This is a genomic window from Halopseudomonas xiamenensis (assembly GCF_014219065.1).
Taxonomy (GTDB): Bacteria; Pseudomonadota; Gammaproteobacteria; order Pseudomonadales; family Pseudomonadaceae; genus Halopseudomonas; species Halopseudomonas xiamenensis.
Map to the genome: position 1 here is coordinate 1 of NZ_JACLGO010000023.1, position 56581 is coordinate 56581.

Annotated in this window: 57 protein-coding genes, 1 tRNA gene and 2 pseudogenes (1 of these 60 cut by a window edge); 30 read left to right on the forward strand and 30 right to left on the reverse strand. The window is 57.0% G+C overall.

Going from position 1 to position 56581, the window contains the following annotated elements:
• Positions 1–147: 147 nt before the first annotated feature.
• The gene (locus H6X51_RS14505; RefSeq protein WP_185268226.1) at positions 148–810 is read right to left on the reverse strand and encodes a glutathione S-transferase family protein; all 663 of its coding nucleotides are present in this window, start codon (positions 808–810) and stop codon (positions 148–150) included.
• Positions 811–982: 172 nt separating this feature from the next.
• Between H6X51_RS14505 and H6X51_RS14510 the strand changes: the two genes are divergently transcribed.
• Positions 983–1219: a TIGR02647 family protein gene (locus H6X51_RS14510; RefSeq protein ID WP_185268227.1), complete on the forward strand. Its 237-nt coding sequence runs from the start codon at positions 983–985 to the stop codon at positions 1217–1219.
• A gap of 53 nt (positions 1220–1272) precedes the next feature.
• On the opposite strand, the gene cyaY is transcribed toward H6X51_RS14510, so the two are convergent.
• Positions 1273–1608, reverse strand: coding sequence for an iron donor protein CyaY (gene cyaY / locus H6X51_RS14515; protein ID WP_185268228.1), 336 nt, complete (start codon positions 1606–1608; stop codon positions 1273–1275).
• Positions 1609–1703: 95 nt separating this feature from the next.
• Here cyaY and lptM point away from each other — a divergent pair, with 95 nt between their 5' ends.
• The 6 genes from lptM to H6X51_RS14545 are packed head-to-tail and all read left to right on the forward strand — an operon-like array spanning position 1704 to position 6260.
• A complete protein-coding gene (lptM, locus tag H6X51_RS14520) occupies positions 1704–1850 on the forward strand; it encodes an LPS translocon maturation chaperone LptM (RefSeq protein ID WP_185268229.1) in 147 nt (48 codons plus the stop codon).
• Between the two features lie 8 nt (positions 1851–1858).
• Positions 1859–3112: a diaminopimelate decarboxylase gene (lysA, locus tag H6X51_RS14525; protein WP_185268230.1), complete on the forward strand. Its 1254-nt coding sequence runs from the start codon at positions 1859–1861 to the stop codon at positions 3110–3112.
• 1 nt (position 3113) lies between these two features.
• The gene (gene dapF, locus H6X51_RS14530; RefSeq protein WP_185268231.1) at positions 3114–3944 is read left to right on the forward strand and encodes a diaminopimelate epimerase; all 831 of its coding nucleotides are present in this window, start codon (positions 3114–3116) and stop codon (positions 3942–3944) included.
• Positions 3941–4639, forward strand: a complete 699-nt coding sequence (locus H6X51_RS14535) for a DUF484 family protein (protein ID WP_185268232.1) — start codon at positions 3941–3943, stop codon at positions 4637–4639. Before dapF ends, H6X51_RS14535 begins: the two co-directional genes overlap by 4 nt.
• Before the next feature lie 14 nt (positions 4640–4653).
• Positions 4654–5547: a tyrosine recombinase XerC gene (gene xerC, locus H6X51_RS14540; RefSeq protein WP_185268254.1), complete on the forward strand. Its 894-nt coding sequence runs from the start codon at positions 4654–4656 to the stop codon at positions 5545–5547.
• A 14-nt stretch (positions 5548–5561) separates the two neighbouring features.
• Positions 5562–6260 carry an HAD family hydrolase gene (locus tag H6X51_RS14545; protein ID WP_185268233.1) on the forward strand — a complete coding sequence of 233 codons (699 nt, stop codon included), beginning with the start codon at positions 5562–5564 and terminating at the stop codon, positions 6258–6260.
• A gap of 46 nt (positions 6261–6306) precedes the next feature.
• Here H6X51_RS14545 and H6X51_RS14550 read toward each other — a convergent pair whose 3' ends face one another.
• The 4 genes from H6X51_RS14550 to glnK form a co-directional block, all read right to left on the reverse strand.
• A complete protein-coding gene (locus H6X51_RS14550; protein ID WP_185268234.1) occupies positions 6307–6612 on the reverse strand; it encodes a hypothetical protein in 306 nt (101 codons plus the stop codon).
• Positions 6613–6734: 122 nt separating this feature from the next.
• Positions 6735–7190: a hypothetical protein gene (locus H6X51_RS14555; RefSeq protein ID WP_185268235.1), complete on the reverse strand. Its 456-nt coding sequence runs from the start codon at positions 7188–7190 to the stop codon at positions 6735–6737.
• Between the two features lie 144 nt (positions 7191–7334).
• Positions 7335–8582, reverse strand: coding sequence for an ammonium transporter (locus tag H6X51_RS14560; protein ID WP_185268236.1), 1248 nt, complete (start codon positions 8580–8582; stop codon positions 7335–7337).
• A gap of 54 nt (positions 8583–8636) precedes the next feature.
• Entirely contained in the window at positions 8637–8975 is a 339-nt protein-coding gene (gene glnK / locus H6X51_RS14565; protein WP_036988956.1) for a P-II family nitrogen regulator, read from the reverse strand.
• Positions 8976–9460: 485 nt separating this feature from the next.
• Between glnK and H6X51_RS14570 the strand changes: the two genes are divergently transcribed.
• Entirely contained in the window at positions 9461–9703 is a 243-nt protein-coding gene (locus H6X51_RS14570) for an accessory factor UbiK family protein (RefSeq protein ID WP_185268237.1), read from the forward strand.
• 38 nt (positions 9704–9741) lie between these two features.
• Entirely contained in the window at positions 9742–11250 is a 1509-nt protein-coding gene (locus tag H6X51_RS14575; protein WP_185268238.1) for a YifB family Mg chelatase-like AAA ATPase, read from the forward strand.
• Here H6X51_RS14575 and H6X51_RS14580 read toward each other — a convergent pair.
• Positions 11243–12919: a putative bifunctional diguanylate cyclase/phosphodiesterase gene (locus H6X51_RS14580; protein ID WP_235991358.1), complete on the reverse strand. Its 1677-nt coding sequence runs from the start codon at positions 12917–12919 to the stop codon at positions 11243–11245. The two genes, H6X51_RS14575 and H6X51_RS14580, sit on opposite strands and share 8 nt — an antisense overlap.
• A gap of 156 nt (positions 12920–13075) precedes the next feature.
• Between H6X51_RS14580 and rep the strand changes: the two genes are divergently transcribed.
• The gene (gene rep / locus H6X51_RS14585; protein ID WP_185268239.1) at positions 13076–15082 is read left to right on the forward strand and encodes a DNA helicase Rep; all 2007 of its coding nucleotides are present in this window, start codon (positions 13076–13078) and stop codon (positions 15080–15082) included.
• Between the two features lie 118 nt (positions 15083–15200).
• Here rep and H6X51_RS19955 read toward each other — a convergent pair whose 3' ends face one another.
• Positions 15201–15518 (reverse strand): c-type cytochrome, encoded by a 318-nt coding sequence (locus tag H6X51_RS19955; RefSeq protein ID WP_407925974.1) that lies wholly within the window; start codon positions 15516–15518, stop codon positions 15201–15203.
• Positions 15519–15952: 434 nt separating this feature from the next.
• On the opposite strand from H6X51_RS19955, the gene H6X51_RS14595 reads away from it, so the two are divergent.
• Positions 15953–16029 (forward strand) — tRNA-Arg (locus tag H6X51_RS14595).
• Positions 16030–16828: 799 nt separating this feature from the next.
• Here the strand turns inward: H6X51_RS14595 and H6X51_RS14605 are convergent.
• The gene (locus tag H6X51_RS14605) at positions 16829–17044 is read right to left on the reverse strand and encodes a helix-turn-helix domain-containing protein (RefSeq protein WP_036988953.1); all 216 of its coding nucleotides are present in this window, start codon (positions 17042–17044) and stop codon (positions 16829–16831) included.
• A gap of 148 nt (positions 17045–17192) precedes the next feature.
• Here H6X51_RS14605 and H6X51_RS14610 point away from each other — a divergent pair, with 148 nt between their 5' ends.
• The 3 genes from H6X51_RS14610 to H6X51_RS14620 are packed head-to-tail and all read left to right on the forward strand — an operon-like array spanning position 17193 to position 18895.
• Complete coding sequence (locus H6X51_RS14610; RefSeq protein ID WP_036988952.1) at positions 17193–17429, forward strand: hypothetical protein; 237 nt, start codon at positions 17193–17195, stop codon at positions 17427–17429.
• Positions 17422–18606: an Arm DNA-binding domain-containing protein gene (locus H6X51_RS14615; RefSeq protein ID WP_036988950.1), complete on the forward strand. Its 1185-nt coding sequence runs from the start codon at positions 17422–17424 to the stop codon at positions 18604–18606. The genes H6X51_RS14610 and H6X51_RS14615 overlap by 8 nt, the downstream gene beginning before the upstream one ends.
• A complete protein-coding gene (locus tag H6X51_RS14620; protein ID WP_090541297.1) occupies positions 18593–18895 on the forward strand; it encodes a hypothetical protein in 303 nt (100 codons plus the stop codon). Before H6X51_RS14615 ends, H6X51_RS14620 begins: the two co-directional genes overlap by 14 nt.
• A 67-nt stretch (positions 18896–18962) precedes the next feature.
• Here the strand turns inward: H6X51_RS14620 and H6X51_RS14625 are convergent, their stop codons facing one another.
• From H6X51_RS14625 to merT, 12 genes and pseudogenes are all read right to left on the reverse strand, one after another.
• Positions 18963–19514 (reverse strand): hypothetical protein, encoded by a 552-nt coding sequence (locus H6X51_RS14625; protein WP_185268240.1) that lies wholly within the window; start codon positions 19512–19514, stop codon positions 18963–18965.
• Positions 19515–19639: 125 nt separating this feature from the next.
• A complete protein-coding gene (locus tag H6X51_RS14630; protein WP_235991360.1) occupies positions 19640–22762 on the reverse strand; it encodes a site-specific integrase in 3123 nt (1040 codons plus the stop codon).
• Positions 22759–25233, reverse strand: coding sequence for a hypothetical protein (locus tag H6X51_RS20120; protein ID WP_235991361.1), 2475 nt, complete (start codon positions 25231–25233; stop codon positions 22759–22761). The genes H6X51_RS14630 and H6X51_RS20120 overlap by 4 nt, the downstream gene beginning before the upstream one ends.
• A 4-nt stretch (positions 25234–25237) precedes the next feature.
• Positions 25238–25714, reverse strand: coding sequence for a hypothetical protein (locus H6X51_RS14640; protein ID WP_185268241.1), 477 nt, complete (start codon positions 25712–25714; stop codon positions 25238–25240).
• 470 nt (positions 25715–26184) lie between these two features.
• Positions 26185–26448, reverse strand: coding sequence for a BPSL0761 family protein (locus tag H6X51_RS20360; RefSeq protein ID WP_328795681.1), 264 nt, complete (start codon positions 26446–26448; stop codon positions 26185–26187).
• Between the two features lie 68 nt (positions 26449–26516).
• On the reverse strand, positions 26517–26684 hold the full coding sequence (locus H6X51_RS14645) for a hypothetical protein (protein WP_185268242.1): 168 nt from the start codon (positions 26682–26684) through the stop codon (positions 26517–26519).
• 156 nt (positions 26685–26840) lie between these two features.
• Positions 26841–28004, reverse strand: a pseudogene (gene umuC, locus H6X51_RS14650) (translesion error-prone DNA polymerase V subunit UmuC); the annotation flags it as partial.
• Between the two features lie 359 nt (positions 28005–28363).
• Positions 28364–28780: a hypothetical protein gene (locus H6X51_RS14655; RefSeq protein WP_008567175.1), complete on the reverse strand. Its 417-nt coding sequence runs from the start codon at positions 28778–28780 to the stop codon at positions 28364–28366.
• Positions 28781–28798: 18 nt separating this feature from the next.
• Positions 28799–30481 carry a mercury(II) reductase gene (gene merA / locus H6X51_RS14660; protein ID WP_008567178.1) on the reverse strand — a complete coding sequence of 561 codons (1683 nt, stop codon included), beginning with the start codon at positions 30479–30481 and terminating at the stop codon, positions 28799–28801.
• A gap of 32 nt (positions 30482–30513) precedes the next feature.
• On the reverse strand, positions 30514–30948 hold the full coding sequence (gene merC / locus H6X51_RS14665; protein WP_008567179.1) for an organomercurial transporter MerC: 435 nt from the start codon (positions 30946–30948) through the stop codon (positions 30514–30516).
• Positions 30949–30960: 12 nt separating this feature from the next.
• Positions 30961–31236, reverse strand: a complete 276-nt coding sequence (merP, locus tag H6X51_RS14670) for a mercury resistance system periplasmic binding protein MerP (RefSeq protein WP_008567180.1) — start codon at positions 31234–31236, stop codon at positions 30961–30963.
• A gap of 13 nt (positions 31237–31249) precedes the next feature.
• Positions 31250–31600: a mercuric ion transporter MerT gene (gene merT, locus H6X51_RS14675; protein ID WP_008567181.1), complete on the reverse strand. Its 351-nt coding sequence runs from the start codon at positions 31598–31600 to the stop codon at positions 31250–31252.
• Between the two features lie 71 nt (positions 31601–31671).
• Here merT and merR point away from each other — a divergent pair, with 71 nt between their 5' ends.
• A complete protein-coding gene (gene merR, locus H6X51_RS14680; protein WP_008567182.1) occupies positions 31672–32082 on the forward strand; it encodes an Hg(II)-responsive transcriptional regulator in 411 nt (136 codons plus the stop codon).
• 142 nt (positions 32083–32224) lie between these two features.
• Here the strand turns inward: merR and H6X51_RS14685 are convergent, their stop codons facing one another.
• Complete coding sequence (locus tag H6X51_RS14685) at positions 32225–32407, reverse strand: hypothetical protein (protein ID WP_008567184.1); 183 nt, start codon at positions 32405–32407, stop codon at positions 32225–32227.
• A gap of 33 nt (positions 32408–32440) precedes the next feature.
• On the opposite strand from H6X51_RS14685, the pseudogene H6X51_RS14690 reads away from it, so the two are divergent.
• Positions 32441–32628: pseudogene (locus tag H6X51_RS14690) on the forward strand (DUF4113 domain-containing protein); the annotation flags it as partial.
• Positions 32629–32645: 17 nt separating this feature from the next.
• On the opposite strand, the gene H6X51_RS14695 reads toward H6X51_RS14690, so the two are convergent.
• The 4 genes from H6X51_RS14695 to H6X51_RS14710 all read right to left on the reverse strand — a co-directional run bounded on the left by H6X51_RS14695 (position 32646) and on the right by H6X51_RS14710 (position 35525).
• The gene (locus H6X51_RS14695; protein WP_008567186.1) at positions 32646–32999 is read right to left on the reverse strand and encodes a hypothetical protein; all 354 of its coding nucleotides are present in this window, start codon (positions 32997–32999) and stop codon (positions 32646–32648) included.
• A 71-nt stretch (positions 33000–33070) separates the two neighbouring features.
• Positions 33071–33508, reverse strand: coding sequence for an integrase (locus H6X51_RS14700; protein ID WP_235991362.1), 438 nt, complete (start codon positions 33506–33508; stop codon positions 33071–33073).
• Between the two features lie 75 nt (positions 33509–33583).
• Positions 33584–34399 (reverse strand): class I SAM-dependent methyltransferase, encoded by an 816-nt coding sequence (locus tag H6X51_RS14705; protein WP_185268243.1) that lies wholly within the window; start codon positions 34397–34399, stop codon positions 33584–33586.
• A 91-nt stretch (positions 34400–34490) separates the two neighbouring features.
• Complete coding sequence (locus H6X51_RS14710; protein ID WP_185268244.1) at positions 34491–35525, reverse strand: cytochrome D1 domain-containing protein; 1035 nt, start codon at positions 35523–35525, stop codon at positions 34491–34493.
• Positions 35526–35762: 237 nt separating this feature from the next.
• Between H6X51_RS14710 and H6X51_RS14715 the strand changes: the two genes are divergently transcribed.
• The 6 genes from H6X51_RS14715 to H6X51_RS14740 all read left to right on the forward strand — a co-directional run bounded on the left by H6X51_RS14715 (position 35763) and on the right by H6X51_RS14740 (position 42067).
• Positions 35763–35999 carry a DUF2933 domain-containing protein gene (locus H6X51_RS14715; RefSeq protein WP_074777421.1) on the forward strand — a complete coding sequence of 79 codons (237 nt, stop codon included), beginning with the start codon at positions 35763–35765 and terminating at the stop codon, positions 35997–35999.
• Between the two features lie 81 nt (positions 36000–36080).
• Positions 36081–38003, forward strand: a complete 1923-nt coding sequence (gene dsbD / locus H6X51_RS14720) for a protein-disulfide reductase DsbD (RefSeq protein WP_221627364.1) — start codon at positions 36081–36083, stop codon at positions 38001–38003.
• Between the two features lie 159 nt (positions 38004–38162).
• A complete protein-coding gene (locus tag H6X51_RS14725) occupies positions 38163–39959 on the forward strand; it encodes a copper resistance system multicopper oxidase (protein ID WP_328795692.1) in 1797 nt (598 codons plus the stop codon).
• Positions 39956–41020, forward strand: a complete 1065-nt coding sequence (locus H6X51_RS14730; protein WP_185268245.1) for a copper resistance protein B — start codon at positions 39956–39958, stop codon at positions 41018–41020. Before H6X51_RS14725 ends, H6X51_RS14730 begins: the two co-directional genes overlap by 4 nt.
• Positions 41021–41086: 66 nt before the next feature.
• Complete coding sequence (locus tag H6X51_RS14735) at positions 41087–41587, forward strand: cupredoxin domain-containing protein (protein ID WP_185268246.1); 501 nt, start codon at positions 41087–41089, stop codon at positions 41585–41587.
• A 9-nt stretch (positions 41588–41596) separates the two neighbouring features.
• The gene (locus tag H6X51_RS14740) at positions 41597–42067 is read left to right on the forward strand and encodes a c-type cytochrome (RefSeq protein ID WP_185268247.1); all 471 of its coding nucleotides are present in this window, start codon (positions 41597–41599) and stop codon (positions 42065–42067) included.
• A gap of 102 nt (positions 42068–42169) precedes the next feature.
• On the opposite strand, the gene H6X51_RS14745 is transcribed toward H6X51_RS14740, so the two are convergent.
• Positions 42170–44494: a heavy metal translocating P-type ATPase gene (locus H6X51_RS14745; protein WP_185268248.1), complete on the reverse strand. Its 2325-nt coding sequence runs from the start codon at positions 44492–44494 to the stop codon at positions 42170–42172.
• Between the two features lie 306 nt (positions 44495–44800).
• Between H6X51_RS14745 and H6X51_RS14750 the strand changes: the two genes are divergently transcribed.
• Positions 44801–45484 carry a heavy metal response regulator transcription factor gene (locus tag H6X51_RS14750; RefSeq protein WP_185268249.1) on the forward strand — a complete coding sequence of 228 codons (684 nt, stop codon included), beginning with the start codon at positions 44801–44803 and terminating at the stop codon, positions 45482–45484.
• Between the two features lie 3 nt (positions 45485–45487).
• A complete protein-coding gene (locus tag H6X51_RS14755) occupies positions 45488–46894 on the forward strand; it encodes an Imm58 family immunity protein (RefSeq protein ID WP_185268250.1) in 1407 nt (468 codons plus the stop codon).
• A gap of 52 nt (positions 46895–46946) precedes the next feature.
• Here the strand turns inward: H6X51_RS14755 and H6X51_RS14760 are convergent, their stop codons facing one another.
• Positions 46947–47276 (reverse strand): four-helix bundle copper-binding protein, encoded by a 330-nt coding sequence (locus tag H6X51_RS14760; RefSeq protein ID WP_185268264.1) that lies wholly within the window; start codon positions 47274–47276, stop codon positions 46947–46949.
• Between the two features lie 731 nt (positions 47277–48007).
• Here H6X51_RS14760 and H6X51_RS14765 point away from each other — a divergent pair.
• Genes H6X51_RS14765 through H6X51_RS14780 form a run of 4 tightly spaced genes read left to right on the forward strand, consistent with a single transcriptional unit; the run spans position 48008 to position 54202 of the window.
• Positions 48008–49261 (forward strand): TolC family protein, encoded by a 1254-nt coding sequence (locus H6X51_RS14765; RefSeq protein WP_185268251.1) that lies wholly within the window; start codon positions 48008–48010, stop codon positions 49259–49261.
• Positions 49258–50703 (forward strand): efflux RND transporter periplasmic adaptor subunit, encoded by a 1446-nt coding sequence (locus H6X51_RS14770; RefSeq protein ID WP_036988922.1) that lies wholly within the window; start codon positions 49258–49260, stop codon positions 50701–50703. The genes H6X51_RS14765 and H6X51_RS14770 overlap by 4 nt, the downstream gene beginning before the upstream one ends.
• Positions 50700–53858, forward strand: a complete 3159-nt coding sequence (locus H6X51_RS14775) for an efflux RND transporter permease subunit (RefSeq protein ID WP_185268252.1) — start codon at positions 50700–50702, stop codon at positions 53856–53858. Before H6X51_RS14770 ends, H6X51_RS14775 begins: the two co-directional genes overlap by 4 nt.
• A complete protein-coding gene (locus tag H6X51_RS14780) occupies positions 53858–54202 on the forward strand; it encodes a copper-binding protein (RefSeq protein ID WP_036988919.1) in 345 nt (114 codons plus the stop codon). Before H6X51_RS14775 ends, H6X51_RS14780 begins: the two co-directional genes overlap by 1 nt.
• A 64-nt stretch (positions 54203–54266) precedes the next feature.
• Here the strand turns inward: H6X51_RS14780 and H6X51_RS14785 are convergent, their stop codons facing one another.
• Together H6X51_RS14785 and H6X51_RS14790 are read right to left on the reverse strand one after the other, a co-directional pair.
• Complete coding sequence (locus tag H6X51_RS14785) at positions 54267–54710, reverse strand: cytochrome c (protein ID WP_036988916.1); 444 nt, start codon at positions 54708–54710, stop codon at positions 54267–54269.
• Between the two features lie 179 nt (positions 54711–54889).
• A complete protein-coding gene (locus tag H6X51_RS14790; protein WP_036990110.1) occupies positions 54890–55216 on the reverse strand; it encodes a DUF2790 domain-containing protein in 327 nt (108 codons plus the stop codon).
• A gap of 226 nt (positions 55217–55442) precedes the next feature.
• Between H6X51_RS14790 and H6X51_RS14795 the strand changes: the two genes are divergently transcribed.
• Complete coding sequence (locus H6X51_RS14795; protein WP_185268253.1) at positions 55443–55676, forward strand: hypothetical protein; 234 nt, start codon at positions 55443–55445, stop codon at positions 55674–55676.
• A gap of 458 nt (positions 55677–56134) precedes the next feature.
• Positions 56135–56581, forward strand: the 5' portion of a protein-coding gene (locus H6X51_RS14800; protein ID WP_036988912.1) for a heavy metal response regulator transcription factor. Its footprint extends 228 nt past the window's final position; 447 of the gene's 675 nt are visible here — the first part of the coding sequence; it begins with the start codon at positions 56135–56137; its stop codon lies off the right edge, out of view.

Below are 56581 nucleotides of genomic sequence, written 5' to 3' on the forward strand. Positions count from 1 at the left end.
GGGCAATAGTAGATAACAGCCTCCTATCCCGCCTTTTGGGTTCGCGAGCGAAGGCGAGGAAATACTTTCACGGTCTCAGGCGCGCTACACCCCAGCACCGCTACAGGAGGAGGAATCCTCCTCCCCCATTTGCATTGCCCGTAGCGGTTACTTGCGCTGCCCGGCCATGGCGGCGATGAACGCAGCCATCTCGGCATTCTTGTCCGCCTCGATACGCTGCACATTGGGGTTCTGGCTGAGCAGTTCCAGCAGCGCCGCGGCCTCGGGCCAGTCTTCCAGCAGGTCGATGCCGAACAGTTTGCGGCCAACGGCACGGGCCAGGTCGATACTGAACAGGAACATGATATCGGCGATGGTCATCTCGCTACCGGCCACATAGGGCGCGAAGCTGGCATGCCGGCGCAGTGCGGCGACGCCGGCCAGCAGCTCGGCCTGGGCCTTGTCCTTGGTGGCCTGGTCCACCTTGCCGCCGAAGAACACCTCCGGATAGCAGCTGCGCGCCGGCAGCTCGATATACAGTTCGATCTCCTTGGTCAGCGCGCGGACCCGGGCCCGGGCAAAGGGATCGCTGGGCAGCAGCGCCTTGCCACCCTGGGTCTCTTCGATATATTCCAGGATCACGTTGGTCTCGTTGATGAAGCCCTGCTCGGTTTCCAGGCACGGCACCTTGCCGCGCGGGCTCATCGCCAGGAATTCGGGGGTCTGGCTGGCGTGAATGGTGTTGATCTCGAAATCCACACCTTTTTCCAGCAGGGCCAGCTTGGCCATGTTGAAATAGTTGCTGACGGCAAAGCCATGAAGTCGCAGCATGGGGTCCTTCCTGTATCTTGTTGTAAGTGGGGATCAGTTGTACTCGCGCCGGCGACGAATTTCCAGCCCATCAAGACGATGAATACGACGCCAGTATGCAGTTCACCACCGGCCTGCGTTTTGCGGCTAGACTGCGGGAGTAGATTACCGACCATTGGAAAAGGTACTGCCCATGTCTCTGACAACCGACGAAGTTGACGACATCAACCTGCTGGCCCAATTCAATCTGGACAATACCCTGGAGGGATTGAAGGTTCATCAGCACGAGGCCTCACCCAACACCATCGCCGCCGCTGCACGCCTGTATCAGCGCGGCCTGATCACCATGGATGACGGCGGCTACCTGACCAGCCTGGGGCTGAAGGCCGCGGAGCAGGCGCAGCGTCTGCTGACCATCCTGCGGGCCTGAACGGCCGGCTGCTCCGGGCATGGGGACATCTGCCTCATGCCCCTTGTTCATCATTACTCATCCAGCTCCAGTTCCAGGTCATCCCCAGTCAGTTCGGCGATGACCTGGGCCAGCACACTGGCCAGCGCTTCATCATCGCTGTCATGCACCCAGCCCTGCCCCTGCTGGTAGCCGAAATGCAGGGTCGCGTCAGGTGTGGCCAGCCACAGCTCGCGCGAGGCCGGCTGCCGGCCGATGACCAGCCGTGGGCCGCTGGCCAGCATCAGCACCAGTGAGCCCTCGGTCTGCTCCATGTCCAGGTCCAGCTCGGCGGCGTCCAGCGCCTGCTCGATGCGATCCTGAATCAGGTCAACCTGACGGTGGAACTCGCTTTCAGTCAAATCACTCATTTACCTTCCTTAATCCGGTTTTCGCGGCGGGTGCGCCAGGCTCCCAGGCTCGGTATACTGCCGCATATTGTCCGTTTATCAACCAGGGTTCCATCATGAAACGATCCATCGCGGCGTTCGTTGTACTCCTGTCACTCGCGGGCTGTGGCCAGAAAGGCCCTCTGTACATGCCCGAAGAGACAGCCGGCCAGCCGGTTGATCCGGCCCGGGAAGCACTGATCCAGCAACCTACGGAAAACTGAAACATTTCATGAGTGAATTTCAATACCACAACGGCGAGCTGCATGCCGAAAGTGTCGCCCTGTCCGCCATCGCCGCGCAGTATGGTACACCCTGCTACGTCTATTCGCGCCGTGCTATCGAGCAGGCATTCGTCGCCTGGGACAGCGCGCTGAGTGGCGTGTCCCATCTGGTCTGCTTTGCCGTCAAGGCCAACTCCAACCTGGCGGTGCTGGGCGTGCTGGCACGCCTGGGCGCCGGCTTCGATATCGTTTCCGGTGGCGAGCTGGAGCGCGTACTGGCCGCCGGCGGCGACCCGGCACGGGTGGTATTCTCCGGCCTGGGCAAGACCGAAGAGGAAATGCGCCGCGCGCTCGAGGTCGGCATCAAGTGCTTCAACATCGAGTCGGCCGCCGAACTGGAGCGTCTGCAGCGGGTCGCTGCCGAGCTGGGCGTCAAGGCCCCGGTATCGCTGCGGGTCAATCCCGATGTGGACGCCATGACCCACCCGTACATCTCCACCGGGCTCAAGGAAAACAAGTTTGGCATCGATATCGCCCAGGCGCTGGCAATCTATCGCCGTGCGGCCGAGCTGCCGAACCTGGAGGTGCAGGGTGCGGATTGCCATATCGGCTCGCAGCTGACCGACGATACGCCGCTGCTCGATGCGCTGGATCGCATGCTGGTGCTGGTCGATCAACTGGCTGCCGAAGGCATCCACATCCGTCACCTGGACCTGGGTGGCGGCCTGGGCGTGACCTACCGCGACGAAACTCCACCGACACCGGGCCAGTACCTGGCCAAGGTCAAGGACAAGGTCGCCGGGCGTGACCTGACCCTGCTGTTCGAGCCGGGCCGCTCGATCGCTGCCAATGCCGGCGTGCTGCTGACCCAGGTCAACCTGCTCAAGCCCACCGAGCACAAGAACTTCGCGATCATCGATGCAGCAATGAACGACCTGATCCGTCCGGCACTGTACAGCGCCTGGATGGGCATCGATGCGGTACGCCCGCGCAGCGACATCGAAGCCAAGGCCTGGGACATGGTCGGCCCGGTCTGCGAGACCGGCGACTTCCTCGGCAAGGACCGCGAGCTGGCACTGGCCGAGGGTGACCTGCTGGCGGTGCGCTCGGCGGGTGCCTATGGCTTCGTCATGAGCTCGAACTACAACACTCGCCCCCGTGCAGCCGAGGTGATGGTGGATGGCGCAGCCAGCCACCTGGTACGCCGCCGCGAAACCGTCAGCGAGCTGTTCGCCGGCGAGTCGCTGCTGCCCGGGGCCTGATATGCTGCTGCGCTTCACCAAGATGCATGGCCTGGGCAATGACTTCATGGTCATCGACCTGGTGACCCAGCATGCCCAGCTGTCGCCGAAGCTGATCCGCCAGTGGAGCGATCGCCACTTCGGTATCGGCTTCGACCAGCTGCTGGTGGTCGAGCCGCCGGGCAGTCCGGACGTGGACTTCCGCTACCGCATCTTCAACGCCGATGGCAGCGAAGTCGAGCAGTGCGGCAACGGCGCCCGCTGCTTCGCCCGTTTCGTGCAGGACAAGCGGCTGACCGCCAAGTCGGAGATCCAGGTGGAAACAGCCGGCGGCCGGATCACCCTCCAGGTCCGCCGTGACGGCCAGGTGACGGTGAACATGGGTGCACCGCGCTTCGATCCGCAACAGATCCCCTTCCAGGCCGAGGCCGAAGCCCACAGCTACCCGTTGCAGGTCAATGGCCTGACACTGGAAGTGTCGGCGGTGTCCATGGGCAACCCCCACTGCGTGACCCTGGTCGAGGACCTGGACAGTTATCCGGTGGCCGAGCTTGGCCCGCTGATCGAACGGCATCCACGCTTCCCACAGCGGGTCAATGCCGGTTTCATGCAGGTGCTCGATGCGCATCATGCCCAGTTGCGCGTGCATGAGCGTGGTGCCGGTGAAACCCTGGCCTGTGGCACCGGCGCCTGCGCTGCCGCCGTCGCCGGTATCCGCCGTGGTCTGTTGCAGTCCCCGGTGACCATCCGCCTGCCCGGCGGCAACCTGAAAATCGAATGGGCCGGCCCTGGCCAGCCGGTGATGATGACCGGCCCGGCCAGCCGGGTCTACGAAGGACAGATACGCGTATGAGCGAAACCAGCCAGCCATCTCAGGAGCTGGACGCCGCCCAGGTAGCGGATTACCTGCGTCGGCATCCGGCATTCTTTGTCGAATATGACGAACTGCTGCCCGAGCTGTTCATTCCGCACCAGGCCGGCCAGGCGGTATCGCTGGTGGAGCGCCAGGTCAAGCTGTTGCGCGAGCGCAACATCGACGTGCGCCACCGCCTGGGCCAGTTGATGGAGGTCGCCCGGGAAAACGACCGGCTGTTCGAGAAAAGCCGGCGGCTGATCCTCAACCTGCTGGAATCCCAGGATGTGGAACAGGTCATCGCCAGCATCGAGGATAGCCTGCGCGATGACTTCCAGGTGCCCTTCGTCAGCCTGATCCTGTTCAGCGAGACCCAGCGCTTCTGCAATACCCGCTGCGTCAGCCACGCCGAGGCACGGGAAGCCATCGGCCACCTGCTGGACAGCGGCAAGACCCTGAGCGGCGTGCTGCGCAGTCATGAACTGCGCTTCCTGTTCGGCGAGCAGGGCAGCGAAGTGGCCTCCACCGCCCTGGCCCCCATCCAGCACCAGGGCCTGCACGGCGTGCTGGCCCTGGGCAGCCGCGATCCGCAGCAATACCGCAGCGCCACCGGCACCCTGTTCCTCAGCTACGTCGCCGATGCCCTGGCCCGGGTACTGCTGCGCCCGCCGGCCGGCGAGCCGCGGAGCCAGTAGTGTCCAGCGCCCCGCTGCTGCCGGCCCTGGACGACTTCATCGGCCACCTGCGCAGCGAGCGGCAACTGTCGGCGCGCACGCTGGAGGCCTACAGCCGCGACCTGCACAGCTGCTGCCGGTTTCTCGAGGAGCAGCGGATCGACGACTGGAACGCCCTGGATACCGCCCTGCTGCGCCGCTACGTGGCCAGCCGGCACCAGGCAGGTCTGTCCGGGCGCAGCTTGCAGCGCGAACTCAGCGCGGTGCGCAGCCTGTATCACTACCTGATCCGCGAACGCCGCTGCCGGCACAACCCGGCACTCGACCTGCGCGCGCCGAAAGCAGCGCGCAAGCTGCCACGCCTGCTGGATGCCGACCTCACCACGCAACTGCTCAACGACGACGGCGACGACGACTGGCTGGCGGTGCGCGACCACGCCATGCTCGAGCTGTTCTATTCCTCCGGCCTGCGCCTGTCGGAGCTGGCCGGGCTGAATATTGACCAGCTCGACCTCACCGAGGGTGAGGTGCGGGTGCTCGGCAAGGGCAACAAGACCCGGCTGTTGCCGGTCGGACGCATGGCCCGCGAGGCGCTGCGCCGCTGGCTCAAGGTGCGCCCGACGGTGCCGGATGCCAGCCAGCCGGTATTCGTTGGCATGCAGGGGCGTCGGTTGACGCCGCGGGCGATCCAGCAGCGGGTACGGCGCTATGGTATCGAGCACATCGGCCAGCATCTGCATCCGCACATGCTGCGCCACTCCTTCGCCAGCCACCTGCTGGAATCCTCGGGCGACCTGCGCGCGGTGCAGGAGTTGCTCGGGCATGCCGATATCAGCACCACCCAGGTGTACACTCACCTCAACTTCCAGCATCTGGCCGAGGTGTACGACCGCGCGCACCCCCGTGCCAGACGCAAGTCCGACGACTGACCCGCGAGCCCGAGATGATTCAACTGCTGACCTTCGATCTGGACAACACCCTGTGGGAAACCGAGACGGTAGTCGTCGCGGCCGAGCAGACCCTGCTGCAATGGCTGGACCGCCACGCCCCGCGCTTCACCCAGCAGCTCGATGGCGACGCCCGGCGCGCGCTGCGCAAGGAGGTGCTGGCGGCAGACCCCGCGCTGCGTCACCGGGTCACCGCACTGCGTATCACGGTGCTGGAGCACGGCCTGCGCAAGGCCGGCTACAGCGCCGAGCAGGCCGCCGAACTGGCGCAGGCGGGATTCGAGGTATTTCTCGAGGCACGCCATGCGCTGACCTTCTTCCCGCACTGCGAGCCGCTGCTGGAGGAGCTGTCACGCCACTACCAGTTGGCGACCATCTCCAACGGCAATGCCGATGTGCGCCGCCTGGGACTGGAAAAGTATTTCAGGATCATCATCTCCGCCGATGAGATCGGCCTGAGCAAACCTGATCCGGCACCGTTTCTCGCCGCCCTGGAACGGGCCGGCGTGGAGCCACAGCAGGCGCTGCACATCGGCGATCATCCGGTGGATGATATCCAGGGCGCGCGCGGTGTCGGCCTGCATACCCTGTGGTTCAATCGGCTGGGGCTGGAATGGTCGGGCGCCGAGCGCCCACATGGCGAGGTGCGCTGCCTGAGCGAGATTCCCGACTGGCTGAAGAACTACCGGGGCTAACGCAAAGGGCCCGCCCGAAGGCAGGCCCTTTGCCTACAGCGATACCTCAGATGGGTCGACTGCCGTACTTGCCTTCCGGCTTCTTCGGCGGGTCTCCCAGGGCGTTGTTGTCGACCTCCTGGACCTTGCCACCACGGGCCAGGAACTCCTCCATCTGCCGCGCCAGCATTTCCCGCTCACGCGCCTTGGCCTCGATGGACGCACCTTCCAGGGCATCATCCTGGGCCGCCGCCTTCTTACGCGGCTTTACCGCCGGCTCGTCATCGACTTCCATTTCATCGGCTTCGTCAACGACGCTGTTGTCTACTTCTTCGTCCTGCAAGTCATCATCTTCGATATCGTCTGCGCTCATGGCGTTCCTCCGCGTGAAAACTTGGCTATATATAGCGCAACAGAGCGATTTGAAAAGGGGGAAGGGAAAATTTTACTGGATGTCGCCCGCCCTCCGCGGGCGGGGCGCGGGCATGGCGGCGCTCAGAGGTCGTACAGACGGCCGCATTGCTCGGCCAGGCGGCGCGTTTCGCCCTCCTCCATGGCCAGCACATTACGCATCAGCTCGGCCGCTGCAGGGATAGCGGCACGACCGGTCATTGAGGTATAGACCTCGATCAGCTGGCCATGCAGCTCGAACACCTGCTCGCTGATCTCATCGAAGGATTTGCCGGCGAAGGTGAGCTCCCAGCGCGCCCGGGGCGGTACGTTTTCACCGATATGCTCGTACAGCCAGGTCCTGCTTTCGGCCTTGCCGGCCCGGGCGCGGAACTGGTCCACGGTTCTGGCCATGTCGCGCTCATGGCCGGCAATGTACTCCATCAGCCAGCGGCTGCGCTGGTCAGTGGCGGCAGTGATCGCCTGCTCCAGGCGATCGGCAATGACCGCATGCGCTTCGCTGGTCCATTGCAACAGGTAGTCATAGGTCTCAGCCTGCATGAGTATCTCCCTGGTGATTGGCTCGGGTCCTGCTTTGGACTACAGGCAGCACCGCAAGTTTGCAGTTTCTCGCCAGACAGCAATAGCGGAACCCGGAAATGCAAACAGGGCGCCGAAGCGCCCTGTTACAACCCGAATGAAGGGTTATTTCTTGCCGGCGGTGAACTCGGGATAGGCTTCCATCCCGCACTCAACCAGATCGACCCCGACGTACTCTTCCTCCGCGGAGATACGGATGCCCATCACTGCCTTGAGGATGCTCCAGACCACCAGGCTGGCGATGAAGATCCAGCCGAAGATCGCGATCACACCCAGCAGTTGACTGCCGAAGCTGGCATCAGCGTTGGTCAGCGGTACCGCCAACACACCCCAGATACCTGCGGAACCGTGGGCGGAGATGGCACCCGCCGGGTCATCCAGCTTCAGGCGATCCAGCGCCAGCACACTCAGCACCACGATCACCCCACCGACAGCACCGATCAGCACGGCAGACAGCGCCGACGGCGACAGCGGGTCAGCGGTGATCGATACCAGGCCGGCCAGGGCACCGTTGAGCACCATGGTCAGGTCGGTCTTGCCGAACATGATCCGCGAAGTGATCAACGCCGCGATCAGGCCACCAGCCGCTGCCAGGTTGGTGTTGACCATCACCTGCGCCACGTTGTTGGCCGAATCGATGTCGGAGATCTTCAGCTCGGAGCCGCCATTGAAGCCGAACCAGCCCATCCACAGGATGAAGATACCCAGGGTGGACAGCGCCAGGTTGCTGCCGGGAATGGCATTGATCTGCCCGTTGGGACCATACTTGCCCTTACGCGCACCCAGCAGGATCACCCCGGCCAATGCCGCAGCGGCACCCGCCATGTGGACGATACCGGAACCGGCGTAGTCGGAGTAACCGATGCCGTCCAGCCAGCCGCCACCCCAGCTCCAGGCGCCCTGGATCGGGTAGATGAAGCCGGTCATGACCACTGCGAAGGCGAGGAAGGCCCACAGGCGCATACGCTCGGCAACGGCCCCCGACACAATCGACATGCAAGCTCCAGCAAACACGATCTGGAAGAAGAAGTCGGCACGATTGGAGTAGTAGGGTGCGTCATCTGCGCCGGTCATGGCGTCGGCGACACTGTTTTCACCACCGATCAGAAACCCCAGGCTCGGGAACACCGCACCGTCGGACGAATACATGATGTAGTAGCCGACCAGCAGGTACATCACCGAAGCGATGGCGAACAGCGAGATGTTCTTGGCAAGGATTTCAGCGGTGCTCTTGGTGCGTACCAAACCGGCTTCCAGCATGGCGAAACCACAAGCCATCCACATTACCAGTACGGCACACACCAGAAAGTAGAACGTATCAAGTGCGTACTTGATCTGTACGATATCTTCCATCACTAAGCCCCCCAGATAGGCTTTTGGATTTACTGCATTATTTGAAACGAAGCGTCAGATGGCGTCAGTGCCCGTCTCGCCCGTCCTGATCCGGATGGCCTGCTCCAGCGCCACGACGAAGATCTTGCCGTCACCGATCTTGCCGGTGTTGGCCGCCTTGGTGATGGCTTCGATGACGCGATCGAGCATGTCGTCGCCGATGGCCACTTCGATTTTCACCTTGGGCAGGAAGTCCACCACGTATTCCGCGCCGCGATACAGCTCGGTATGGCCCTTCTGCCGGCCAAACCCCTTGACCTCGGTGACGGTGATGCCTTGAACGCCTATCTCGGAAAGTGACTCCCGAACGTCGTCCAGCTTGAATGGCTTGATTACAGCCGTTACTAATTTCATCTTCGATACTCCCGTTAGATGGACTGCCCTGGGGGACAGGACAAGTCTATGCCGAGTTAAGGCCTTTTAAAATCGGACTTTGCTCCTATCGCTCTGATAAACCAGATATATATCGCTCTGGTGGTTGCCATCAGCGATCACCACTGGCCCTGTCGCTGCTTCCGAATGAGCACCCGATCACAGTTCTGGCACGGCGCGGCGGCGACCCGAACCAACTGGCCAGCGCTAGCCAGTGCATTGCAGAAAGCCTGCCACTTTTAGCTTTTTTGTTTTATTTCAATTGATTACAGAAACGCAGGCGTTTTTTCTGCACACCTGTCAGCGACAGCGCGCACCATCGCAGTGCAATCGTGATGCGCTTGTGTGCCAGCACGGGGCGCCACAGCCGGTTTTGCGGTTGGGGCCATGGCGCTGCGGATGCTAGACTCGCCACAGCAAAACCGGCCCAGGCCGGTTTCTCAGCCATCGGGAACGGAAGTACAGGCATGCTGCACAAAGTCTTGATTGATACCCTAGGCAACCAGGCCGCGCGCCTGCTCAACAATGATCACGGCCTGCCCGCCGCGGACATCGAGAAGCAGTTGAAGGCCCTGATCAACAGTGCCCTGGCCAAGCTGGACGTGGTCAGCCGGGAGGAGTTCGAGACCCAGCAGGCGGTCCTGCTGCGCACCCGCGAACGCCTGGAAGCGCTGGAGAAACGGGTAGCGGAGCTGGAAAGCAAACCCTGAACCGCGCCTGCAGCAGACAGGCGATCAAGGAGTGATCGATGTCCCTGGCGATTGTCCACAGTCGCGCCAAACTGGGTATCCAGGCGCCGCCCGTTACCGTTGAAGTGCACCTGGCCAATGGTATGCCCAGCCTGACCCTGGTCGGCCTGCCGGAAACCGCCGTACGGGAAAGCAAGGACCGGGTACGCAGCGCCCTGCAGAATGCCCGCCTGGACTTTCCCAGCCTCAAGCGCATCACCATCAACCTGGCGCCCGCCGACCTGCCCAAGGAAGGCGGGCGCTTCGATCTGGCCATCGCCCTCGGGCTGCTGGCGGCCAGCGGGCAGATCCCCGCCGGCAGCCTGCAGGACTGCGAAGTGCTGGGCGAACTGGCGCTATCCGGCGAGTTGCGCCCGGTACAGGGCGTGCTGCCGGCAGCCCTGGCCTGTCGTGACCAGCAACGCACCCTGCTGCTGCCCCAGGCCAACGCCGCCGAGGCGGCGCTGGTACCCGGGGTGAACATCATTGCCGCCACGCACCTGCTGCAGTTGTGCGAGCACCTGCGCGGTGAGCAACCTTTGCCGCCAGTCGAGTCCGGAGTGCGCCCGCCGCCAGCCGCGCCAGTCGCCGACCTGGCCGAGGTGCAGGGCCAGGCCCAGGCCAAGCGCGCGCTGATCGTCGCCGCCGCCGGCTCGCACAATTTGCTGCTGTTCGGCCCGCCGGGCACCGGCAAGACCCTGTTGGCCAGCCGTCTGCCCGGTATCCTGCCGGCACTGGCGGAAGATGAGGCGCTGGAAGTGGCGGCGATTCAATCGGTATGCGGTCGCGACCAGTTGGATAGCTGGCCGGTACGGCCATTTCGTGCGCCCCATCATGGTGCATCGGCGGCAGCGCTGGTCGGCGGTGGCAGCCAGCCACGACCCGGCGAGATCAGTCAGGCGCACCATGGCGTGCTGTTTCTCGACGAATTGCCCGAATTCGATCGCAAGGTGCTGGAAATGCTTCGCGAACCACTGGAGTCGGGCATCATCCATATCGCCCGCGCCCGCGAGCAGCTGACCTTTCCCGCCCGATTCCAGCTGATCGCCGCGATGAACCCCTGCCCCTGCGGTTACCAGGGCGATCCCTCGGGGCGCTGCCATTGTACAGCGGAGCAGATACAGCGCTACCGCGGCAAGCTCTCCGGCCCGTTGCTGGACCGCATCGACCTGCACCTGGCCATGCACAACGAAGCCTTCAGCCTCACAGGTCACAGCCACGACAAGCCCGACAGCCACGAGGCCGCCGCCCTGGTGGCCCGCGCCCGCGATCATCAACTGCAGCGCCAGGGTTGCCTGAATGCACACCTGGATCTGGCCGCGGTGCGCCAGCACTGCGCCTTGCAGCAGGACGATGCGGCCTGGCTGGAACAGGCAGTGGAGCGGTTGGGCTTATCGCGCCGGGCAGCCCACCGGGCGTTGAAGGTAGCGCGGACCCTGGCCGATCTGGAAGACGCTGCCACTATCGGGCGCGGGCATCTGGCCGAAGCGCTGCAGTACCGGCAACTGGACAGGCAACCACTCAGTTGAGGCTGACCACCTTGGCACTGCTGCTGAGTACGTCATCACGGCCCATGCTGTAGGCATCGGCGAAATAGCACAGCTCGGCGAACGGCAGCGCCGGGCTGATGAAGAAGCCCTGGATCTGGTCACAACCGAGCCCGCGGAGGGTTTCCATCTGCGCCCGCAGCTCGACGCCCTCGGCCACCACCTCCAGCCCCAGGCTGTGCCCCATGTCGATCATGGCAGCCACCAGACGCCGGTCCGCCGGGCAATCGACGATACCGCGCACGAAGCTGCGGTCGAGCTTGAGCAGGTTGATCGGCAGGCTGTGCAGGTGCACGAACGAGGAAAAGCCGGTGCCGAAGTCATCCAGCGAGAAGCGTACGCCAAGGCCGGTCATGCCTGCCATGGCCATCTGCACCTGTTCGGGGCGCTGCATGACCGCGGTCTCGGTCAGTTCGAACTCGAGCATTCGCGGGTCGATGCCGGTCTTCTGTATCAGGCGCTCGACCGTCGCCAACAGGCGGCTGTCGAGGAACTGGCGAAAGGACATGTTCACCGCCACGTTCAGATGCAGGCCTCGGCGCTGCAGGATACGCAGGTCGTGACAGGCACGGGCGATCACCCAGTAGCCCATCGGCACGATCAGGCCGGTCTCCTCGGCCAGCGGAATGAACTCGTTGGGCGCCAGCAGGCCACGCTCGGGATGACGCCAACGAATCAACCCCTCGACCCCCACGATCTTGCCACTGCGCAGCTCCACGCGCGGCTGGTAGTGCAGTTCCAGCTCGTTGTGCCGCAGCGCCCGGCGTAGTTGCATCTCGAACTCGATCTGGTTGTGCGCCTGCAGGTTGATACGCTCGTCGTAGAAATGGTAGCTGCAACCGGACTGGCTCTTGGCTTGCTGCATCGCCAGGTTGGCATGCAGCAGCAGGCTGTCGACCGTCTGTCCGCCCTCGGGGAAGGTGGCGATCCCAATGCTCGAGCCCAGCAACAGGCTGTCGTCGCCGGCCTCGAACGGCTCGGTCAGCTCGCCGACGACCTTCTTCACCACGTGCATCAGGTTACCGGCGTTGGCGTAGTCCTCGACGATCACGGTGAATTCGTCGCTGCCCATCCGTCCCACCGTATCGGTGGTACGCAGTACCGCGCGCAGACGGTCGGCGACCTGGCGGATGATCGCATCCCCGGCGCTGTGGCCGAGGCTGTCATTGACATGGCTGAAGTTGTCCAGATCCAGGGACAGCACTGCCAGCGGCTGGTTGCCGCGCACAGCGCGCTGCATGCTGTGCTTGAGGCGATCCTGCAGCATCTGCCGGTTGCAGCAGCCGGTCAGGGGGTCATCGCTGGAGGCGCGGGCCAAGGCATCGTGCAATTGCCTGCGCTCGCTGGCATAGCGCAGGCAGCGCAGCAGTTCCGCTGTCTCTGCCTGGCGATCGATGCTGTCCACCACGCCGGGCGGCAGCTCGGCGGCGGCCGCGCCCGATGTCAGGCACACCACCGGTGCCGAGCAATGCGCGGGCACCGGCAGGAACGCCTGCCCAGCCAATACCACCGCGCCGGGCTCGACGCTCAACAGGGCATCCACCTGCGGCCAGCCCGGCACGCTTTCCACCGCCACTGCTCCGCCTGCCAGCAGACGGGCGGCCAACTGCGCGGCCGCCGCATCGTCATCCAGCAATACAATCCGTTGCAATGACCTGTCAACGTACAATTCTTGTCCTCGCCTCAGGCATGATATTAAATCGCATTATGTGCAGCGTAGTCCTGGGCCGTGATGGTGTCGAGTTTCAGCGTAGGGGTCAGCATACCCTATGCTAGAATCGCACGCCCAGTCTTGCGTGAGGTCAATGTGTCGCAACTCAATCCCCGTCAACAGGAAGCAGTCCACTATATCAGCGGACCCCTGCTTGTATTGGCTGGTGCCGGTAGCGGCAAGACCAGTGTGATCACCCGCAAGATCGCCTATCTGGTCAAGGAATGCGGTATCCGCGCGCAGAATATCGTCGCCGTCACCTTCACCAACAAGGCCGCACGGGAAATGAAGGAGCGCGTCAGCTCCCTGCTGCGCGGCGCCGAAGGCCGCGGCCTGACCGTGTCCACCTTCCACAACCTGGGATTGAACATCATCCGCAAGGAGCACCAGCGCCTGGGCTACAAACCCGGCTTCTCGATCTTCGACCAGAATGACGCCCAGGCCCTGATCAACGACCTGATGCACAAGGACTACGGTGCCGACGATGGCGCCGACGGCATACAGGCGCAGATCTCGGCATGGAAGAACGACCTGATCACCCCCGAGGAAGCGCTGGCCCAGGCCAAGACGCCTCAGCAGCAGACCGCCGCCAGCGTCTACATGCATTACAACCGCACGCTCAAGGCCTACAACGCAGTCGACTTCGACGACTTGATCCTGATCCCGGTACTGCTGTTCCGCGACCATCCCGACGTGCTGGAAAAATGGCAATTCCGTATCCGCTACATGCTGGTCGACGAGTACCAGGACACCAACGCCAGCCAGTACCTGCTGGTCAAGATGCTGGTCGGCAACCAGGCCCGCTTTACCGTGGTCGGCGATGACGACCAGTCGATCTACGCCTGGCGCGGCGCCCGCCCGGAAAACCTTGCCCAGCTGAAAGAGGATTTCCCCTCACTGAAGGTGGTCATGCTGGAGCAGAACTACCGCTCCACCAGCCGCATCCTCAAGGCGGCCAATACCCTGATCGCCAACAACCCCCATGTGTTCGAGAAGCAGCTGTGGAGCGAACTGGGCTATGGCGACCCGATCCGGGTGATCCGCTGCCGCAACGAGGATGCCGAGGCCGAACGGGTGGCCACCGATATCCAGAACCTGCATCTCAAGCAGCGCATTCCGTGGAAGGACATTGCCATCCTCTACCGCGGCAACCATCAGTCCCGGCTGATCGAACTCAAACTGCAGCATCATCAGATTCCCTATCACCTGTCGGGCGGCACCAGTTTCTTCAGCCGCCAGGAGGTCAAGGACGTGATGTCCTACTTCCGCCTGCTGGTCAATCCGGATGACGACAATGCGCTGCTGCGGGTGATCAACGTACCGCGCCGGGAAATCGGCCCGGCAACTCTGGAAAAGCTCGGCACCTACGCCAACCAGCGCGAGATCAGCCTGTTCGCCGCCTGCACCGAGGTAGGCCTGACCGAGCACATGGAACCGCGTTACTGCGAACGCCTGCAGCGCTTCGGCCACTGGCTGGAGAAGGTCCGCCAGCAATGCGCCCAGAACGAGCCCATCGCCGCCCTGCGCAGCATGGTGATGGATCTGGACTACGAGAACTGGATACGGCAGAACTGCTCCAGCGACGAGATCGCCGCCAAGCGCATGGGCAACGTCTGGTTCCTGCTCGATTCGCTGAAAACCACCATGGACCGCGATGAGACCGGCGAAACCACCTTCGAGGACGCCATCGCCAAGCTCGTGCTGCGTGACATGCTCGAGCGCCAGGAAGAAGAAGAGGACGCCGACCGCGTGCAGCTCATGACCATGCACGCCTCCAAGGGTCTGGAATACCCGCACGTCTATGTGCTCGGCATGGAAGAAGAAATTCTCCCGCACCGCTCCAGCATCGAAGCCGACAGCGTGGATGAGGAGCGCCGGCTGGCCTATGTGGCCATCACCCGGGCCAAGCGCAACCTGACCTTCACCTTCGCCGCCCGCCGCCGTCAGTTCGGCGAAATCATCGACTGCCTGCCCAGCCGCTTTCTCGACGAGCTGCCGCCAGATGATCTGGAATGGGAAGGCACCGAAGATGTCCCGGTGGAGAAGAAACAGGCCCGCGGCAACACCGCTCTGGCGGATATCCGCAGCATGCTTGGGCGCTAAATTGTTTTAGCGAGACCCATCGCAGGCAAGCCCGCCCCACAGCGCCTGCCCCATAATCCAGCCGCCAGAAACAGAAAAACCACCGCGACAGGTGGTTTTTCTCAAAGCACAGCTCAACTCAGTTGAGGGACAGAATCCACTCAGCCAGCGCAGCGGCTTCTTCATCGTTGACCGCGTTCGGCGGCATCGGGATCGGCCCCCAGTTACCGCTGGAACCATTCTTGATGCTGGCAGCGATATGATCAGCATCACCCGCGTACTTGGCAGCCACCTCTTTCATGGCCGGGCCCACCACCTTGTTGTCCACGCTGTGGCAGGCAACACAGGCCTTGGCACTGAACAAGGCCTCACCCTCGGAGCCACCACCTGCGGCAGCATCGCCACCCGCAGCAGCAGGCGCCGCAGCGACTTCGTTCGCGCACTCATCACCCGCCACGCACACAGTACCGTAAGGCTTGATACGCTCAGCGATAGCCTCGTCGGTCGCGGCAAAAGAGTTGCCGGCAACCAGGGCAAGCATGGCGGCGGACGCAGCCAGATATTTTTTCAAGATCGTCACTTATACATCCTCATCATGGCTATAGGTATGAGCCCAAGTACAGTGCCCGGACAATTGCGCGAGTATACCGGTAAACCCATAGGCAGCAAAACAGCAACCGTGCGCAGCGACAAGCCGTCGCACCTGGGCGGGGTTCGACGACACGGCCGGTATTGTACCGAAACCATGGACGGATGGCTTATCTATGCGTATCATGGCCGCGCTTACGCACCCGTAGCTCAGCTGGATAGAGTACTGCCCTCCGAAGGCAATACTCATCGACTTGAACCCCGGTGCGGCTAAGTGTCAGAATGCAGCGTTTCTTCTATAACGCACCCGTAGCTCAGCTGGATAGAGTACCGCCCTCCGAAGGCGGGGGTCACAGGTTCGAATCCTGTCGGGTGCGCCATTCCCCTTTAAAATCAACAACTTACATCCTGACCACCCTGTTTTCATGGGTCCAAAATCTCTGATCACATAAAATAAGTACTCATTTTCTTCTTTCAACCAGAACACTCCCCGTGACACCTGCCCCAAACTGATAAAAATCAGCTGAAAATGCCCTGTGTCCAAAATGTGTCCATTCTGTGGCCGCGTATTTTTTTGCCCTGTCGTCGTCTTGGCGGTTTTGAGTATTGCCCTCAAAACCCACCGCGATACAAATGGCCACCGAGTATTGACCGCTTCACAGCAAAACCTACGCACAGTCACCCGTAAACTTATTTTACACCCCCAGTCTCCTGTCTCACGCCGGCATGATGCCATAACTGTTTACTACTAAGATGGACACCGACTGGATGGCGACCCTCAAACCCGATGTCACACAGCGTTTAAAAGCCTTAGAGCTGATTGCTCTCTGGCAAGGGCGCCTGGTCACCAATAGACTCAGTGACTGGTACGGCATCAGTCGCCAGCAGGCCCCAGGTCGCCTTTGATGCAGGAGCCAAGCGCGTGGTCCTGCCCAATATCCCGGCGGAGCTGTTCACCAAGTTTCAGACGCCCTTCTATGCCGATCCGGTGGATGCGGTGATGGAGGTGCTTGGGGCAGACTGAGCGGACGGGCTACTGCGACGGCTGGTTTTGTAGAGCCTGGTATGGATTGAGGTATGGGCTATCAAGCTCATACCCCTTATAAGAAGTAGGTAACCGACGAGTCTCCTCACAGCGCGGGGCTTACACTTACCAATAGAACTTAGCTGTACAGCTGCCTACTGTTCCTGCGGTTCATCCTGAAGCTCGAACAAATCCCCTACCTCGCACTCCAGATACCTGCATAGCGCCTCGATCACATCGAGGTCCACACGTGTCGCCGTCTCGTGATAGAGCCGCGTAATCGTCCCGCGATTGATGCCGGTATCCCTGGCAACGTCAACAAGTTTCAGCTTTCTAGCGCCCATCAATGTGGACAGGTGGCACTTGATCATGTCCCGAATAAACCCATTTTGATCTGTAGGAGAACAAAAAAGCTTGCAAAAGATCTTTTAATGCTCATAATGGTCTGCAGGAGGGCATTTTGACCATCAAAGCATCGTTATGCCCTTCAACAGAAAACCATAGCAAAGGACACAGTCTATGTCACAGCTTTATCTCACTACAGAAGAACTGGCCGCCCGTATCAAATATGACGCCCGGACCATTCGTGAACGTCTGAAGGACTCAGTATTGCTGGAAGGCAAGCATTACTTCCGCCCTTTTGGTGGCCGGAAGATTTTGTACATCTGGGAGACGATAGAGCAGGACATGCTCTGTTACTCGAACCAACAAGCTATTGGCATTCCAATGGCTAGTGGAGGTGTCTGCCATGGGTAAGATCGTTGCACGGCCGGAAAACAATAAGCTGTTCTTCGATTTCCGCTACAAGGGCAAACGCTGCCGCGAGCAGACCTTGCTCAGCGATACACCTGCCAACCGGCGCAAGCTTGAAGGCATCCTGAAGAAGCTCGAGGCTGAAATTACACTCGGGACGTTCGAGTACGCCAACTATTTTCCGGACAGCCCGAATGCTGAAAAACTGGCAGTGAGCTCAGGGCATCAGCCAGCAAAGACGGTAACGCCACTCTTCAGCGAGTTCAGCGATATCTGGTTTGCGGAGATGGATATTCAGTGGCGCCGGTCCCACAGCGACACTATCGCTGGGACCCTGCGTAATTACATTCTCCCCGAGTTTGGGGAAAAAGAGGTCGGCTGCATCACAAAGGCAGAGATTCTGACATTTCGGTCCTCACTCGCCAAAGTTACGAACCGAAGTGGCAAAACTCTATCAGCGACGCGAATCAACCATATCATGACGCCATTGCGCATGATCCTGAATGAGGCAGCCAACCGATACAATTTTAGCTCACCCTACGTGGGAATAAAATCGCTGAAAGTTCCGCGGGTAGACGTGGAGCCTTTTACTCTGGAGGAGGTCGGTAGAATCATTGCTGCAGTACGATCGGACTTCAAAAACTACTACACCGTTCGTTTTTTCACCGGCATGCGTACCTCTGAGATCGACGGTCTGCAGTGGAAATACGTCGATTTTGAACGACGCCAGATCTTGGTCCGCGAGGCGTGGGTAAAGGACGAGCTGGTGTACACAAAAAATGACGGCTCGTTCAGAACGATCGACATGTCCGGCCCCGTGTATGAGGCACTGCTCGACCAGCGAAAAGCGACCAAACAGCACGCGTTTGTATTCTGTACCAGCAACGGCAGACCGCTATCCCACCGTAATGTGACTCAACGGATCTGGCACCCCCTGCTGCGACACCTGGGCCTGAATGTCCGTCGCCCCTATCAGACTCGCCACACTGCGGCGACGCTATGGCTGGCTGCTGGCGAGGCTCCTGAATGGATTGCCAGGCAGATGGGGCACACCACCACTGAAATGCTGTTTCGCGTGTATTCGCGCTACGTGCCGAACCTCACTCGGCGCGACGGTAGTGCGTTCGAGAATCTGTTGCTGGCTCATATGAAAACGGAGGTGCTGGATGAAACTTGTTAACTCAGGCAGTAATGTCACCACGCTGGATACCACTCTATCCCAACGCCAAGACCAGTTCCTGCACAACCTGACTTTGTCTTTGACAGCAGGTTTGGAAAACCCCTTCGGGGCCGAGCTGGTTGCCCTGATCGGTAGTGGTCATGAACGAACCAACCGAGAGGCTGTAGCCACCTGGGTCAGGTTCAGGCGTCATGAAATTTTCACTATGCGATTGGAGGGGATCAACCCGCTGGAGAGTCTCCGGGCGCAGCTCCTGACGCGGATTGAATTGGACCAGGTCTGGCAATAAACCTGAAGCGGAGCGCCCAGCTCTACATAAGGCTGAATCCGCGCATGCGCGGATTCAGCCTTTCGTCCTAGCGATTCTGAAACTTGAGTCTCTTGGTTCGAATAAAGTTTGCTGACACCCCCAGGCTTGCCGCGATCTTCGCATCTGAAACCTTACCAAACAGGTCCTCGATCTCTGGCGTGATCTCTGGCATCGGTGCTTTGTAGGCTGGGATACCCAGGGCATATCGTTTTTTTCTGACCGGGAACTGGGTTGTACCCAGCACAGCCGCCACATCGGTATCAGGCATAGTACCGAGAAGGGCCAACGTCTCCTCGGTCCAAACTACTGCCAGCTCCTTAAAATTCCCGCCCCGCTCCCCCACAGGTTCTCGGATTCGTTTACTCTCCCGAACCTGTTTTATGTGTTTTTTGGGGTAATTTAGCAGCCTAGATAACCTATGGTCGGTGTGCACCCCTAATAGGGGCTCCAGCTCCGCAGGCGCGGGCTTAACTGGCGCCTTCCAAGCTGCAATGCCCAGACTTTTCCGATACCTCCTGACCGTGGTCGCCCCTACACCAAACTGGCGAGCAATTTCGCGGTCACTGATTTTTCCTACCTGTTTTTTCCAATCACACATATAGAGAGCCCTCCTCAGGGGTTACGGCGGTTTCACCGCCACTCTCTAGATAATGGAATTCCGAAATCCCCAAATTCGGGGGTTAGGGCGCGGCTGCTGATATTCCAGGCCAGCCGCTATGAGGTTCAGATTCTGAAATGCCAATCGATTGAGGCCGCCAGTAGGAGATACCGCAGTCCAGATCCCGAGTGGTACGCCGCATCACCCTCCTCTGTATGCAGCGTGACCCTGATGCCCAGGCGATGATTCGTGACTGATTTGCTCTCTGGCGCCTGCTGCAAAAAGCTGGCTCTGATACCGAGCACCTTCCGCCAGTATCGCTGTGTCCGTACAGGCGTATCCTGATCGTAGGTAATCAACTCGATCTGTGAACGCTGGAAGCCAATTGACTGCAACAGCCACAAGTAATCCTGCGCATAGACCTCATCCTGATCTCTGTAAAACCTCAGCGTCGTATCCGTCGACCAAACTCGCTCGACAAAAAAATCTATGACCCGGTTTGCCCGCTCTCCCTCCTCGCTCTCGAGCAGTTCATATAGCCGCTGAGCGTGATCCGCCAGCATCTCTCGACCACCCGTTTTGGGAGGGCTGGGCATAAGTTGCCTATCCTGCCCGTCAGCGTGTGGGGATTTTCTCACTCGGTGGCGCTTGCCCTTTTCTCCGAGGTCTCGTATATGACGAGCCCGCTCAATCATCTGCTCTCGATCAGCCGCTGAAAACTCGAAACCGTCCAGATTGACGCTGCGACCGGTAGCCTCTGCATAGGAAACGTATGACAGCAGGGCCTCAATCCGCATGATGCGCTGTATGGCCCAGTTTCCATCAGGACGGACCTGCGCCCGCGCATTTTGGCGCTTTATCTGCCGATGCTCTTTCCTCAGCTGCCTGAGCAGTGGCACACGGCCGATAATATTCAGCATGTAATCGCGTTGAGCCGTCGCATCAGCCAAACTGCCGGTTTTTTTAGGCACAGTTACCCGACCGAGAATAGCCACATTGTGCGCCGTGAACCGCCACGCCTCAGGATTCCATTGCCAACTGGCGGCCGCCAGCATCGGCATGCTGTGGATATAATGCAGGAGAGTTGTTTTAGGGCTGACGTGCCCCAGGACCTCGCTGACATGGTGCAAAATCTTTCGGGTCGGACTACCTACAGCAGCCAGTTCGAGCCTGGGTTGGCCAGGGTTTCCGCATAGCCAGGCGCGGGTCTGCTCGAGATCGTCAAAAAACATGTCAACGGGCATCCCATATACCTGTCGCATCGTCCTCAGCAGCAGCCAGGTTGCACAGGAGTGGCGCAAATGGTGGTAGCTCACCTCCTCGTTCCCCGTGACTGCACGCATGGCCTGATGTATTGCCGGGAGAATTGCCTCTTCACTGATCCACTGCGTTCTGAACTCCGGTATGCAGAACAGGTACTCAGAAAATTTTTGTCTCTTCTCCTCCTCCATCCTCTCGCGATACCACGCCTTCAGGATCTCCAGCTCGTCTGGGCTCAGCAGTATGTGTACGGGCAGACGCCGCGTGGCTTTTCGAGTTTTCAGGCCGCGCTGGGCGTGAGGCCTGACGAGCAGATCCACATCCAGTTGGAGGTCATTGATTTCCTGCCCTGACAATTGTCGCTTGCCCTTATGACGGCGCCGGACCCGCTCTGCGATCTGCTCCGGTAACAGGGACACATGCAAATCCTGTAGGCGCAGTTTCAGGGCTTCATTGCGGCGCAGCCCCAATCGGAACCCCAAAATTATAAAAACCTGCACGGCTGTGACGAGCCGGGGCGAGCGAAAGGCCAGCTTTGAGGTGGTCAGCGACTGCAGCACCTGCTGGTACTGCTCTTCGCTTAGAATTCTGGCATCAACTCGCGTGAGGCCCTTCGAAATACCCAGCTGGGAATAGGCACTGATGGGCGGCAGGCCGTGATTGCGGTGCAGGTAGTGATGAAACTCGTAGAGACCCCTAGCCGTTTTTTGGCGCCTGCTGTCAGTCGGCTGAATCTCCAGAATACCCTCGTAAATAGCCTCGAGAGCGTCGTATTCGAGTTCGAAGACTTCAAAACTATCCAACTGTGAGACCAGTCCAAGCCCCACGAGCCTCACGTAGTTGGCGATGCTGGCACGGCCTTGGGCTTCTCCATAGGCGGAGGACCCATTAACCATATAGGCGGCCCATGCGCGCACCAGACTAATCAGAGAATCTTGGTCGTCAGGGCCTTGAAGAGGGCTCACACTCCCGCTACGCACCTCTGTGCACAATGTCTGGACCCACTCCGGGACGTCTTCCTTAACCTTTCTACCCTTTTGGGGGTCGTCATAGGTCCCTTTCGGATCAATCTGATCAAAGCGGCCGAAGATGCTCCCCCATGAAGTCGGTCGCAGCGAGTGAGACACAACCCCTCGGCTGGCATACTGGATCTGTAACTGGGGCAGATTAAAGTTCAACTCAAGACGGATCAGGCCCAACATATCATTAAGGCTGCGCGGCTGATCAGCCTTGGTGACATCCACATAATCCAACAGGCGGTTCACACAGTAGATGAGCGCGCCTTTGTGGTGGGAGTCGACTGCCCAGTCTTGGATTTCCTCGAGGTTCGCCGTCAGGAGCGCCATCGTTGCCGGATCAGGAAACCATTGACGGTATTCACTCTTGGTCTCTGTAACAGGCAGTGTCAGACGCACCTCAGGCACGCCTGCCATGTAGTTGATGTCTTGAGGTTTTACCTTGATCAGGGCATTGAGCTGCTCCATATCCAGCAGCCCCCCGCCGTAAGCCGCACTCAGCAGCAGAAGGCCGATTCGAGCACGTGTATCCAGACCAAAATTCAGTCGGGTGGGGTAGATCTCATGCTCCGGCAACCTCAACCCGCGTTGCAGCCCAGTAATGACTGCATGGCTACGCCTGACCTGGTCGGGCGAATAATCAACCGGGTTGATCGGATTAGGCTGACGCTCGACTCTCAGAGCAACACGCGCCAGCGGACACTGCGGAACATTCTGCTGGACACGAGTTGTAATCTCTCGCAGTGCGTTTCGCAGCAGGTGAGTAGACAGGCCTGCCTCAAGCGCGCGGACCTGCTCTACTGTCACACTTGCCAGTGGAGCCCTCCCCAAAAGCCAGTGCCCGAGATCTGATTCTGCCTCGCTGATGTGCTGTCTCAGCTCTCCGCGGGCCTTACTCCACTCCTCCTTTTCGCCAGAACGGCTGGACCACAACCACTCCACCTGCTCTTCGTTCAGTTGTGGGTACATCATGCATCCCCCCAGCGTTTAGCCATCACCGACCAACCCAGTTCGCTCATGAAGGGCACGAGGTACTGGTCCAGCGTTCGCATGTACGTGGCAGGACAAAAAGTGGCAAAAGCGTCTTGCGGTTCCTCCCCCCTAAGCCAGTGCCCCATATAGGCGGACAACACTTCACCGGGACAGCCACGCTCAAATAGTTCAGTCCTTACCAACTTGCGGAAAGCGTTGACCCTGTGCGGCGTATAGCCCTCAACGAGCTGCATATGATCAAAAATGACACCTGGTCTGATTGGCTCCCGGAGAATACGATCTGCATCCAGCGACAGGAAAAACCCGTGCGTCCAGCGTTCATCCGGGTCGGACGCTAGGTACCCGGTCAGCTGACGCTCAGTTTCACGACAATGCTCCTCATAACGTCTGACCTGTTCGCGCACTATATGCGGCAGCTGAATCAGGCGACTCATATGCATATCTTCGGAACCCTTATCGGACAGGGCTCCTGCAACTAGCTGGGGGTAGAACTCATCCACCCACCGCAACGGGTTGCGAATGGCACGACAACTCGAGGCCATTAGGAACATCTGCACGGTCCACAGCGTAAAGTGGTTATGCCATCTGACCATGTCTGACAGCGAGCCCCGGGGGGACTTGGCAATCACCTGTTTAAGTGCCTGCACATTGTTGGACACCGTTTCCGGTAACAAGCAATGGGTGGCGCCCACAGCGCCGGGCTGATCCAGAGAAACCTTTTCCGGCTCGTATGCCAGGCCTACACACGCGTAGATCTGAACCAGCAACTGCTCCAACGCTTGGACGTAGCAGGTACACAGGTGCTCTGCCGAGGGCTGTAGATAAAAACGTGGGGTATCGGCGGTGGGCGGGCAGACACCCGATAGCATTGAAGCCGCGGCAATATCTCCAGAGGTAGTCTGATAAATACGCTGGAGCAGAAAATTCCGGATTTTATGCAGGGTGTAACGGCTATCGTCCTCGCCTAATTCCCGGAGCAATTTCCGGGCCTCAGCCTCCAGAACGGAGGTCTGATAACTGAACACTCTGTTCGATGTCCGCGGAAAGACCTTGTCCATTCCAGCGACTAAACTGCCACTACCTGCCAGATCTGGAAGCAAAACATGCTGAACAGCCTCACGGACCCCGGTCTCAACCTGCCATCGCGGGTCACCTGCCAGAGGCGGTTTGGGCACTACAACCTGAAAATACGGTTGGCCTCCAGTCACCAGCGTAAGCGGGCTATCGAACTCCTCTTCCGCCTCCGACACGGTCATTTGCGCAATGCTGATAGGCGGTTGCCCCAGCCACAGACTGATGTGGATGAAAAGAATAGCTTCCATCCTGAGCCGCACGCACAAAACATCCGGGGCTGATCTCAGGCTACGGATGCACTCCTCAAAAATATCGGAGGCCCCGAATAGCAGCCTTGCCAGCTCTGTCAGGGTGAGCTGTCCGTACGAGTACGGCAGCATCTGTCTACTGCGGACGACGTGCTCTACCACAGCCTGCTGAGAGAGAATATCGGCCACATAAGGGCGGTCAACGTCGTGATCGTCGAGCAACCAGGTTTCTATGGCGGGCACCATTTCTCCTGGAGCCAGCTCACCTAGTTCCTCACCCTCATCCCGCGTATCAGTGCGGACAATTTCATAATACCCTGGCAGTAGAAAAGGGTCCTCAGGATCGTCTACCGTATGCATTTGAGCGACATCAGGGACCGTGTGCGTAATTACCTCGGGCTGGTCAACCGTACGCCCTCCACCCCCACCACCTTTCGACCGTTTTATTGGCTCCTCACCAGCGCAGTACCTAACCAGCAGGCACAGCGTGGCAAAGTGCTTTGCTTGGATGGAGCGTGACTTTCCACGCTTAAACCGTCTGCACGCACTGACAAAACGCTGGTGACTCTCCCATATTGGTAATTCGGCGGGAATATCCAGATAGTCTGCTGCACTGAGAAACTCTAGCGCGCGGTAGGCCTGATAACGGTGATCGGTCGAAACTGAATTCTCAGCGTTGTTCAGCGCCAGCAGCAGCTGGGCTACCAAGCGCCAATAATCTGATGCTCGTTCTTGGTCCCTGGGTTTAAGCCAGAAAGCTGCGTAGGGGAAACCAAAATCTTTAACTCCCCCACCCTTGTACTTCACTGGATTAACAGTCTCCGCCTCATCGTTTTCCACACGCTCTAAAGGCAAAAACTTAACGCCCAGAATATCCGTTACACCTGGCAAGTTTTTCAAACCAATGATCCAGCTACATGCCTCCCTTATGGCACGAGCATCGAGAGGAATGGGTAATATTTCAGGGTGCTTTTCAGCTGCATCAAAAACATTTTTAAGACCAACAACCATTCTAGGCAGTTCGATGAGATCCGGATGTGGTTCCATAATTTCAAGAACTGCCTTAACCGTATCAACAGACACTCCCAGATCGCGTGCCAGCTCAATTACCTTATGTTCCTTAGACATTGTTTCAGTCCTTTTTTCCCTTTTCAGGCTTAACCCCAAGTAGCCGGCAAAAACGAGAATAGCTCTTGTATTCGTTAGGCCAATTATCAGAATTAATTTTCAAATAATCAAAAAGCAATCTCGCCACAAGCGATCCCGATTTATACAAACCCGGGCAAAAGCATCGTTCTCCAAAAAACAACTCCCGACCCAAATTTATACTTGCTGGTGAATCCTCAACCAAACACCAAACCTTTGTATCGCCTCTCAAATGCGTCTTCATCCAGCGATACAAGCCAATCTGGAAAGTGCAGACATAATCTCCCCCAGCCTTTTTCATAACACTTATGGGGATCCTCTCGCTGAACATGCTTATTCGGCTGAGCGAGATCAGCTCCTTCTCCGGAAGATGCACGGGCTCTAGGTCCAGTTCGTATTCCACCTGCTTAAACGCCTCATGAATCCCAACAATTTTCTGCAATTCTATTTTCTGATACTGCACGGATTAGCTCCTCTTTTTGCCCATACCTATACAGTGGAATGGCCGAGCCCCCTTTTCGGGCGGTATGCAGAAAGCAGAGGTGCAGGCGACGGTCAGAACCAAAATTTGCATTGAATAAAATCCTCTGTGAAACAATGAGGAGGCGAGCATAAGGGGGGCCGTAGGTGTGTCAGCAGGAGGGATGGTGATTTTTTTCAGGCTTTGATGTGTACAGTTGAATGATGCTAAATCCGCGCATGCGCGGATTTTCAACGCCAGTTGCGCGCCCACGTAACACGAAAATCAGCGTGTCAGAACTGTGGCCAGAAAGAAATTCCGGATGCGCAATGCGCTGGCGGGGTCAGCTGGAAGCCAATCACAACGGGATGCAACAACACTAAATCCGCGCATGCGCGGATTTAGTGTTGGAGGGTCAGGACGAGCTCGGTGACGAGCCGGCCGTAAAACCCGCTCATGCGCGGATTGTGGGGCTAACGCCAGTTACCGCCCCCGTCACTGAACACCGGACAATGCACGCCCATAATCAGATTCTGCGTCTGTGGGTCCTCCATCAGCCCACAACACGCATCCTCCAGCCGGATAATAGACTCAAGATTATGTTCCTCAGGAAAATGCCTGAGAAGTGCTTTTGCCTGATATCTGACAGACTCAGGCAGCGCGACATCCAGCGACAGCTCTCGCAGGAAATCCCTCGTTTTCAGTACGCTGCGAGTGCGCTCAGCGGGTGTAGTCATATTAAGCTCTCAAATTTCGGTCAAACGGTTGAAGAACATGTAAAAAACACAAAGTTAATAGTGGTAAGTTAGCGCCCGTTCGCATTGCGCATGTCGCGCCATGCGGCCCAGCCCCATAGAGCCGCTGCACTGAACAGAAGAAACCAAAGTGCAGCTGCCGGCAACTGAAGTCCATACAGACTTAATACAAAACCAAACCCTGTGAACAGTAACATTATCAAAACTGCTTTTTTCATGGTACATCCCTAATCGCTAATGAGAGGATAACCATAACGGCAATTTGGCTATGTCATCAGCCCTATTCAAACAAATCCGCGCATTCGCGGATTGTTTCTTCACAGCCTCTATATCTCCGAAGGTCCTACCCCCTTATAGAGTGTGGAGTTGCATCACTAACCGCAGTTCACTTTCCACAGCCCTTTCCAGTCTGTGGTGTATCGCGGGCTCAATAACTCCCTACGCATGCCCCATTCAGGCTCTGCTGGCACTCGCGCCAGTCGCAATGTTCCCCTTCCCCACCGTGAATTGATCTGGTCCAGCACCCCCATCACCCGCCCGGTTGTTTCCGGCTGTACCGGAGCAAATAGGTCACCTGTGAACTCCCCGCGTTGCCGCAGATCCATCAGCAGGATTTCGGCTTTGGCGTAGGCGTAGCCGGTGCGGTAAATCGCATCCAGTCCCTCGCTGGCAGCCTTGATGACCAACCGGGTATCGTCAGTAGGAAACGGCAGCGCACAGACAACCCCCTTGGCATATTTAGCTTCATCCGGGTTGAACATGCCGGTGCGAATCCCCACCCTGACCTGCCCGCACAGAGAGCCTTGGGCACGCAGCTTCTCACAAGCCCGGGTGGCATAGGTGGCCAGTGCCTCACGGATCGAGTCCTTATCATGCAGGCGCTGGCCGAAGGCACGACTGCAGCATATTTCCTGCTTTGTTACGAATTCATCCTCTAGCTCCAGACACGGTACTCCCCGGAGCTCGCGAGCTGTCCTCTCAATCACAACGCTATGTTTTTTGCGCAGCGTCCAAGCGTCCGCATGAGCCAGATCCCACGCTGTCTTGATCCCCATAAGACCGAGGTGCTCCTTCATACGCCGGCCTACACCCCAAACCTCATCCACCGGCATCCGTTTCAGCAACCAGGCGCGCTTGTGTTGGGAATCCAGATTCACAACCCCGCCGGTATGTTGCTGCCACTTTTTTGCAGCCGCATTGGCCAGCTTGGCCAAGGTTTTGGTGGGCGCGATTCCAATGCCGGTGGGTATACCGGTCTGTTTCAGAACCTGAGCGCGGATCTCCCGTGCCAGCGTCTCGGGCGCGGCAATGCCCGTCAGATCAGAGAATGCCTCGTCGATGCTGTATACCTCAAGCGCCGGCACCAGGCTTTCTATCACCGTCATCACGCGCTGGCTTATGTCTCCGTACAGGGCATAGTTGGAGCTGAACGCGACAATACCGTTGCGCCGCAGTACCTCACGGACCTTGTGATAGGGCTCGCCCATTTTCACGAAGGGCTTTGCATCGGCACTGCGCGCAATGACACAACCATCGTTATATCTGAATGACGCTAACAGTTAGTAGTGCATAACATATTGATATTTAACGATATTGTTACGCTAACAATTTTTCGTCCTTCGCAGCCTAAATCAGGGCTTTTCAGTCCGACCCACCCCCATGCGGCCAACTAGCTGCCCGCCTCGAATGTCGTGTCCCTGGGGCCGCGAGGCCCCAAAAAACTTTGAATGAACTTCATGAGCGTGCACATCTGTTGTCGGCTGGAGTCGTTCGGTTGTTCGGAAGAGCAGGCGAAACCGAAAAGCACACGGAGTCCTCGCATAACGTCCTTGGCTCGCAGCACTATTACGGAGACCGAAGCGTTCCCGGCCAATCAGGGCTGCTGAGAGGGCCTACATCACCGACACTCCCGGCCTTCTCCGCACCCTGGAGCGCCAAGGTACTTTCGGCCGGCCAGGCGCTCGGGCAGCCAGATGAGCAAGGGTGCCGCCCCCAGTGCCAGCAATAGCCACAGTCTGGAGAACTGCTCGCCATGCGGGTCGAAGCCATAAGCCAGCAGCCCGCCGAGCGCGAGCAACAGGAAGTACGGCGCCGTGAGGTAGCAGTGAAGTCGGCGGCAGCGTGCGGCATTGACCAGGCAGGCGCCACCCATCACCGCCAGCGCGGCGCTTGCGGCCAGGAATAGCGTGGGGTGTCGATCTGCCAGAAGAATGGTTAGCGTCGCGACAACGGCAGGCAGCCCCCAGAAGCTGATCACCTGCCATGTCTGGCGCAGGCTGTCACCCCTGCCGAGTTCATTAGTCTTAATGTTCATGTTTGCACCTCGCATTCTTTACCCGGCGCAGCAGGACAATTGCTTCACGTCCTTACTGAAGGTTTGCGCCGCGAGCTTCAGGCCCTCGACCATGGTCAGGTAGGGGAACAATTGGTCGGCTAGTTCCTGCACCGTCATCCGGGCGCGGATGGCGAGGGCGGCCGTCTGAATCAGCTCGCCCGCTTCCGGGGTCACTGCCTGCACGCCCAGCAGTCGGCCCGAGCCCGTTTCGGCGACCAGCTTGATGAACCCCCGTGTGTCAAAGTTCGCCAGAGCGCGCGGCACGTTGTCCAGGGTCAAGGTGCGGCTGTCGGTTTCGAGGCCGGCTTGGTGCGCTTCCGCTTCGCTGAAGCCGACGGTGGCCACCTGCGGATCGGTGAACACCACGGCCGGCATGGTGTCGAGATTGAGCATTGCCTCGCCGCCGGTCATGTTGATCGCCGCGCGATTGCCGGCCGCCGCCGCGACATAGACGAACTGCGGCTGGTTGGTGCAGTCGCCGGCCGCATAAATATCCGCTTTGCTGCTGCGCATGCCCTGGTCGATCTGGATGGCACCGCGTTCATCCAGCTGCACGCCGGCCGCTTCCAGGTTCAGGCCGTGGGTGTTGGGCGTGCGTCCGGTGGCGACGAGCAGTTGGTCGACCCGCACTTCACCGTGCTTGGTGGTCAGCACGAACTCGCCGTTGGCATGGGCCACCTGGCTGGCTTGCGTCTGTTCCAGCACTTCGATGCCCTCCAGGCGGAAGGCCGCCGTCAGCGCTGCGCCGATGGCCGGATCTTCACGGAAGAACAGCGAGTTGCGCGCCAGGATGGTGACGCGGCTACCCAGCCGGGCAAAGGCTTGCGCCAGCTCCAAGGCCACCACGGATGAGCCGATCACGGCGAGCCGTTGCGGAATACTGCTGCTTGCCAGCGCCTTTTCCGAGTTCCAAAAGGGGGTATCTTGCAGTCCGGGAATCGGCGGCACGGCCGCACTGGCGCCGGTGGCAATCAGGCAGCGGTCGAAGGTCACGATGCGCTCGCCCCCCTCGACCAGTTCCACACTGAGCGTGTGGCTGTCCTGGAAGCGGGCGGAGCCACGCAGCACGGTGATGGCTGGGGTGCTTTCCAGAATGCCTTCGTACTTGGCGTGGCGCAGTTCGTCGACACGACCCTGTTGCTGGGCGAGCAACCGTTCGCGCAAGACAAGCGGCGGCGTGGCGGGCAGTCCGCCATCAAACGGACTTTCGCGGCGCAGATGGGCCACGTGCGCGGCGCGAATCATGATCTTGGAGGGCACGCAGCCGACGTTGACGCAGGTGCCGCCGATGATGCCGCGCTCGATCAGGGTGACGCGGGCCCCCCTTTCTACCGCCTTGAGCGCGGCCGCCATGGCGGCGCCACCACTGCCGATAACCGCCACGTGAAGCCTGTCACCCTCTTTCCCGGCGTCAGTGCCACCGCTCAGCCAGCCCCGTGCCTTATCGAGCAGGCCGGGACGGGTAGGTAGCGTGATGTCTTCGAACGCCGCTCGATACCCCAGGGCCTCGACGGCGGCCTGCATTTGTTCACGGCTTACGGCCTCGTCGACCTTCAATTCGGCCCTCCCACTGGCGTAGGAAACATCCGCCCGATGCACGCCCGGAATCTTCTCCAAGGCCTCTTTCACATGCACGACACAGGATGCGCAGGTCATGCCAATGATTTTCAGTTCGGTCATAACGTTACTCATTGAATCGTCTCTTGTCAGGTTCACTGGTTTGGCGGCGTCGGACAGGACGCCGGGGAGCAACGGCGGTGCGCGGGCGACACGAAGTCCCAGATGGACACCCCAAACATGACGGCCAGGCCGATATAGAGCAGCCAGCCGCTCCGCCAGCCGTGAGCCAGCATCAAAAACACCGCTACCAGCACCAGGGCCGGGCCGATCAGGCCAGGCGCAGCGCGTCGCCACTGCCGGTGACTGAACCAGCCGAGGGCATTGACGAGCAGAGCCACGCCGGCAAACAACGGCAACAGCGTGGTGATGAACAGGCCTTCCCATTGGCTCAAAAAGCCCAGTCCGATCGTGGCGCCCAGGCTGGCAAGGGCGGGAAAGCACGAGGCGCAACCTATGGCGGAAACCAGCACGCCGACGGAACCGGCTTTGTCACCGATCCGTGTGAACAGATTGAAAGAATTTGCCATCGGAATGCCCGCCTATTGCTTGACGCTGGACGGGTAGCCGGCGTCCTCTGTCGCCTTGGTCAGCGCCTGCGCACTGGTCTTGGCATCGTCGAAGGTGACGATGGCTTCGCGCTTCTCATAACTCACCTCGGCCTTGGTCACGCCCTCGACCTTGGTCAGCGCTTTCTTCACCGTGATTGGGCAAGCGGCGCAGGTCATGCCCGGCACCGACAGGGTGATGATTTGGGAGGCGGCCCACACTGGGGAAACCACGGCAATGAGGGCGAGAGCGGCAAGCAGCTTTTTCATGACCAACTCCTGATTAGTAGAACAAGGGGAGGATGTAGGGGAAAGCGAGCGCGACCAGCACCAAGGCCGTCACGACCCAAAAAACGAGCTTGTAGATGGTGCTTACCTGGGGATCAGCGCAGACCTCACCGGGTATGCAGACTTGAGCCGGGCGGAAAATGCGCCGGTAAGCGAAGAACAGCGCAACCAGTGCCGCGCCAATGAAGAACGGGCGGTAAGGTTCCAGAACGGTGAGGCTGCCGATCCAGGCACCGCTGAAGCCCAAGGCGATCAGCACCAGCGGCCCCAGGCAGCACGTGGACGCGAGGATTGCCGCCAGACCTCCAGTGAGGAGTGCACCGCGCCCATTTCGCGATTCAGACATACGTTCATCCTTCCGAGTGGTTGATCGATGGGTTAAGGTTATTTCCGTAGTTAGGTACGGGGTCAAGCGGCATGCACAACGCGGTGGAAAGCCTGACCATCGGCGCCTTTGCCAAGGCAGCCGGGGTTAACGTGGAAACCATTCGGTTCTATCAACGCAAGGGGCTGTTACCCGAACCGGACAAGCCCTACGGCAGCATTCGCCGCTATGGCGAGGCGGATGTCGCACGGGTGAGATTCGTGAAGTCCGCGCAACGGCTGGGCTTTAGCCTTGATGAAGTGGCCGGACTGTTGCGACTGGACGACGGCGCGCACTGCGACGAAGCGCGTGTGCTCGCCGAGCAGAAGCTTGAGGATGTGCGTGAGAAACTCGCGGATCTTCAGCGGATCGAGTCGGTCTTGGCGCAGCTGGTTGATGACTGTTGCGCGAGCCAAGGGACAGTGAGCTGTCCGCTGATCGTTTCGCTGCAAGCGAGCAAGTGACCGCCCGCACTTCGCGCGTTAGCCCACGATTTCCCGTTTGTCAGGGCTCTCTGTTTGTCGGTCTGAAGGTGGAAAGAGCGGCGCTCATTGAGCGCCGCTGACTGGGCAAAGGAGCACTTGCAAAGGCCCTAGGTTGGTACTGCTATTTGCCCTTGTGCATCAGTGGGGCGGGCCCACGTTGCATCTGGTCGAGTAGCACATATCTACCTTGCAGGCGGACAGCCGGGCTGCGCTTCGCTTCGCCACGGCCTGCCGCCGTGGCGCCCAGTTGTTCAATCTTCTTGACGGTTTCCGCCACTAGGATTGCGTCAGCCTTGTCGCGCATGGAGACAATCTGCTCGGTCGCTCTCGTGACATCGTGATCGCCGCCGTACAGCCCGTCGCCTCTGAGAAGGTCATGCAGGTGATGGATCGGATCAATTCCAAGTGGGGTCGAGGCACGCTCCGCCTGGGCGGGGTGCCGGTGACTCCTGACTGGGGATGTGTCGGGAAATGCTCGGCCCAAGCTATACCACACGGTTAGATCAGCTCTGGACAGTGAGGTGAGGCACACCCCAGCGCTGCTAGGAAGCCGGCTTACTGCTCAGAAGAACCACCTTACCAGTGGCTACGCCCTTCAGTTGAGCTAGTTCGAGAATCAGGGTCTGATTCACTGAGGCCAGTCGAGCCAGATCCTGGCTTAGCTGTGCGTTCTCCGCGCGCAATGCTCTGTTCAGCTCCCTCTCCTTCAACAATGCTTGGTGCTTCGAATCGCGCTGTGCTCGGACTGATTTCCCCATCAGACCACGAATGCGTTCAGCCACGGCTGGGTAGGTGTTGTGGATGAGACCTGGAGTGACCCCTGCCGCTTTCGCTACGCCAGAAATGGACAGCTTTCCGTTTGTTGAAAGGATGCCGTCGATGACCTTATCGAGCATCTCCGAGGTCTTCTGTCTGGAGCGTCCGGAGGATCGTTGCGCAGTTGGCTTATTGGTCAAAGTCGGCACCTTCAAGTTCGCGTTGGGTCACTGTCGCGAGCGTCCAAAGGAGACAGGCCAAGGCTGCTGATTACGTCGAATGCGACCTGCATATCACGTTTTGCCCGTTGCCTTACAGCCGGCCCGGCATCGTCGATTTCCATCAGCTCCAGCTGATGCGAGTAGATCCCCTGCCACGTGGTGGCAAAGGTCTCGTCAATCACAGAGTGTTTGCAGCCAGGACAACGGGTTGCCTCATACAAACCAGCCCCACCACAGCCCCGTTCTGTCGCGATGCACCAGCCATGACCAGTCGCTCGAATGTTTGCATGGGGGGCTGTCTGGGCCAGCAAGGCACTCCGATCTTTGATCGGAATGGCACGTAGCTCCATGATCCTCTCACCCGCCCCTCCAGCAAGTGGCTGATCATCCAACCACGACTCGATGAGATCGATCTTGAATTCCGTCATCTGTTGGAGGATTTCATCCCGTAAACCGATAGCGTCTTCTGCTTTATCTAGGTAAACGATGACACTGGCTCGCTGTCAACTCAGAACCGCAATATGCGTGCTCATGTCGAAAACCAAAACTCCTCCTTCCGCAAACCCCTGCACGGCCGCAAGCGTATCGCTAGTCACCTTCTCTATGAGGGCAAGACGGCTTGTAGCATCCATGTTTGCAAATGATGGAATCGAAGTAGCAGCCCCTAATATTGAAATTTGTACAAATTTTTCAGGTTCAGGAATTCGGACAGGTAAAGTTATAGCGGCGACCTGCACATCTTTGAATTGGGTGCTGAATAATTGATGCAGCGTTTCTTCATTACCCAAAGAAAACGCGATATCCAAATCAGCAACTGGCACATCAAGATGCTTTGAAATTGTAGAAAACAGAATCTGGTACAGGGGTTGTTGGCTCAACGACTGCCATACGCTGACAACTGCTTTACCGCCCGGTCGCAACACTCGTCGCATTTCGAGCACTGCTGCAGGCTGGTCCGGGAAGAATTGAAACCCTTGTTGGCAGAAAATAATATCGAAAGCGTTGTCAGAAAAGTCGAGCTGCGTTGCATCCCCCGGATGCCATGTAATGGCAGCCCCATCTGGAAGCAGTTGTTTGCTGCCAACCTTCAGCATGTCGGGATTTATATCGACCGCAATGACGCAACCATCCTTCCCTACCAGCGGCGCCACCTGCCGCGCCACACTACCCGTGCCGCATGCCAGATCCAGGACATGATCCCCAAACTGGGGGGAGACCAGTTCAAGCAGAACCCGCGTCCACGGATCTGCAATATTCCGGCTGAGATAGCGTTCGTATACCTCTGCGGGCTCCAGGCTTGGTTGAAATTGTGTGTCCATGGCGTGACTCCGCTGTTGAATATTTCGACCGGGCTTCTGGCTAGACTGAAGCCCGGGCTATTTTGGCTTCATCGAAGCTGGTAGAACCTTACTAACGAACGTTACGGTAGGTGATTCCATTCGGATTTGGACCAACCGAAAATGTGGCGATTACCTTTTCTTTCCTTACATCAATGGCGCTTACCGTATTATCCACGTTATTGGTGACGAACATAAAATCTCCGTCATCACTGGCCACCAGACCGTGCGCCCCTTTCCCCGTTACTATCGTACTCACAACTGTCCTGTTGTTTGTATCAATTACAGTAACACTATCATCTGGGTCGGCCGCATCGCCCTGGTTCGCGACATACATTTTAGCGTCTGATGCGGCGAATAGCTGGATAGGGTTGCGTCCTACGCTAACACGATCGACCACTTTTCTCGTCTCGGCATCTATGATCGCCACCTTATTTTCATCCCGCAATGACACATAAACGTATTTACCATCCGGCGTGTATGCTACTTGAACGGGAGCTTGGCCCACATGGATTCGTGCCGCTTCCTTGAGATTTTCTGTATCTATAACTGACACGCTATTATCAGTGACGTTAGCGATATAAAGCTCATCACCATCCGGGCTCAGGCGTAAGCCATGGGGGTAACTTCCAGTCTCAACTTCTGCAACAACGGTTTTCCTCTGCGTATCAACGACCGTCAAAATATCATTATCCGCATTTGTGATGTAGGCATAGCGCCCGTCCTGACTGGTTACGACGTGGGCAGGATGACTGCCTGAAGGAAGAGCCTCCAGTACATTTTCCGGCTGCTCAGGATCCATCAGCAGTAACCCCTTTGCACCACCTTCCGCTTGGCCATGGCCACCATGACCGCCTTGCTCTTTCGATCCCGATTTCGGGCTACCTACAGCGAGTAATATCTGCCCATCAGGGGATATCTGAACATTATGAGGCACGATGGAAATAGCTGTAGTGCTCACAGCCCCTGTTCGCAGCTCAATTGCACTGATTGAGCCGTCACCCTCATTGGCACTATAGACAACGGCATTGGGCATGGATGCCGCATGACCCGTACCGATGGAGAGGGCTAATGAAACCGCTACGAGGGTAGGACGAAGCCTAAGCATAGTATAAATCTCCAGGACAAAATGGGATTAGGTATGTTCTATGCAAACAATAGTTGGCAATTTCTGTCTGGAGTATGACTTCTTAATTACCGTTCTGTCATATAGCCGCGGCGTAGTGAGGTAGCAGAAGCCGCCCTGGGTTACAAAGTTGTAATAGAAGGGCAATCATCCTGACAGGCGCTACAGGATAAAGTTGACACTGCCACGCCATGCCAGCCCCCTGTCAGGAGAGAAAATATGAAATGCGATATTAAAACGATGTTGAAGGCTGGTATTTGGCTAGCAGCCCTTGTTACTGGTGCCTATTTGGTATTTCCTGGCGCCCGCGAATGGCTTATAGGAATGAGTCCTTTCCTACTCTTACTTCTGTGCCCATTGATGATTATTTTCATAATAATGGGCATACGATCGTGCCATGCGGACACACACAACAAGGATGAAAAGCGAAGCGCTAGCGGTGATAAAACATTTTGAAGAATAACGAGCCAACTCAATTACAGAGCTGATTTAACGCCGCTCATCACGCTAGCAGGTTTTTATTGTCGAGTTTGTGAAGTGAAACTTACACGCATTATTTTATCGTTCCTGGCACTGATGCTGGTGTCCATACCCAGCATCAGCTCAGCGCAAGAACGCAGCTCCCCGCTTACCTTTTCTGACACTACATCGTCATATTCTATTTCAGGCAACAGCGGCCTTTTCGGTTCGATTCAAGGCTGGCTTGGCGGCGCTGATGCTGCCCCTGCCCTGCTGCCACCAGACGAGGCCTTTAAGGTATCTTTGACTGCCAGCAGTCCTGACTCGTTGATAGCCACGTTAATCGCAGCAGACGGCTACTATCTGTATCGCGATAAGCTGGCGTTCAGTGTTCAGTCTGCCGATGCTGTCATTGATCATGTCGAGCTTCCACCGAGTGAGCTGATAGATGACCCTCTTTTCGGTCGTGTGCCGGTTTACTTTGGCGCCATACAGGTGCCTATCACGCTCGGCATTCCTCCTGGGTCGAATCCCGATATGCTGACCCTGGATATCGCCTACCAGGGATGTAACGATCCGGTAGGCGTGTGCTATCCGCCTGAGCAAAAATCCTTGTCCGTTTCACTCGATGTGCCAACTCAAGCACATCTTGAAGCCGGCAGGAATAACAGTACTCCAAAGTCCACAAGCGCTGGAACATCAGAAAGCTCGCTTGTCCGAGAGTTGTTCGGTCAAGGTAACACCTGGGCATTGATCGCTGCGTTTTTTGGATTTGGTTTGGTTCTAGCGTTTACACCCTGCATGCTGCCCATGATCCCGATACTTTCGGGGCTGATCGCAGGACAGAGCCCTGCGTTAAGTCGTAGACATGCTTTCGGTCTGTCGCTGGTTTATGTTCTGGCCATGGCATTGACATACGCCCTGGCTGGGGTCGCTGCTGGTCTAGCTGGAACGATGCTGACGGCGTACCTGCAGAATCCATGGGTCCTGGGCAGCTTTGCAGGAGTTTTTGTACTTCTTGCCTTCTCCATGTTCGGGTTTTACCAGCTTCAGATGCCGTCTTTCATTCAGAGCAAACTCTCCGGGTTGGCGAACCGAACAGCGGGCGGCAAGACAGTCAGCGTGGGCCTGATGGGAGCATTATCAGCGATCATTGTGGGCCCCTGCGTCGCTGCCCCGCTGGCTGGTGCCTTGTTGTATATAGGCCAGACAGGCGATGTGGCTCTGGGCGGGGTGGCGCTTTTCTCCATGGCCATAGGCATGGGGATCCCCTTGTTGGTCTTTGGTACTACAGCAGGTGCGTTGCTACCAAAAGCCGGGCCGTGGATGTTATCGGTCCAGCGTTTTTTTGGCGTAACTCTGCTCGCCGTTGCTATTTATATGATCTCTCCGATCATACCTTCGGTGATTCACATGGGACTATGGGCTGCTCTGCTCATCGTCTCCGCAATGTATTTGAAAGCACTGGACCCTCTTCCTGACAACGCCTCTGGTTTAAGACGCTTCGGCAAGGGAGTTGGCCTCATAACCTTGGTATACGGCCTGGCTCTGTTGATCGGCGTTCTCTCGGGTGGGCGAGACATCTTGCAGCCGCTGGATGGCTTTGGAGGTAAATACGCCTCGGAGGCGAGCTCCTCGACCGAACTGCAATTTGAACGGGTTACCAGTCTCACTGAGCTTGAATCTCAAATCCAGGCGGCTGACGGGCGCTACGTAATGCTCGATTTCTGGGCGGACTGGTGTGTCTCCTGCCATGAAATGGAGCGATTTACTTTCGCCGATGAGCGGGTCAAAACACGTCTCAAGGATGTGGTGCTACTGAAAGCTGATGTGACCGCCAATAATTTAGATGATAAAGCCTTGCTTCGACGTTTTGGGCTTTTTGGGCCGCCTGGCATCATCTTCTTTGATCAGGAAGGCTTAGAAATCGACTTTCAGGTGATTGGATTTCAATCTGCTAAAAAATTCATTCGTTCGCTCGACAGCGCTATCCCTCTCTGAGTGCGCCGCGTACTCCTGACGCTTGGATTACAAAAAAGTAATGCAGGCGTCACTCGTGTGACAGCTCGATTTGACTAGAGTCAAGTAACCGCTGCCGATGGTCCAGTCCCAGCGTATCTCATTGAGCCATCGAACTACCTGATAAAGGATTCTCATTGCGTGAAACACTTAACTGAACTCCCCATTCTTAACCCAGGTTTGTCTCGACGCCGTTTTGTTCAAGGTTTGGCAGCCGGTGGTGTATTGCTGAGTCTGTCTCCTTTGGCGCGCGCGACTGGCCTGTTGTCAGGCGCGGGCACGAAAACGGGCACCGCTAATATTCTAAGCGGTACCCAGTTCGATCTGGAGATAGGTGAGTCCGCCGTCAACTTTACAGGCAACCCCCGCATAGCCACGACCATTAACGGCTCACTGCCCGCACCAACGTTACGCTGGCGTGAGGGAGATACGGTCACCATTCGCGTGACGAATCGGTTGAAGGAAACCACATCGATTCATTGGCACGGCATCATCCTGCCATTTGAGATGGATGGCGTGCCGGGCATCAGCTTTAGAGGGATCCAGCCTGGCGAAACCTTCACCTACCAGTTCAAAGTGCAGCAAAACGGCACCTACTGGTACCACTCGCACTCTGGAATGCAGGAGGCGACCGGGGTCTACGGGGCGATCATTATTGATCCCGCTCAAGACGACCCAATTCGTGCAGACCGCGAATATGTCGTTCAGCTGTCTGACTGGACTGACGAAGACCCGATGCGGGTGCTGGCGAAGCTCAAAATGCAGGGTGATTACTACAACTACAACCAGCCTACCGCAGTAGATTTCTTTCAGGACGCCTCCCGCATTGGGCTGAAGGCAGCCATTGATAAACGCAAGATGTGGAATGAGATGCGGATGAGTCCGACGGATCTGGCCGATTTGTCAGCTGACGTACTCACCTATCTGATGAACGGCACCACTCCCGCAGGCAACTGGACAGGGCTGTTTCGGCCCGGGGAGCGCATCCGCCTGCGCTTCATTAACGGTGCCGCCAATACCTTCTACGATGTCCGTATCCCAGGTCTTCAGTTAACCGTTGTTCAAGCCGACGGCATCAACGTCGAACCCGTTACCGTAGATGAGTTCCGGTTCGGGCCAGGGGAAACCTACGATGTTCTGGTGCAGCCAAAAGATGATGCTCACACCATCTTTGCCCAAGCCATGGATCGTACAGGTTACGCGCGCGGCACACTGGCTACCCATGCCGGTCTTGAAGCGCCCGTCCCAGCGATTGATCCAGTCGAATGGCTTTCCATGGGAGACATGATGGGCGCTATGGGGGGCGGCATGGCCGGGATGAGCCACGGCGATATATCGGGAATGGATCACGGCAACATGAAGGGCATGAATCATGCCGGCATGGGCCATGGCGCAATGACTGCAGCTGGTGCCAGTACTGAAGTACGCCACGCCAGGACTGAATACGGGGCGAGTATTGATATGCGAGTCGATACACCGCGTACCAACCTGGACGACCCTGGTATCGGTCTGCGCAATAACGGACGGCGCGTGCTCACGCTGGCCGACTTGCACACCATCGGCGGCCCGATGGATCCGCGCGGTGCAGAGCGTGAGATCGAGCTCCACCTGACCGGCAATATGGAGCGCTATACCTGGTCATTTGACGGCGTGGAGTATGGCAAATCGACGCCGGTGCGTTTTCATTACGGCGAGCGGGTCAGGATCATATTGCACAACGACACCATGATGACGCACCCCATGCACTTGCACGGCATGTGGAGTGAACTGGAAACGCCTGACGGACAATTTCTGGCACGACGCCACACAATTCCTGTGCAACCTGCTCAACGCATCAGCTTTCTCGTGACGGCTGACGCTCTGGGGCGATGGGCATGGCACTGTCATTTGATGCTGCACATGGACACGGGGATGTTTCGTGAAGTGGTGGTGGCATGAAAACAACACTCAACAGCTCAGGCATCCGGATCATGAATAGCCTCTTTAAAAAGAAACTGCTTACTGCGGCGATGGTTACAGGAGTTGTGCTGCCGTTGTTCGCCCATGGGCAAACCCAACATGCAGGGCACGCGGAACATATGCCTGCCGCACCAAAGTCCAGCGTACCCGCGGAGGCCACTGGCATGAATCATGGAACCATGGACATGTCGGATATGGACCATAGCTCCATGGACATGACAGGTATGGACCATGGCTCAATGTCAGGTATGGATCATGGCAGTGGCGAAATGGATCACGGCGATATGCAGATGCAAGGCGGCTCGGCACCACCTGACGCCCGCGACCCCGATGCCTACTCTGATGGGTTTGAGCGCAATGCAGGTAAATTTGCGCTCCCCCCATCAGATGCACTCATCATGTCGGATATGCATAAGTTCGGTTCCGTTTATTTCGATCAACTGGAGTACGTCAAGGCGCGAGGTGAGGAGTGGGCTGCATATGAGGGCGAGGCCTGGTACGGCAGCACCTACAATCGTGCGGTCATCAAGGCTGAAGGCGAAGTGGCCAGCGGCAAGCTCCGGGAGTCCGAAACGGAACTGCTATGGCGCCATGCAGTTTCTACCTTTTGGAATACCGAGCTTGGTTTTCGGTTTGACCATGCAGACGGCGCGCCGAATCGAGAGTGGCTTGCATTCGGCTTCAAAGGACTGGCGCCCTATTGGTTTGAAGTAGATGCAACCGCTTACGTCGGCCCGAGCGGACGTACTGCCCTGGCCTTGGAAGCGGAATACGACATCAGACTAACCCAGAAGCTCTACTTGCAACCGCGGATGGAAGTGAACTTTCATGGCAAAGACGATGAGCGCTGGGGAATCGGCAGTGGTTTGACCGATGGCACTGCTGGATTACGCGTTAAATACGAAATAACTCGACAGCTGGTCCCTTATGTTGGTGTGGAATGGGCTAGCAAATTCAGTAAAACAGCGGATTACGCCCGGGCAGCGGGAGAGTCCAGACAGGAAACCCGCTTTGTGACTGGCCTGAGCTTCCGCTTCTAACAACGGCTTTTTAACTGGGTAGTTCTATCAGCTACCCCACTAATCGACTCTTGGAGAGCATTCACTATGAAAAAGACTTTTACCATTCTCGCGTTCAGTCTGCTGCCAGCCTTTGCTATCGCAGCAGTTGACCACTCCGGGCACGACATGCACGGAATGCACGGACATGACATGTCGACCATGTCGCACGCTACTTCTACAGTGGGTCAGCCCGGCGATCCGGCAAACGTCTCCCGGACGATTGAAATCATCATGGATGACAACATGCGCTTCACTCCCAGCGATATTCAGGTGGAAGCTGGTGAAACAGTTCGTTTTTTTATCAAGAACGTAGGACAGGTGCCGCATGAAATGGTGATTGGCTCAATAGAAGAGCTCAAGGCGCATGCAGCTGAAATGCTGGCAGCACCTGGCATGGAACACGAAGAGCCGAACATGATTACTCTACAACCAGGCAAGGTAGGCGGTCTGGTGTGGCAGTTTGATCAGCCAGGCAAGGTTGATTTTGCATGCCTTATTCCAGGCCATACCGAGGCGGGGATGGTAGGCAAGGTTGAAGTCATCTGAGCCACATAAATGTCTGGAAGAAATAAAATATTAGGAGCGATCGGCGTTGCGATAGTTGGCGCCGTCGCCTTCCTTTATACGGCCACACGTGAGCCTGGCCCGGAATTCATAGATCCTGCCGATCAGAATCTGGTCATGCTTGGTCAGTCCATCTACGTAACGCATTGCGCGGTCTGTCATGGGGAGTCGCTGCAGGGGCAGGAAAACTGGCGCCAGCGTCTCCCCAATGGGAGATTACCCGCGCCGCCCCATGACCCAACCGGACATACGTGGCACCACTCGGACGCCATGCTGGTGGATATGGTAAGAAATGGCCTGGTTCCCGGCAGAACGGCGCCGCCCGGCTACGAAAGCGATATGCCTGCATACCGGAATATTCTGGTTGATGAGGATATTGTTGCAGTGCTGGCTTACATTAAAAGTACCTGGCCACCTGAGGTTCTACACGCGCAGAAACAAACCACCCTGCGTCAGCAATGACGCAGGGTGTGCGATACGGGGTACTTTCTTATAGCTAGAAAACCGAAGAAAAATGGCGAGTAGAGACTCGCCATTTTTCGTTATGTCTTCGACGTATCCAGCTTAAACCGAACCGCGAAGCCGCAGTGAGTTGAATACAACGGACGCTGAACTCAGACTCATCGCCAGGGCTGCAAACATCGGTGACAGAAGCAGCCCGGCAAACGGGTACAGAACGCCAGCGGCCAGCGGAACGCCTAGCGCATTATAAATAAACGCAAAACCCAGGTTCTGCTTCATATTAAGAACAGTCTTGTTTGACAGATCCCGGGCAATCGAGATACCCCGCAGGTCTCCTTTTACCAAGGTGACTTGCGCACTGTTCATCGCTACGTCCGTCCCGGTTCCCATAGCGATACCGACATTCGCCTTGGCCAGTGCCGGGGCATCGTTGATGCCGTCGCCCGCCATCGCAACGATGCAACCTTCGGACTGCAGCTTGTCCACCAGCTCCAGTTTATCGGCCGGCTTCACTTCACCATGTATTTCATCAATGCCTAACTGGGCGGCGACCGCTTTGGCCGTTGAGATACCGTCACCGGTGGCCATGATGACCCTGATTCCTGCGGCCTTGAGCGCCTGTACCGCTTCTGGGGTGCTCTTCTTGATGGGGTCGGAAACGGCGAGTAGGCCGACCAGTGTGCCGTCAACCGCCAGGTACATCACACTCGCACCCTTTGTCCTCCATCCCTCAGCGGTGGCAGCCAGGCCATCAACATTGACGTTATCCTGCTGCATGAACGCAGTGTTGCCCAACAGCAGTGTTTTGCCTTCAACCTTGCCCCGTACGCCTATGCCGCTACCCGAGTCAAAGTCGTCCACTGGGCTGAGCACCAAATTACGTTCGCGCGCAGCGCTGACAATAGCGTCAGCCAACGGATGCTCGCTGCCTTGATCGAGGCTGGCAGCCAGGCGCAAGATTTCATCGGCGTCCAACTCGCCAGCGGAAACAGCCTGATCGAATGCGGGTCGGCCTTCTGTCAAGGTGCCGGTCTTGTCTACGATGAGCGTATCGACTTTGCGCAGATTTTCTATTGCTGCTGCATCACGAAACAGAACACCCTGGGTTGCGCCTCGTCCGGTAGCAACCATGACTGACATGGGCGTTGCGAGCCCCAGCGCACAAGGGCAAGCGATGATCAGAACAGCGACCGCATTGATCAGGCCATAGACCCAGCTTGGCTGCGGGCCGAACATGCCCCACACGACCAAGGTGAGGATGGCGATGGCTACCACCGCCATGACAAAGTAACCCGCCACCAAATCAGCCATCCGTTGCATCGGCGCCCGAGAGCGTTGGGCCTGAGCCACCAACTGGACAATTTGTGACAACACAGTGGCCGAGCCGACTTTCTCCGCCCGGATCACAAGTGCACCAGAGGTGTTCATCGTTGCCCCTATGACCTTGTCACCCGGGCGCTTGCTGATGGGTAACGATTCACCAGTCAACATGGATTCATCGAGAGAACTTGCACCCTCTTCAACAATGCCATCGACAGGAACTTTCTCACCGGGACGTACGCGTAAACGATCACCTTCATGCACATGCGTCAGCGGTACATCTTCTTCTGTTCCGTCTGCATTGATACGGCGGGCCGTCTTGGGCGCCAGACCGAGCAATGACCGGACGGCAGCGGATGTCTGGGAACGCGCGCGAAGCTCCAGCACCTGACCAAACAGCGTAAGGGAAATGATCACCACTGCGGCTTCGAAATAAACCGCCACACGCCCCATGGACATGAATGTTTCCGGAAATATACCGGGAGCTACGGTTGCCAGCGTGCTGTAGACGAAGGCGGCACCGGTACCCAAGCCGATGAGCGTCCACATGTTGGGACTGCGGTTGACCACTGATTGCCAACCCCGTACGAAGAACGGCTGTCCGGCCCACAGCACCACGGGAAGCGACAGTACAAGCTCTATCCACGTTTGCGTCGCCATCTCGAACCAGCCAAGCTGTGGCCCAAACATGGCAAGCACCGTGACAATGACGGTAAAAGGCAATGTCCACCAGAATCGCCTGGAAAAATCGTCCAGCTCGGGATTGTCATCTTCCAGACTGGGCATCAGGGGTTCAAGTGCCATGCCGCATTTTGGGCAGATGCCGGCATGATCCTGCCGTATTTCCGGATGCATCGGGCAGGTATAGATTGTGCCTTTGGCCGCTTCCGGAGGTGGCTCTGAGGCTGGCGATAGAAACTTCTCAGGATCATGCTCGAATCTATCCATGCACTTGGTGCTGCAGAAATAGTGAGTTTTACCCGCATGCTCAACATGGTGGGTAGAGTCTGCCGTTACACGCATGCCGCAGACCGGGTCTGTAAGCTCTAAACCCGTGCTCGGGGGTGTATGGTGATGACAGTGAGACTCAGAATTAATGTGCGCCATGGATTAGCACCTTTTTCAAATAGGCAGGCAATGTGCGCCGCGTTTAATCGGCTTCTTATAGGTAGGGGATTACATGAATCATGATGCCATAAGTTTATTAGCTAAAGATGACCAGGTTGCTCTCGAATACATTACATTTTTGTCATGCGGTGAAAAAAATATTTTCTCATCGAAATAGTTTGGTTTCACTCCGTCAACATTACATATTTGTAATGTCCAGGTCATGTTGCGGGAAGATTCAGTTTTTAAAATAGATAATGACATGAGCTGGCTTTCGTGAGCTGAACTGTAAAATGGAGTGAAACGATGAAGATTCTCATCGTAGAAGATGAAGTAAAAACTGGGGATTATATCCGGCAGGGCCTCATGGAATCCGGCTTTGTGGTAGATCTCGCCCGTACTGGGCTCGATGGTCACCATCTAGCGCTTACCGGCTCGTATGACTTGATTGTCCTTGATGTGATGCTACCTGATGTGGATGGTTGGCGAATCGTGCAGTCATTGAGAGAGGCCAGATCTACCACGCCTGTATTATTTCTCACCGCAAGGGACAGTGTAGAAGACCGGGTCAAGGGTCTGGAATTGGGAGCGGACGACTATCTGGTCAAGCCTTTTGCTTTTTCGGAGCTGCTGGCACGAGTACGTACATTGTTACGGCGCGGTGCTGCGCCGGTTTTTCAGGATCAACTCCAGGTGGCTGACCTGGTGCTGGATATACCTCGCCGTCGCGCACAGCGACATGGCGTGAGGATCAACTTGACCAACAAGGAGTTCGCCCTGCTTGAACTCCTTGTGCGGCGCCAAGGGGAAGTGTTACCACGCTCATTGATCGCTTCCCAGGTGTGGGACATGAATTTTGACAGTGACACCAATGTCATCGATGTTGCTATCCGGCGGCTGCGCGCGAAGATCGATGATGATTTTGAACCAAAGCTGATTCATACCGTACGCGGCATGGGTTATATGCTTGACGTGACACAGCCAGGTTAGCCCATGAAAAGACGCCCGCTATCTCTGGTCGTTAGACTCACCGTCTCCATTGGCGCTGTGATAACCGCTGTTCTCCTCACCTTTGGCTGGATGATGGAGCGCTCTATCAATAATCATTTCGTCCAGCAGGATGTGGATGAGCTCAACTCAGTAGTTCAGGCGTTGCAATACCTCCTCGCGACCGTACCGGCCGATATACCCGCCGACGAGCTGCATCAGCGTCTCGCTAGCGTGGTAACAGGCCATCGTAACGCCCAATACCAGATCAGGACCGAGAGTGGGTCATTGATCTACTCGACACCGGGTTTCAATCTGGACACCTTCGCCCGAACTGCCCGGCCCGTAGAAAACATCACTATCGATACGGTTGAGAGCTGGAATGATCACCAGGAAGCGTTCCGTGGTGCGGTCTTGTGGCTCGAATCAGGCCGGCTTGAAGACGCCTCCAGGCTCAGGCTCGCGGTAGCCACGGGTATCGACTTTCATCTGCATTATCTGGACAGTTTTCGAAGCTACCTCCGGATTGTCACCCTTTTTGCGTGCTTGATAGCCCTGCTGGCAACCTGGTTCGCCGTTTATCAGGGGCACGCTCCTATTCGACGTATCAGTAGGGAGATGAGACGCATCAGATCTGATCAGCTGCATATTCGTCTTGAACCGCAATCCGTGCCTGCCGAGCTGGTAGAGCTGACGGTGTCCTTCAACGACATGATTGGCCGACTTGAGGATGTATTTCGACGCCTCTCGGACTTTTCCGGAGACATCGCCCACGAGCTACGGACTCCTATTACCAATCTGCGCACCCAGACTGAGGTAGCGCTGACCCAGGCTCGCAGCGTGGAGCAGTACCGGGAAGTGCTGTATTCCAACCTCGAAGAATATGACCGCATGGCCAAGATGGTCGGTGACATGCTTTTCCTGGCTCAGGCTGATAATCAGTTGCTTAAGCCGGAATTGGTCGATATCGATCTCCAATCAGAGCTGAGAAACCTTTTCGATTACTTCAGCGCTTGGGCAGAAGAGCGGCAGGTTCTGCTGGAGAATGCCGGAGAGCCGGTTCATGTGCTTGGCGATCAACTGATGATCCGTCGTGCATTGAGTAATCTGCTGTCCAATGCAATCCGGCATACTCCGGAGGGTGAGAGCGTGATGACCACCCTTAAAGCGCACTCCGATAGCGTAAGAATCCGCATAAAGAACCCCGGCCCACCTATACCTGAAGAGCATTTGAATCATATTTTTGAACGATTCTACCGGCTTGATGCATCCCGCCAACGAAGCAGCGAAGGTGCGGGGCTTGGCCTGGCCATCACTAAATCGATTATCGAAGCGCACGGCGGGAAGATCAGAGCGTTCTCCACAACGGAGGCAACCACGTTTGAGGTTCAATTACCTCTAAAAATGGAGTAGATGACGACATTGCTGCCCTGGAGCTCGGCAACCACAGGGCAGCGGCCAGGAATTACGCTGCCATCCGCTCGCATTCTTCTGCACATTTTCTGCAAGCTTCGGCGCACCGCTGACAGTGCTCCATCTGATGTTTCCCGCATTCCTCTGCACAGGCCCGGCACACCTTCGCACACAGCGCACAAAACTCCTTGGCCAGCTCACTATCACGGCTCATTAATACGGCCGCCAGCGAACAAATATCTGCGCAGTCCCGATCAAGCTCAATGCAACGAGCCATCGCTTTCACGTCTTCCTCACGCAAGCATGCGGAAGCGCACATTTCACATGCCTGAGCACATGCCCAACATGCCTGGATACAAGACTGGTACATGGAATTAGTCATTGCGTTCTCCGGAATCGTTGTTTCATCGTTAAACATAGTTGCTTGAGAGCTCCTTCAAGAGTCGCCCACATGAAATACGACCGACATGAACTGACCCCGTTCAGGCGATCTTCATTACAATTCTGTAAGGAACATAACCCTTCGCTTTTATTTCAGAAGTATCTCGGTGCGTTTTGTAGTGACGGATGGCCCAACCCCGATCTCTGACATAAATGTCATTTTCAGGTCAGGCTCAAGTCAGGTTATTTTCCATATACTCTGTGTAAATACGGCAAGAACCATAGGAAGGTTACATCGTGGTTTAGCTGCTTATGGATTAGCTATGAAGGCGATTATGCGACTCTTGCTCCTGCTATTAGCGCTTACGTTTCCCATTAATGGGATCGCGCAACTGTATATGTCAACATGGCCGTCAATGCATCACGCCACGCTTGATGGTGAATCTGAATGTCATGGCGCGCAGGCGCAGCAGGACAAGCCCCCCGTCTGCAAAGCAGAACACCAATGCAACCTAGCTAGCCTTCTTCAAGTCCTTGCGGGAAAAGCACAGGCGATCCCCTTGGCAAAGCCCATACCTATTCCATACGTCCGCTCACTCCTCGCTCGAAGCCCAGACAGCGTCTGGCATCCACCCCGTACACAACTGATCTGATTCAAGTCTCAGCCTGGATTTAATACCCCGGGCTGGTTACTGCGCGCCTTTGGCTCGCATGGATGATCAGGAATTTAACATGAGATCTAATAAACCTAGGGCTCCGCTCTGCGCGGTAACCTTGATCGCGGGTGTGCTGTTATACCCAACATTCGCGGCGGCATTAACGCTGGAACAAGCTTTGCAGTTAGCCGAACAGACGGCTCCTTCGCTGGAGGCCAGGGCAGCAGATGTGCAAGCTGCGCAAAGCTCGGCGGTCTTTGCTGGCGAACTCCCCGACCCGAAACTGACGCTCGGGTTGCAAAGTGTGCCTATCGAAGGCGAGTCACGCTGGCGGGCAGACAGGGACGCCATGACCATGCAGATGATCGGAGTGATGCAAGAGGTTCCAAACCGTGCCAAAAGACGGGCGCGAACTGAAGCAGCACAAGCCGGCATCGAGGCCCGTGGTGTCCAGCAGTTTGCGGAGCTTTTAAATATCCGCCAGGAAACTGCCGAAGCATGGCTTGCCGCCTTCGCAATCGAGCAAAAGCTGACTCTTTTCAAGGGTTTTTACCATGAGAATCAGCTTTTCTCGCAAGCTATCAAAGCGCGTATTGCCGGAGGGGCAGGCCAGACAGCAGATAGCGTCCTGCCTCAGCAAGAGGCCGCCTTGCTCGCCGAAAAAGAGGATGAGCTGTTAACCATGCGGACAATTGCGCGAGCCGAGCTCCGGCGTTGGATAGGTGATGCTGCAAGCCAGAGTCTTACCGGCGACTGGCCCGAATGGCGAGCTGATCCGGCGTCGTATCAGCAGAACCTGCAACGCCGCCCTGCCTTACTTGCCTACGAACCTATGACACGCGAAGCAGAGGCCAAGGTGCGCCAGGCTATCGCCGAGAAAACGCCGGATTGGAGCTGGGGCGTCGATTATCTTCGCCGCGGCAATGAGTTCAGCGACATGGTGAATATCAGCGTCAGCTTTGACCTGCCTATTTTCACCGGCTCCCGTCAGACCCCCAAAATTGCGGCCGAGCGCGCAAAACTCAGCCAGTTAGAGGCGGAACGTGAAGTAGCCCTCCGTATACACACCCAGCAACTTGCCGCCGATCTGGCTGAGTACCAGCGCCTCGACCGCGCTCTGGCGCGCCTTGATCAGACGTTATTACCTTTGGCCGAGGAGAAGGTTCGCCTTTCTCTGGCTGACTACAGCGCCGGTACCGGTGAGCTTACCTCGGTGATCGATGCACGACGCCAACTGGTCGACACACGTCTGCGCCGCGTGGATACAGCGCGCGACAGATCGCTCAGCAACGCTCGTCTGCACTTCGCCTCTGGAGATACCCAACCATGACCACCCCATTTAAGCGCATTGCTTTCAGTCTCAGCTCTTCCCTGATCATCCTGGTCGCAACTATGGCCGGCCTGCCTGCAGCAGGCTTTGCTTCTGAAATGGCAGACAAGGAGGTGCTGTACTGGTACGACCCGATGATGCCGCAACACAAGTTCGATAAGCCCGGCAAATCCCCTTTTATGGACATGGATCTCGTGCCTCGATATGCAGACGAAGCCGGTAATGGTGCAACCATGAGCATTGATCCAGGTATCACGCAGAACCTCGGTATGCGACTGGCCACTGTACAGCGTGAGTCGATGAACCAGTCATTCAGGGCAGCAGCCACATTGGCGTTCAATGACAGGGATGTGGCGATAGTGCAGGCACGCAGCAGTGGCTTTGTCGAGCGCGTTTACGACCTTGCCCCAGAGGATGTCATCGCCAAAGGCGCCCCCCTGGTGGATATCTTCGTGCCTGCCTGGGCAGCGGCTCAGGAAGAGTACCTGGCTATCAGTAAGGTAGGCGATGCACAGCTGCTCGCAGCCGCGAAACAAAGGTTACGGCTTACGGGCATGCCGACAGAAACAATCGGCCAACTGGAAAGAAGTCATAAAGCACACCCGGTCTGGACAGTAACAAGCCCAATAGGCGGGACAGTGAAGACACTGGATGTGCGCCAGGGGATGACCGTGCAAGCGGGTGACTCTTTGGCCAGCGTCAATGGGCTGGACACCGTCTGGCTGGAAATTGCGGTACCCGAGGCGCAGGTTACAAACCTGGCTCCGGGACAAAGCATCACCGTGCACCTGCCCGCCTTTGCAGGCGAACCGCTTGAGGCAACCATTCAGGCGCTGTTGTCGCAGGCCAATCTGGACAGCAGAACGGTGCGCGTTCGTGCTGAGCTGCCCAATCCCGAGCAACGACTTCGCCCGGGCATGACCGCCGAAGTGACACTGAACCGGAGCATAGAGCATGCGCTGGTCGTTCCTGCGGAAGCGGTTATTCGCACCGGTCGGCGTGCCTTGGTCATGCTGGCGGAAGCAGAGGGACGTTACCGCCCCATCGAGGTGCGTACCGGGCGCGAGTTCGGCGACAAGACCGAGATACTCGACGGCCTGGAGGCTGGCCAGACAATCGTCGCCTCTGGCCAGTTTCTGCTGGACTCCGAGGCAAGCCTGCGCGGTTTGACAGCGCAAACTCTGGAAGATGTTGATCATGCTCATGGGCCAGTCCTGCATGAGGCCGAAGGCACAATCGTCGGCCTGGAAGATGGCATGGTGGGCCTGTCGCATGGGCCGTTCAAAACACTGCATATGCCCGGGATGACTATGGCTTTTCCGGTCGCGGACCCATCCCTGCTTGCAGGCGTGCAAGTGGGCAGTCGGGTTCGTGTTGCCGTACGCGAGAGCGACGAGGGACTGATCATTGAACACATCGAAACACTGGAGGCCCCAGAATGATTGCTGTCATTATCCGGTGGTCGGTAGCCAACCGTTTCTTGATTCTGCTGGCCACCTTGTTTGCAGTGGCCTGGGGCGTGTGGTCGGTCAAGAATACTGCAATGGATGCGCTGCCTGACCTGTCCGATGTTCAGGTCATCATCCGTACGCCCTTTCCGGGGCAGGCGCCACAAATTGTCGAAAATCAGGTGACCTACCCGCTGACGACAACCATGTTGTCCGTGCCGGGGGCCAAGACTGTTCGTGGCTACTCGTTCTTCGGCGATAGCTTCGTTTACGTCCTGTTCGAGGACGGCACTGATCTCTATTGGGCTCGCTCACGGGTGCTGGAGTATCTGAGTCAGGTGCAAAGCCGCCTGCCTGCTACCGCCAAGCCCGCTCTGGGGCCTGACGCTACCGGGGTGGGCTGGATTTACCAGTATGCGCTGGTAGACCGCACGGGAAATCATGATCTCGCCCAGTTGCGATCGCTGCAGGACTGGTTTCTGCGCTACGAGCTCAAAACGTTACCCAATGTGGCGGAAGTGGCTCCCATAGGCGGAATGGTCAAACAGTACCAGGTGGTGCTGGATCCGGTGCGCATGGCCAGCAGAGGGGTGACTCAGCAGCAGATCGCCCAGGCGATTGATGAGGCCAACCGGGAGACAGGCGGCAGTGTGCTTGAACTGGCGGAAACCGAGTTCATGGTGCGTGCGACGGGATATCTGCAAACCCTGGATGACTTTCGCGCCATCCCCCTGCGTCTCGACAGCGGCGTCCCGGTAACCCTGGGGGACGTAGCACATATCCAGCTCGGCCCGGAGATGCGTCGTGGTATAGCCGAGCTCGATGGTGAAGGTGAGGTGGTGGGAGGGGTGGTTATCCTGCGTAGCGGCAAGAACGCACGGGAAACCATCGCCGCAGTCCAGAACAAACTGGATGAGCTTAAGGCCAGCCTCCCTGAGGGGGTCGAAATCGTCACGACCTATGACCGCAGTAAGCTGATTGATAGTGCGGTCAAAAACCTCAGCTCCAAACTCATTCTAGAATTCATCATCGTGGCACTGGTATGTGCGCTTTTCTTGTGGCATTTGCGATCATCCCTGGTGGCGATTGTTTCCTTGCCCATCGGCATCCTGATTGCTTTTATCATCATGCAGCGCCAGGGCATCAACGCCAACATCATGTCCTTGGGCGGCATCGCCATTGCGATTGGCGCCATGGTGGATGCGGCCATCGTAATGGTTGAGAACGCACACAAACATATCGAAAGCTGGCACCGAAAACATCCTGACGCCACCTTGAAAGGCGAGGCGCACTGGAAGGTGATCACCGAGGCGGCCGTCGAGGTTGGGCCAGCGCTGTTTTTCTGTCTGCTGATCATTACGCTTTCGTTCATCCCGGTGTTTACCCTCGAAGCTCAGGAAGGTCGGTTATTTGGCCCGCTGGCTTTCACCAAGACCTATGCCATGGCAGCGGCGGCGGGCCTATCGGTCACCCTGGTGCCGGTGCTGATGGGCTACTGGATTCGCGGGAAAATCCCCGACGAACACCGTAACCCGCTTAATCGCGGCCTCATCAAGGTATATGAGCCCGTGCTCGACGCAGTGCTACGCTGGCCAAAAACAACCCTGGGGGTCGCCGTTCTGGTCTTTCTGACTGGTTTATGGCCTGCGTCTCAGCTGGGCGGCGAGTTCCTGCCACGCATGGACGAAGGCGACCTGCTGTACATGCCTACGGCGCTTCCCGGATTATCCGCAGCCAAAGCATCGGAGCTATTGCAGCAGACGAACCGGCTGATCAAAACAGTCCCGGAAGTGGCGCGGGTATTCGGCAAAGCCGGCCGCGCCGACTCAGCCACCGACCCGGCGCCGCTGGAAATGTTTGAAACAACTATCCAGTTCAAGCCCAGGGACGAATGGCGGCCAGGCATGACCTCTGAAAAGCTGGTGGAGGAGCTGGATCAGGCAGTACAGGTACCCGGCCTGGCTAACCTCTGGATACCACCGATACGTAACCGCATCGACATGCTCGCAACGGGTATCAAAAGCCCGATAGGCGTAAAAGTGTATGGCACTGATCTGGCGCAGATTGAAAAAACCACCCAGGCAATTGAGGACATAGCCAAAACGATACCGGGTGTCACCCTGTCGTTGGCGGAAAGACTGACCGGTGGACGCTACATCGATGTGGATATTGATCGGCAGGCGGCTGCACGTTACGGCCTGAATATCGCTGACGTGCAGGCCATAGTCGCAGGCGCTATCGGTGGGGAAACTATTAGTCAAACCGTCGAAGGGCTCGCCAGATACCCCATCAACCTCCGTTACGGGCGCGAATGGCGCGACTCAATCAGCACCTTGCGTGAGCTCCCGATATTCACGCCCCAAGGCGCGCAGATCACCCTGGGCACCGTTGCCAACATCCAGGTGGTTGATGGGCCGCCGATGCTCAACAGTGAAAACGCCAGATTATCAGGTGTGGTTTACATTGACGCGCGCGGTCGGGACATGGCTGCAGTGGTCAGCGACCTGAAAGACAGGATCAACGAGAGTGTCGAGCTCGGAGCCGGCATGAGTATCAACTACTCGGGCCAATTTGAATTCATGGAGCGGGCCAATGCCAAGCTGAAGCTGGTGGTACCCGCCACGATGCTGATCATCTTTGTACTGCTCTACCTGATATTTTCACGTATTGGCGAAGCAATGCTGATCATGGTGACCTTGCCTTTCGCTCTCACCGGTGGCGTCTGGTTCCTGTACCTTCTGGATTATCACTTTTCCATTTCCGCTGGCGTCGGCTTTATCGCCCTGGCGGGCGTGTCAGCAGAATTCGGCGTGATCATGCTCCTTTATCTGAAGAACGCCTGGGTTGAAAGACAGGAAAAAGGCGCACAGGGCGAAGCCGATCTACTGGATGCCATTCATGAAGGGGCCGTACAACGGGTACGCCCGAAGGCCATGACAGTTGCGGTCATTATCGCGGGATTATTGCCCATCCTGCTGGGCAGCGGCACCGGTAGCGAAATCATGAGCCGTATTGCCGCCCCGATGGTAGGAGGGATGATCACCGCGCCCCTGCTGTCCCTGTTTGTACTGCCGGCGGCTTATTTGTTAATGCACCGCAAGCGCTCACGACGCTTAACAACACAACCGACTAAAATTGGAGAAAATTGATGAGACTCATATCTGCAAGTATCGCGATGCTATTGTTAACGCCTGTTGCTGCCACAGCTGCGGAGCAACCAGGACATAACAATCACATGAATCATAACGCGATGAGTCAAAGAGCACCCGCAGAAACCGCAATTGCCACCGGCACGGTTAAAAAGATTAATCTGGAAAGCGGAATGATGGTGATCGCCCATGATCCCGTTGAATCCTTGGGCTGGCCGTCGATGACCATGAGCTTCAAAGCTTCGCCTGATCTAATGCAAGACCTGAAGGAAGGCGATGTGATCGAGTTCGAATTCACATCCAGCGGCATGCATTCGACCATAATCAGTAAAGATAAAATGTAAGCGAGAAAAAGCGGCCGTCATTGATGGCGGCCGCGATTTCAACCGCCTCGTTGTGACGAATCAGTTATTCCTGGTGAAAAGCAGGGAAACGCTTGGCGGCGTGGTCGGTATGGCATGCAACACACGCGTTTAACATCTGCGAAAATATCTCGCGTTGCTCGGCTTTGTTCCCCACACGTGCCGCTTCGGCCAGCGTCGCGCTCATTTTATGAAGTGCTTCATCCTTTCTTAAAAACTCGTCTGACGCAGTGCTGATCAACGCTTGCTGCTGCTCTTCTGTCAGCTCTTGCGCAAGAATAAAGCTGTCGTGAATTTGCTGGGCCTCCCGAGCGACAACCTCATCTTCTCCCCTCACCATGGCGTCGGTAATGGTTTGCGTAGAACCTAGAATGGCTATCATTTCCTGTATCAAAAGTACGCGCACATCTATAGGGAGTTCAGAGCCTATATCTTCCTGTGCGCTAACAGTTGTGCTCAGAGAGCTTACGCAAAAAAAAATGAAGAACATTGATTTCTTCAGGCGTGATCGATTTATCATTATGTTAGGTCTCTTTGACATGGAACGGAGGATCAGATATTACTGCAATCACACCTTAGTCCCTGCTATCAGGCTCATCAAGCAGTCCTTTGTAGTGTCAGACCGCTTATTACTTAAATTAATCAGCACCCAAACAAAGAACCAAGCCCTCAATTATTGCCTGGACATAACGTACCAGAGGTACGATACTCCAGAATGCGCAACTCGCCACTAGAATCTTTATATGCCATCTGCGCTGGCATCACACCACAACCTATATTTCTCGAGGTGAGGTGTAGCACCTTCTCTACGTCAAGCTTCATTCCGTATTGGTAATGCTCTGTTACCGGTGGATTTTTACCAATTGACAAGGCATATTCGCGCCATTTCATCTCATTTTTTCTTATCATTTCACCATAAACAGGATCAATAATCCCCTCCGCCATCACTAGAGAAGAAAAAAACATAATAGAAATAGCGGCAATCTTATTTTTCATTCCTATGACCCCGTCACGTTTAAATTTAGTGGGATAAATGATGCCATACGAACCTGTCATTAGAATGAAAGACACATTACAAAATTGCAATCTTCCATATGCTTTGAATGTGCCAGCATCAATAAGTCGCAATTATTACATAATTGTAATTTAGCCGTCATCTTGCGTTCAGGTTTCTCAATTTATGATTAGTATGCCCGCCTGACCTATAGCCTAAGGTATATCTATGAAAACTATCGTCACTATTTTTACTCTCATTTTCGCTCTCAACTTCGCCGCTACGGTACATGCAGAGGATGGAAGCATGCGCTATAGGGAGATGGTGGAGAAACTGCGTGAACAAAATAAAGAGCGAAGAGAAGCAGAACAAGAACAAGAACAAGAACAAGAACAAGAGAATGAAAAACAGGTAAATCAGACTAAAAAACAAGAACCAGTCTCAACAAATGATAAAAAGTGACAAATACGCGCTGTACCACCCCGAGGATCTCAGCCCAGCCAGTGTTTTGTATTCACTAGCTGGGCGATTTTACGCTCAAACCCAGCCCCGTAACACGCCGATGCCTGGCTTGATCGCCTTTACGCTGATGGAAAAGCACATCATTACCCTCTTGGACAAATAAGCATTCCCATCAACTAATTCCCTGTCGGCGCCGAGATCCCGCACCGCTCCGCCACCTCTCGTGCGAGCACTGATGCTGCTGCCCGCCCAAAAATGACAAAATCGTAATTTAACGTTAACTTTACCGTCAGCCCTCGCGTGCATAATGGGTAATTACTGCGAAGCTCAGTGTGCCTACCCATAGCCGAGATGTAGCGAAGAATAAATGCGAGAAGCTATAGAAAACATGGAAATCAAAAGAAAACTCAAACTGTTAGATTGCGCGGCATGACTGAAACCATAACCAAGGTATACTGATGAGAGTCCTGATTATTGAAGACGAGGTTAAAACAGCGGAATATCTCTACCAAGGGCTAAGCGAAAGTGGCTACACCGTTGAAGTGGCCTTGAATGGTATTGACGGCCTTCACATATTTAAAAACCATGATTTCAACCTGGTTATTTTGGATGTCAATTTGCCCGGTGCAGATGGATGGTCTGTATTAAAAGAAATACGCCGAACAAGCGACGCCCGTGTGATGATGTTAACTGCTAGCGGAAGGCTTACAAGCAAAGTAAAAGGTCTCGACTTAGGTGCCGATGACTACCTTGTAAAGCCTTTCGAATTTCCAGAGCTACTTGCAAGAATTAGATCCCTCTTAAGAAGAAGTGAAAAAATAATTGAGAACGATGCTTTAATTGTTGCTGATCTGACGCTTGACCACATCGGCCATCGCGCATATCGAGCCGGTTCACGTATCGAC

Bases quoted from the DNA above. Each gene is read 5' to 3' on its own strand.
- H6X51_RS14505 (WP_185268226.1), bottom strand. From the start codon at position 810: ATGCTGCGACTTCATGGCTTTGCCGTCAGCAACTATTTCAACATGGCC.
- H6X51_RS14510 (WP_185268227.1), top strand. From the start codon at position 983: ATGTCTCTGACAACCGACGAAGTTGACGACATCAACCTGCTGGCCCAA.
- cyaY (WP_185268228.1), bottom strand. From the start codon at position 1,608: ATGAGTGATTTGACTGAAAGCGAGTTCCACCGTCAGGTTGACCTGATT.
- lptM (WP_185268229.1), top strand. From the start codon at position 1,704: ATGAAACGATCCATCGCGGCGTTCGTTGTACTCCTGTCACTCGCGGGC.
- lysA (WP_185268230.1), top strand. From the start codon at position 1,859: ATGAGTGAATTTCAATACCACAACGGCGAGCTGCATGCCGAAAGTGTC.
- dapF (WP_185268231.1), top strand. From the start codon at position 3,114: ATGCTGCTGCGCTTCACCAAGATGCATGGCCTGGGCAATGACTTCATG.
- H6X51_RS14535 (WP_185268232.1), top strand. From the start codon at position 3,941: ATGAGCGAAACCAGCCAGCCATCTCAGGAGCTGGACGCCGCCCAGGTA.
- H6X51_RS14545 (WP_185268233.1), top strand. From the start codon at position 5,562: ATGATTCAACTGCTGACCTTCGATCTGGACAACACCCTGTGGGAAACC.
- H6X51_RS14550 (WP_185268234.1), bottom strand. From the start codon at position 6,612: ATGAGCGCAGACGATATCGAAGATGATGACTTGCAGGACGAAGAAGTA.
- H6X51_RS14555 (WP_185268235.1), bottom strand. From the start codon at position 7,190: ATGCAGGCTGAGACCTATGACTACCTGTTGCAATGGACCAGCGAAGCG.
- H6X51_RS14560 (WP_185268236.1), bottom strand. From the start codon at position 8,582: ATGGAAGATATCGTACAGATCAAGTACGCACTTGATACGTTCTACTTT.
- glnK (WP_036988956.1), bottom strand. From the start codon at position 8,975: ATGAAATTAGTAACGGCTGTAATCAAGCCATTCAAGCTGGACGACGTT.
- H6X51_RS14570 (WP_185268237.1), top strand. From the start codon at position 9,461: ATGCTGCACAAAGTCTTGATTGATACCCTAGGCAACCAGGCCGCGCGC.
- H6X51_RS14575 (WP_185268238.1), top strand. From the start codon at position 9,742: ATGTCCCTGGCGATTGTCCACAGTCGCGCCAAACTGGGTATCCAGGCG.
- H6X51_RS14605 (WP_036988953.1), bottom strand. From the start codon at position 17,044: ATGATCAAGTGCCACCTGTCCACATTGATGGGCGCTAGAAAGCTGAAA.
- H6X51_RS14610 (WP_036988952.1), top strand. From the start codon at position 17,193: ATGTCACAGCTTTATCTCACTACAGAAGAACTGGCCGCCCGTATCAAA.
- H6X51_RS14615 (WP_036988950.1), top strand. From the start codon at position 17,422: ATGGGTAAGATCGTTGCACGGCCGGAAAACAATAAGCTGTTCTTCGAT.
- H6X51_RS14620 (WP_090541297.1), top strand. From the start codon at position 18,593: ATGAAACTTGTTAACTCAGGCAGTAATGTCACCACGCTGGATACCACT.
- H6X51_RS14625 (WP_185268240.1), bottom strand. From the start codon at position 19,514: ATGTGTGATTGGAAAAAACAGGTAGGAAAAATCAGTGACCGCGAAATT.
- H6X51_RS14630 (WP_235991360.1), bottom strand. From the start codon at position 22,762: ATGATGTACCCACAACTGAACGAAGAGCAGGTGGAGTGGTTGTGGTCC.
- H6X51_RS20120 (WP_235991361.1), bottom strand. From the start codon at position 25,233: ATGTCTAAGGAACATAAGGTAATTGAGCTGGCACGCGATCTGGGAGTG.
- H6X51_RS20360 (WP_328795681.1), bottom strand. From the start codon at position 26,448: ATGACTACACCCGCTGAGCGCACTCGCAGCGTACTGAAAACGAGGGAT.
- H6X51_RS14645 (WP_185268242.1), bottom strand. From the start codon at position 26,684: ATGAAAAAAGCAGTTTTGATAATGTTACTGTTCACAGGGTTTGGTTTT.
- H6X51_RS14655 (WP_008567175.1), bottom strand. From the start codon at position 28,780: ATGAACATTAAGACTAATGAACTCGGCAGGGGTGACAGCCTGCGCCAG.
- merA (WP_008567178.1), bottom strand. From the start codon at position 30,481: ATGACCGAACTGAAAATCATTGGCATGACCTGCGCATCCTGTGTCGTG.
- merC (WP_008567179.1), bottom strand. From the start codon at position 30,948: ATGGCAAATTCTTTCAATCTGTTCACACGGATCGGTGACAAAGCCGGT.
- merP (WP_008567180.1), bottom strand. From the start codon at position 31,236: ATGAAAAAGCTGCTTGCCGCTCTCGCCCTCATTGCCGTGGTTTCCCCA.
- merT (WP_008567181.1), bottom strand. From the start codon at position 31,600: ATGTCTGAATCGCGAAATGGGCGCGGTGCACTCCTCACTGGAGGTCTG.
- merR (WP_008567182.1), top strand. From the start codon at position 31,672: ATGCACAACGCGGTGGAAAGCCTGACCATCGGCGCCTTTGCCAAGGCA.
- H6X51_RS14685 (WP_008567184.1), bottom strand. From the start codon at position 32,407: ATGCGCGACAAGGCTGACGCAATCCTAGTGGCGGAAACCGTCAAGAAG.
- H6X51_RS14695 (WP_008567186.1), bottom strand. From the start codon at position 32,999: ATGCTCGATAAGGTCATCGACGGCATCCTTTCAACAAACGGAAAGCTG.
- H6X51_RS14700 (WP_235991362.1), bottom strand. From the start codon at position 33,508: ATGACGGAATTCAAGATCGATCTCATCGAGTCGTGGTTGGATGATCAG.
- H6X51_RS14705 (WP_185268243.1), bottom strand. From the start codon at position 34,399: ATGGACACACAATTTCAACCAAGCCTGGAGCCCGCAGAGGTATACGAA.
- H6X51_RS14710 (WP_185268244.1), bottom strand. From the start codon at position 35,525: ATGCTTAGGCTTCGTCCTACCCTCGTAGCGGTTTCATTAGCCCTCTCC.
- H6X51_RS14715 (WP_074777421.1), top strand. From the start codon at position 35,763: ATGAAATGCGATATTAAAACGATGTTGAAGGCTGGTATTTGGCTAGCA.
- H6X51_RS14730 (WP_185268245.1), top strand. From the start codon at position 39,956: ATGAAAACAACACTCAACAGCTCAGGCATCCGGATCATGAATAGCCTC.
- H6X51_RS14735 (WP_185268246.1), top strand. From the start codon at position 41,087: ATGAAAAAGACTTTTACCATTCTCGCGTTCAGTCTGCTGCCAGCCTTT.
- H6X51_RS14740 (WP_185268247.1), top strand. From the start codon at position 41,597: ATGTCTGGAAGAAATAAAATATTAGGAGCGATCGGCGTTGCGATAGTT.
- H6X51_RS14745 (WP_185268248.1), bottom strand. From the start codon at position 44,494: ATGGCGCACATTAATTCTGAGTCTCACTGTCATCACCATACACCCCCG.
- H6X51_RS14750 (WP_185268249.1), top strand. From the start codon at position 44,801: ATGAAGATTCTCATCGTAGAAGATGAAGTAAAAACTGGGGATTATATC.
- H6X51_RS14755 (WP_185268250.1), top strand. From the start codon at position 45,488: ATGAAAAGACGCCCGCTATCTCTGGTCGTTAGACTCACCGTCTCCATT.
- H6X51_RS14760 (WP_185268264.1), bottom strand. From the start codon at position 47,276: ATGACTAATTCCATGTACCAGTCTTGTATCCAGGCATGTTGGGCATGT.
- H6X51_RS14765 (WP_185268251.1), top strand. From the start codon at position 48,008: ATGAGATCTAATAAACCTAGGGCTCCGCTCTGCGCGGTAACCTTGATC.
- H6X51_RS14770 (WP_036988922.1), top strand. From the start codon at position 49,258: ATGACCACCCCATTTAAGCGCATTGCTTTCAGTCTCAGCTCTTCCCTG.
- H6X51_RS14775 (WP_185268252.1), top strand. From the start codon at position 50,700: ATGATTGCTGTCATTATCCGGTGGTCGGTAGCCAACCGTTTCTTGATT.
- H6X51_RS14780 (WP_036988919.1), top strand. From the start codon at position 53,858: ATGAGACTCATATCTGCAAGTATCGCGATGCTATTGTTAACGCCTGTT.
- H6X51_RS14785 (WP_036988916.1), bottom strand. From the start codon at position 54,710: ATGTTCTTCATTTTTTTTTGCGTAAGCTCTCTGAGCACAACTGTTAGC.
- H6X51_RS14790 (WP_036990110.1), bottom strand. From the start codon at position 55,216: ATGAAAAATAAGATTGCCGCTATTTCTATTATGTTTTTTTCTTCTCTA.
- H6X51_RS14795 (WP_185268253.1), top strand. From the start codon at position 55,443: ATGAAAACTATCGTCACTATTTTTACTCTCATTTTCGCTCTCAACTTC.